Annotated in this window: 37 protein-coding genes (2 of these 37 only partly in view); 5 read left to right on the top strand and 32 right to left on the bottom strand. The window is 43.2% G+C overall.

Annotated elements, in window-relative coordinates; genetic code table 11:
* The 23 genes from ACEN82_RS08685 to ACEN82_RS08575 form a co-directional block, all read right to left on the bottom strand.
* Positions 1 to 538, bottom strand: the 5' portion of a protein-coding gene (locus ACEN82_RS08685; RefSeq protein ID WP_413318971.1) for an alpha/beta hydrolase. Its footprint begins 293 nt before the window's first position; the window shows 538 of its 831 coding nt (coding positions 1-538); its start codon is at positions 536 to 538; its stop codon lies off the left edge, out of view.
* 15 nt (positions 539 to 553) lie between these two features.
* On the bottom strand, positions 554 to 1,939 hold the full coding sequence (locus ACEN82_RS08680) for an SGNH/GDSL hydrolase family protein (protein WP_413318973.1): 1,386 nt from the start codon (positions 1,937 to 1,939) through the stop codon (positions 554 to 556).
* Positions 1,940 to 1,980: 41 nt separating this feature from the next.
* Positions 1,981 to 3,675 (bottom strand): RICIN domain-containing protein, encoded by a 1,695-nt coding sequence (locus ACEN82_RS08675; RefSeq protein ID WP_413318975.1) that lies wholly within the window; start codon positions 3,673 to 3,675, stop codon positions 1,981 to 1,983.
* Positions 3,676 to 3,805: 130 nt separating this feature from the next.
* On the bottom strand, positions 3,806 to 6,145 hold the full coding sequence (locus ACEN82_RS08670) for a GH92 family glycosyl hydrolase (protein WP_413318977.1): 2,340 nt from the start codon (positions 6,143 to 6,145) through the stop codon (positions 3,806 to 3,808).
* Positions 6,146 to 6,547: 402 nt separating this feature from the next.
* Entirely contained in the window at positions 6,548 to 7,606 is a 1,059-nt protein-coding gene (locus tag ACEN82_RS08665) for an acetylxylan esterase (RefSeq protein WP_413318979.1), read from the bottom strand.
* A 248-nt stretch (positions 7,607 to 7,854) separates the two neighbouring features.
* Positions 7,855 to 8,268, bottom strand: coding sequence for an SRPBCC family protein (locus tag ACEN82_RS08660; protein WP_274989030.1), 414 nt, complete (start codon positions 8,266 to 8,268; stop codon positions 7,855 to 7,857).
* A 3-nt stretch (positions 8,269 to 8,271) separates the two neighbouring features.
* Positions 8,272 to 8,775 (bottom strand): SRPBCC family protein, encoded by a 504-nt coding sequence (locus ACEN82_RS08655; RefSeq protein ID WP_413318982.1) that lies wholly within the window; start codon positions 8,773 to 8,775, stop codon positions 8,272 to 8,274.
* A complete protein-coding gene (locus ACEN82_RS08650) occupies positions 8,772 to 9,092 on the bottom strand; it encodes an ArsR/SmtB family transcription factor (protein WP_091162735.1) in 321 nt (106 codons plus the stop codon). The genes ACEN82_RS08655 and ACEN82_RS08650 overlap by 4 nt, the downstream gene beginning before the upstream one ends.
* Before the next feature lie 50 nt (positions 9,093 to 9,142).
* Complete coding sequence (locus tag ACEN82_RS08645) at positions 9,143 to 9,523, bottom strand: MauE/DoxX family redox-associated membrane protein (RefSeq protein ID WP_413318984.1); 381 nt, start codon at positions 9,521 to 9,523, stop codon at positions 9,143 to 9,145.
* Between the two features lie 90 nt (positions 9,524 to 9,613).
* Positions 9,614 to 14,443, bottom strand: a complete 4,830-nt coding sequence (locus tag ACEN82_RS08640; RefSeq protein ID WP_413318986.1) for a RecQ family ATP-dependent DNA helicase — start codon at positions 14,441 to 14,443, stop codon at positions 9,614 to 9,616.
* 216 nt (positions 14,444 to 14,659) lie between these two features.
* Positions 14,660 to 15,859, bottom strand: a complete 1,200-nt coding sequence (locus tag ACEN82_RS08635; RefSeq protein WP_413318988.1) for a Gfo/Idh/MocA family protein — start codon at positions 15,857 to 15,859, stop codon at positions 14,660 to 14,662.
* Positions 15,860 to 15,869: 10 nt separating this feature from the next.
* Positions 15,870 to 16,877 carry an FAD:protein FMN transferase gene (locus ACEN82_RS08630; RefSeq protein WP_413318990.1) on the bottom strand — a complete coding sequence of 336 codons (1,008 nt, stop codon included), beginning with the start codon at positions 16,875 to 16,877 and terminating at the stop codon, positions 15,870 to 15,872.
* 188 nt (positions 16,878 to 17,065) lie between these two features.
* Entirely contained in the window at positions 17,066 to 18,058 is a 993-nt protein-coding gene (locus ACEN82_RS08625; RefSeq protein ID WP_413318992.1) for a quinone oxidoreductase family protein, read from the bottom strand.
* 64 nt (positions 18,059 to 18,122) lie between these two features.
* Positions 18,123 to 18,710, bottom strand: coding sequence for a TetR/AcrR family transcriptional regulator (locus ACEN82_RS08620; RefSeq protein WP_413318994.1), 588 nt, complete (start codon positions 18,708 to 18,710; stop codon positions 18,123 to 18,125).
* Positions 18,711 to 19,078: 368 nt separating this feature from the next.
* Positions 19,079 to 21,208, bottom strand: a complete 2,130-nt coding sequence (locus ACEN82_RS08615) for a family 20 glycosylhydrolase (protein ID WP_413318996.1) — start codon at positions 21,206 to 21,208, stop codon at positions 19,079 to 19,081.
* Positions 21,209 to 21,303: 95 nt separating this feature from the next.
* Entirely contained in the window at positions 21,304 to 23,505 is a 2,202-nt protein-coding gene (locus ACEN82_RS08610) for an alpha-galactosidase (RefSeq protein WP_413318998.1), read from the bottom strand.
* A 91-nt stretch (positions 23,506 to 23,596) separates the two neighbouring features.
* Positions 23,597 to 25,789, bottom strand: coding sequence for a hypothetical protein (locus ACEN82_RS08605; protein WP_413319000.1), 2,193 nt, complete (start codon positions 25,787 to 25,789; stop codon positions 23,597 to 23,599).
* A 96-nt stretch (positions 25,790 to 25,885) separates the two neighbouring features.
* On the bottom strand, positions 25,886 to 26,812 hold the full coding sequence (locus tag ACEN82_RS08600) for a metallophosphoesterase family protein (protein ID WP_413319002.1): 927 nt from the start codon (positions 26,810 to 26,812) through the stop codon (positions 25,886 to 25,888).
* Between the two features lie 4 nt (positions 26,813 to 26,816).
* Positions 26,817 to 29,156, bottom strand: coding sequence for a hypothetical protein (locus tag ACEN82_RS08595; protein WP_413319004.1), 2,340 nt, complete (start codon positions 29,154 to 29,156; stop codon positions 26,817 to 26,819).
* 9 nt (positions 29,157 to 29,165) lie between these two features.
* Entirely contained in the window at positions 29,166 to 31,724 is a 2,559-nt protein-coding gene (locus ACEN82_RS08590) for a hypothetical protein (RefSeq protein WP_413319006.1), read from the bottom strand.
* A 174-nt stretch (positions 31,725 to 31,898) separates the two neighbouring features.
* A complete protein-coding gene (locus ACEN82_RS08585; RefSeq protein WP_413319008.1) occupies positions 31,899 to 33,743 on the bottom strand; it encodes a RagB/SusD family nutrient uptake outer membrane protein in 1,845 nt (614 codons plus the stop codon).
* A gap of 18 nt (positions 33,744 to 33,761) precedes the next feature.
* Positions 33,762 to 37,166 carry a SusC/RagA family TonB-linked outer membrane protein gene (locus ACEN82_RS08580; protein WP_495644096.1) on the bottom strand — a complete coding sequence of 1,135 codons (3,405 nt, stop codon included), beginning with the start codon at positions 37,164 to 37,166 and terminating at the stop codon, positions 33,762 to 33,764.
* Between the two features lie 307 nt (positions 37,167 to 37,473).
* The gene (locus tag ACEN82_RS08575; protein ID WP_373613446.1) at positions 37,474 to 38,601 is read right to left on the bottom strand and encodes a FecR family protein; all 1,128 of its coding nucleotides are present in this window, start codon (positions 38,599 to 38,601) and stop codon (positions 37,474 to 37,476) included.
* A 627-nt stretch (positions 38,602 to 39,228) separates the two neighbouring features.
* Between ACEN82_RS08575 and ACEN82_RS08570 the strand changes: the two genes are divergently transcribed.
* Positions 39,229 to 39,798 carry an RNA polymerase sigma-70 factor gene (locus ACEN82_RS08570; protein ID WP_413319013.1) on the top strand — a complete coding sequence of 190 codons (570 nt, stop codon included), beginning with the start codon at positions 39,229 to 39,231 and terminating at the stop codon, positions 39,796 to 39,798.
* A 257-nt stretch (positions 39,799 to 40,055) separates the two neighbouring features.
* Positions 40,056 to 40,745: a ribose 5-phosphate isomerase A gene (rpiA, locus tag ACEN82_RS08565; RefSeq protein WP_413319015.1), complete on the top strand. Its 690-nt coding sequence runs from the start codon at positions 40,056 to 40,058 to the stop codon at positions 40,743 to 40,745.
* A 3-nt stretch (positions 40,746 to 40,748) separates the two neighbouring features.
* Here rpiA and ACEN82_RS08560 read toward each other — a convergent pair whose 3' ends face one another.
* The 9 genes from ACEN82_RS08560 to ACEN82_RS08520 form a co-directional block, all read right to left on the bottom strand.
* Positions 40,749 to 41,345, bottom strand: coding sequence for a TetR/AcrR family transcriptional regulator (locus tag ACEN82_RS08560; protein WP_413319017.1), 597 nt, complete (start codon positions 41,343 to 41,345; stop codon positions 40,749 to 40,751).
* Between the two features lie 3 nt (positions 41,346 to 41,348).
* Positions 41,349 to 41,948: a TetR/AcrR family transcriptional regulator gene (locus ACEN82_RS08555; protein WP_413319019.1), complete on the bottom strand. Its 600-nt coding sequence runs from the start codon at positions 41,946 to 41,948 to the stop codon at positions 41,349 to 41,351.
* A gap of 247 nt (positions 41,949 to 42,195) precedes the next feature.
* The gene (locus ACEN82_RS08550; RefSeq protein ID WP_354483693.1) at positions 42,196 to 43,605 is read right to left on the bottom strand and encodes an efflux transporter outer membrane subunit; all 1,410 of its coding nucleotides are present in this window, start codon (positions 43,603 to 43,605) and stop codon (positions 42,196 to 42,198) included.
* 36 nt (positions 43,606 to 43,641) lie between these two features.
* Positions 43,642 to 46,797 carry an efflux RND transporter permease subunit gene (locus ACEN82_RS08545; RefSeq protein WP_413319021.1) on the bottom strand — a complete coding sequence of 1,052 codons (3,156 nt, stop codon included), beginning with the start codon at positions 46,795 to 46,797 and terminating at the stop codon, positions 43,642 to 43,644.
* Between the two features lie 51 nt (positions 46,798 to 46,848).
* Positions 46,849 to 48,021, bottom strand: a complete 1,173-nt coding sequence (locus ACEN82_RS08540; protein ID WP_413319023.1) for an efflux RND transporter periplasmic adaptor subunit — start codon at positions 48,019 to 48,021, stop codon at positions 46,849 to 46,851.
* Positions 48,022 to 48,123: 102 nt separating this feature from the next.
* Entirely contained in the window at positions 48,124 to 48,711 is a 588-nt protein-coding gene (locus ACEN82_RS08535; RefSeq protein ID WP_112654249.1) for a TetR/AcrR family transcriptional regulator, read from the bottom strand.
* Positions 48,712 to 48,992: 281 nt separating this feature from the next.
* The gene (locus ACEN82_RS08530) at positions 48,993 to 49,895 is read right to left on the bottom strand and encodes a helix-turn-helix domain-containing protein (protein ID WP_413319026.1); all 903 of its coding nucleotides are present in this window, start codon (positions 49,893 to 49,895) and stop codon (positions 48,993 to 48,995) included.
* Positions 49,896 to 50,096: 201 nt separating this feature from the next.
* Entirely contained in the window at positions 50,097 to 51,440 is a 1,344-nt protein-coding gene (locus tag ACEN82_RS08525) for a deoxyguanosinetriphosphate triphosphohydrolase (RefSeq protein ID WP_413319028.1), read from the bottom strand.
* Positions 51,441 to 51,499: 59 nt separating this feature from the next.
* Positions 51,500 to 53,113 (bottom strand): Na+/H+ antiporter, encoded by a 1,614-nt coding sequence (locus ACEN82_RS08520; protein WP_413319030.1) that lies wholly within the window; start codon positions 53,111 to 53,113, stop codon positions 51,500 to 51,502.
* A 250-nt stretch (positions 53,114 to 53,363) separates the two neighbouring features.
* On the opposite strand from ACEN82_RS08520, the gene ACEN82_RS08515 reads away from it, so the two are divergent.
* From ACEN82_RS08515 to ACEN82_RS08505, 3 genes are all read left to right on the top strand, one after another.
* Entirely contained in the window at positions 53,364 to 53,765 is a 402-nt protein-coding gene (locus ACEN82_RS08515) for a hypothetical protein (protein ID WP_413319032.1), read from the top strand.
* Positions 53,766 to 53,882: 117 nt separating this feature from the next.
* Positions 53,883 to 55,025, top strand: coding sequence for an efflux RND transporter periplasmic adaptor subunit (locus tag ACEN82_RS08510; RefSeq protein ID WP_413319034.1), 1,143 nt, complete (start codon positions 53,883 to 53,885; stop codon positions 55,023 to 55,025).
* 76 nt (positions 55,026 to 55,101) lie between these two features.
* Positions 55,102 to 57,671: the 5' portion of an efflux RND transporter permease subunit gene (locus ACEN82_RS08505; protein ID WP_413319036.1), read on the top strand. Its footprint extends 595 nt past the window's final position; 2,570 of the gene's 3,165 nt are visible here — the first part of the coding sequence; its start codon is at positions 55,102 to 55,104; its stop codon lies off the right edge, out of view.

The raw sequence follows: 57,671 nt of genomic DNA, 5'->3' as shown, positions 1-57,671 counted from the left end.
AACTATCCGGAAAAGGTCTGATATCAACCGCGCCACTCATGCTCCCGGCAGCACCAAATTTATCTAAATGCTTAAAAGCTATATACAACGCGCCATGCCCGCCCATACTCAAACCGGTTATGGCCCTCCCCTTTCGGTTGGTTATGGTTGAATAATGCTTATCAACCCAGTTCACCAGTTCGGTACCTACATAGGTTTCGTATTGCGAATCCTTAATGGTTGGGCTATCAAAATACCAGCCCGCGAAATCGCCGTCGGCACAAACTATAATAAAATGATAAGTATCGGCCAAACCGGCAACAGCAGGGACTTTTTTAATCCAATCGCTGTAATTGCCGCTAAAGCCATGCAGCAGGTATAATACCGGGTATTTTTTGGTGCTTGAATAATCGGCCGGCTTGATCACCACAGCTTTAATGTCTTTGTTCATTATGGTACTGTGGGTCAGCACCGTATCAACCGTTGCGGCGGCAGCTTTCAAACTGCAGACTGCAAAGCCAATAAACAATGGAATAAATAGTAACTTTTTATTATTCATCAGTATATAGTGATTTTATTTTGAGGCGATGATGGTGATGCGATGGTTTTGCGGTTTATTGATAGCATAGATCTGGTCGGTAAGTACATCCATTTCTTTTTGCCAGGCATCGCGCAGGCTTTTGTAGCGGGCACGGGTATAGTTATCTTTATTTCCGTTAACAAAAATGTCTTTTTTGGCATACTTGCTTATGGTATCCATAGCGGCGTTGGTATCATGGAACAACAAGCCTTTGCCTTTTAAAAAGTCAAACTGCATCCAGGTATACATGCGGATACGCCTTTCAATGTCCCAGCGCTCCTCGTTAAGTTCCCTGATCTGGATGGCCTGCTGATATTGCGGTGTTATAGTGATCTCGGCCAGGTTGATACCTGAGCCCAATTGCTCAGCCGACCAACTCCCCATTTTTTCTCCATCGATAAGGACATCATAATTAGCTGTTTTTAACCCTTTAACGGTAAGCAACTCCTGGTTCATTTCTTTGGTAAAAGGCACAACCTTAAGCGCATCGGCTTGTTTTTTTCGGTTTCCCCAACCACGCGGAATAGTATCAATAGGATAAGGCAATGAATTTGCGAGGTAATTGAACGATACGGAATCTGCCGAAGAAACCACGTTAGTTACTTTACAATTCACCGCCTTAATGGTCTTTTTACTTTTAGCGTCAACAGCCACATCAGCCACTACTTTATTGCTGAAGCCCTGCGCCTTTAGAAAAAGATAAGCCATCACGAGGTGCCCGTCGTTGTCAGGATGCACCCTGTCATTAGGCGTTAAGCTGAAGGTGGAATCTTTGGCTTGCTCACGCAGATTGATCTCTGTCATGGGGTGGTAGAAATCAACATAACCCCAGTTATTTCTTTTCGCTGCTGCTTGCTGAAAATCGATCACCTTTGAAAAAGCCGCACTTTTTTTAGGATAGATGTTTTTGACAGTAAACTTGCTGGTTTCGTCATAAGGCGAACCGAGAATAAAAATTTTACGGACCTCGGGGTGTTGCTTTAGTTTGTTTTCCAGCAGTGCATAGTTATCGTATGAGCCCTGGATCCTTTTATCCATAACATCCTGTGCATCGGGACGGTACCATTCAAAATAACCGGTGTCGTTCATGCCCCAGGTAAGGGTTAACACATTTGGCTTTTTGCTGAACACATCATCTTCAAAACGGTCGTTGATCTGCCCTACAACATCGCCGCCAATGCCGGCGTTATAGCAGGTTATCCGCATGTTAGGGAAACGGGTCATATAATACAACCATATGTACGAGTGGTAATGGCCCCCATCTGTAATGCTGTTGCCAACAAAAGCCACCCGGTCACCCGCGCGAAATGGCGCTATGTTTTGGGCAGTTACTGCTCCCCGCGCTGCTATCAGTACTAATAATAAAATCAACTTTTTCATTAACTGTTAATTATAATGTGTCAGCAAAAAATAAATTCAAACTATAAACCCACCAGGCTGTACGGAACCCTTACTGCTTTTACCTGGTAAAAGTTAGGATCCTGGTTATTATTTACGCAGGTGGTTGTGCTGCAGCTGCCGCCATCACCGTTATAATTAAGGCAATAGGTAACAAGCAATTCATTGTGTCCGTTTATAAACTCAGCGTGGATGGCCGGGGTATAGTACTTAGCCAAATGGCCCTGGTAAACATCATTGATGGTGAAAACCATTTTAGGCGCAGCGAAAGGCCCCTTAGGGCTGTCGGCTGTTGATATGTAGATATTGTGGCTCGCCGGATCACAAAAATAGCCCAGGTCCATTTGCATCATTACATATTTATTGTTCACTTTTGATATGGTTACATTTTGCTGGGTGGTATTGCCCGCACCTACGTTTATGGCTGCTGCCGAAGCGGTTGTACGGGTTGACGACCATGAAGAGCCTGTCCAGAACGACCAGTTAGATGGATTACTTACCGGGAAGCGGGCCAGGAATACATTGGACGTATTGAAGAAAACGCTTTTGCTTCCGTAAACATATACCGAGTCGTTAGTAGCGTTTTTAACCATCCCGTTTGAAAACCCGGTTTCTGTTTGGCCCGACATGCCCGCAGGTGTTAACCGTGCGGCTGTACCCCAGTTAAGTCCGGATGTATTTTGAGTTAAGTCATAAAGCACCTGGTTTTCGGGCGTAGCTCCGTTGGCCGATTCAAATGTGTAAAGATAAACGTGGCTACCGGCCTCAATTCCTGCACCGGGCCAGCGATAGGTTGAGTTATGATCGCCCGGGCTTTCAATGATCTCCATGCTGTTTACCGGCGAATTATTGGTAGTGATATTTGGCGTAAGTGATTGATCCCAGCTGTGACTGGCCGGCTGCAGCAGGGCCGAATTGTGATACTTAAAAAACTGGCAATACAACTGTCCGTTACTTTGAAGCTGTGACGATTCATAAGCATCCTCAGTTATCCAAAGCACTTTTCCGTTGTTGGCGCCATAGGTAAGCGGGATACTTTTTCCCTCATCAAAAGCCACGGTGCCATTGGTACGGTGAAAAAAGTTCACGACATCATCGTCGCGGTAAGCCTCGGCTGTAAGCCCGTTAAGCAGCCAGGTTTGCGCCGTATTGCCGGCAACAAATACTTCCTGGGTAATAGGCGTACCATTAGCGGCAGATGATCCATGATTGGTGACCGCAAGGCCATTACCCACATTAATAATTTTATAAACACCGGTACTTACTGCCTGAATATACCATTGCTGGGCATTGTTGGTGTTGGCTTTATCCTGCCATAGGCCTGTACCGGGATTCGTGGTGGCCAAAGGTACTTCCAGATATTTACCGCTGGCTACGTTCATGATCTTAAATTTGGTGGTGCTGGTTATAGCACCGCTGCCCTGTTGTACAATTATCCATTTTTGGTTGGGAGCCGTAGCTGTACCGCTGCCCGAGTATTGGTTTTGTTGCGCACCGGTGCCATCGTTAAGCATACCGCTGCTATTAATTTCAATAGCTTTACCGCTTAAAACGTTGGTGATAAAAAAGGTTCCGTATGAGCTTACCGGCGATCCGCTGGTTAGTTGTACGGAATCTGTGCGTACAAAAGGTTTGGGGTATTTAACGGCAGCTTGTTTACTGCATGATGCCAGCAAAGCCATAGCCGTCATGGTACAGGTGAACAGGTTTGTTTTCATAATTTGGTTTGGTTTATAATTTGGTTTGATGTTTGGTTAGTGCTGTAAAATCGTTTAATTTATAAAATCGATTTAGCAATTTTATATAGAAAATCCCCTTTCATCTTTCCTTCACGCATATCCTAAATTATCAGATCCCCCAGTTTTTATTGGGTATTGCACCCATACTTAACTCAAGCGTGCCGCCTGCAACAATATCCTTATAATCGATATAGCATTTATTATAAGTTTTGCCGTTAAGCTTTGCCTCCTGTATATAAATGTTTTTTGCCGAATTATTTTTGGCGATGATGGTAAAGGTTTTACCCTTTGCGTATTTAGGATCAAGCTTTAACGATACTTTATTGAATACCGGACTGGTGATCTCCTGCCTGGTATCGCCGGGACAAACGGGATGCAAGCCACTCGCTGCCAATACATACCAGGCCGACATCTGCCCCACATCTTCGTTGCCTACCAAACCCTCGACGGAGTTTTTATAAGCCCGGCGGCAGATCTCACGGGTCCATTTCTGGGTAAGCCATGGAGCGCCCAACCTGTTATATAAAAATGGAACATGGTGTACAGGCTCATTGGAGTGATTGTAGTAATCGTTCCACATCATGTTATCGGGCGTTTTTTCAAAAAGATTGTTCAGATCGGCTATCACTTTTTCCCTGCCGCCCATCAGCTTTGCCATACCATCAACATCCTGCGGTACAAACCATCCCTGCTGATAAGGGTTGCTCTCTACACAGCCATACCACTGTTTAACACGTCCCTCTACAGGCCACGGAAGCCAGTTGCCGGTACTATCCTTAGGTCGGAACCAACCTTTATCCGCGTCAAAGATGTTTTTAAATGCCTCTCCCCTTTCGCCGTATTTTTTTACGTCTTGTGTTTTGTTAAGCGCTTTTGCAAGCTGTGTAACGCACCAATCATTATAGGCGTATTCAAGCGTATAGCTTATGCTGCCACCACCCGGAGTAAAACCCTTATCGCCATTGCCAAATTTTTCAACAGTGCTCACCGCTAATTTATAGGCATCTGGTATATTATAATTACGAATGCCTTTAGCATAAGCATCGGCCATTACAGCTACAGCCGGGTTGCCAAGCATACATCCGCTGTAAGCATTTAATAACTCCCAGCGTTCCAGGTAATCTTTCTTCTTTTCGTTGGCAAGCGTAACCAGCGAATTAACCAGGTCATTAACCAGCGAAGGGTTAATAATGGTTTGTAAAGGCATCTGGCTCCTGAAAACGTCCCACCCGCTAAATATGGTACGTTTTTTAAATGTTGTAGTATGATGCACCTTACCATCACCACCCATATATTGCCCGGTAACATCGCTTACAATGCGGGGATCAATCATGGTGTGATACAGCGCCGTGTAAAACACCGTTTTTTGCTCAGTATTGCCCCCCTGGATACTTACTTTTGATAAGGCATTATTCCAGAGGTTAACGGTATGCTGATGAACAGCGTCGAAATTCCAGTCCTTTATTTCGGCTTGTAAATTGGCCTTAGCTCCTGCTATGCTTACGAATGAGATACCCGATTTAAGCAACACCTGTTCACCGGCTTTGGTAGCAAATTCGCTATAAAAACCAAGATGTTTTCCCTGCTTTTCCCTCAAACCTTTAAGGATCTCAGCATCAGCTACGCGTTCCTGGTATTTATCGTCGGTAACATCGTCCAGCTTACGGCCCCAGTCGCTTGGAATATCGGCACTCCAGATACCATAGTTTTTAAGCGGCTTGCTGAATTGTGCATAAAAATACACTGTATAATCTGCATGTCCGTCACCATTGCCCCAGCCGCCACCGTCTGGGGTGCATTTCATAAAGCCCTCAATAGTGTGGTCATCAACTACTTTTACATATTGCATTGTTGACGTTCCCCCTACCCTCCGGGCCAGATCAATCTGGATACGCGATTGTTTATTTTGTGAAAAGGTAAAGCGCAACATGCCGCTATGAGGGGCGGCAGTGGCTTCGGCCCTGATATGATTATCAGTTAGCAGAACACTGTAATATCCGGCCGATGCTTTTTCAGTGCTTTTATCGTAAGCAGAACGATATCCAACCCCTTTAGTGCCTGGTTTACCGGCACTGGTTTTAATTGGCCCCGCTGTAGGCATTACCAAAAAATTCCCCAGATCGCCATACCAGCCAATGCCACTCATTTGAGTAAAGGCAAAGCCTTCAATACTTTTATGTTCATAGCTATAGCCCGAGCCATTGTCGCCTCCGGTTATGGTGTTTGGGCTTAACTGTACAAGCCCGTAAGGTGAGGCAGCGCCCGGAAACGTTTTACCTAAGCCATGGTAAACCCCTGCTCCATCGGCGCTGGTGCTGGCTCCTATAAAAGGATTAACATAGGAAGCCGCATTTTGCGCTTTAAGCACTGTTGCCGGAATAAACAACATACCCGCGGCAAATACGGTTATTAAACATTTTTTTAAGGCTGGCAGTGTAGTTATGTTCATAATAGTAGTACCGGATAGAACGCTTCGTTTACCGTAAGTTTTTTTTGACAGATAAACCTTCAGAACTAAAATTGACCGGTATTTATTAATTGGTTATTGCACGACCAAATTATATAATAAAATCGATTTAGCAAATTTTTGTTAATTTTATTTTTAAGGCTTAGCTGTGTTTAAATTAGCGACTCATTAATTATTCAATAAAATTCATTGCCGTTGACTTTAGTCAACGGAATAATGCCGGAAATTTAAGGGGCTTTAGCCAAAATACCATCTGAATTTGGCTAAAGCCCTCTCCTCATTGGTTATTTTACCGTTGGCTGAAGCCAACGGCAATGAATAAATCACTCTTTAAACAGCTTCTTAGAAATACTTAATGGCTTCCCTTAATATTACAATGCTGTATTACAACCATTTGCTAAACCAATCCAACGTCATTTTAAAATGTTCCGGCGTAGATGTATGGAATAGCTTTGGCGTTACATCGCGCATAATCTTATCGGTTGCCCCTTTCGATCTATATGCTTGTATGGCCGAAGCGTAAGCTATGTTTGCTCCGGGAAGCGGGCAATTGGGATCATTTTCTGTGCCTACAATCAACATGGCACGGGGCGCTATCAATCGCAGCATCGACGGACAGTCGAACTCGTCGGTGATACCGGGTAATAGTTTATCCCATACAGCCTGTACATTATGCATGTTTAATACCGAATCGCCAAGGTCTTTAGCTGCCTGCAAATGCGTTCCCCGGATAGTACCTGCACGCCCCTGCCATTTATCATTATCCAACGACCATTTGAAACTCTGCACTGCAATATCCAGTACAATTACTTTTATCCGCTTATCTATTGATGCCGCAAGCCATGTTTCCATCCCTCCCATGGATATGCCGCCCATACCAATGCGGTTGGCATCTACATCAGGCCTGCTTGCCAGGTAATCGGTTACCCGCCAAAGATCGAAAGCGGTATCAAACAAAAATGGATGCGTTTGATGGGCTTTGTCCTTATTTTCCCAGGCAGCGGTAGCAGCTGCTACGTATTCCTTTGAGCCATGAGCGCCTCCGGCAATGCGTTCACCATGAAAGCGGGCATCAATGGCTACTCCCATGATCCCTCTTTTAACCAATTGGTACAACATCTTTTTGTTGTCTTCCTTTTTACCACCTGTACCATGTAAAAAAATTACAGCGGGATGTGGCTTGGTCCCGGTAACCGGCTTATAAATAAGAACAGGTACCCGCTCATTCTTTTCGCTATAAATAAAACCGTGTTCTATAATAACTGAATCTGTATGAATGATAGTAAAAGATAGATTTAACGGAACACGAGGCCTTTCTAACAATTTTTTAAAATCAGCGGCAACCTTATCAACAGGAGGATAATTTATTTGCTGCGCAAATGGAAGCAAAGAGCATAACGATAATGTAATGCAGGCACAAAGCACTTTGATCTTAAACAACATAACATGATTAATTTACCTGTACAATGTATAAAATATGAGGCTTGATAAATGTAACAATACTAACATGCAATGTGAGAATATTGAAGTGTACAGGCCGGTACAGGAAGCGGGGACTTGGTAAAAAGAATAATAGTTTTGTTGAGTACATTTTCCTACTCCTAAACTAAGGGCAGAGTAAAAAGTACAAAAGCTGAATGTCTCCATCCAGCTTCTGTAAAAATACCATTAACGGTAACTTTCTGAGCACGTTAATTTTCTTCGGCGTATTTCTTAAAGTTGTTAAGTATCGCCTGCCAGCCGTTTTTTTGCATTTCAAGAGGATTTTGATCTTCAGGATCGAAAGCTACCTCAACTTCAGTTTGATTGTCATTGGCTTTGAAGGCAACCGAGGCCTGCCTGCCGTTTGGCATGGTATAGGTAAACTTTTCGCCATCAACAATTTCGTCATAAGTAGCTTCAAAGTCAAAACCGAAGCTCCCATCTTTGGCTTCCATTCTTGCCGAGTATTTTCCGCCTACCCGCATATCATTTGATGCAGAAGGACATTGCCACGAAGGATCGGCAAAGTTCCATTTGGTAATGTGTTCGGGATTGGTGTAATAATCCCAAACTTTTTTAGCATCTGCATTTACCGTAGCGGTAACAGTGATCTTATTGCTCATTTCTTACTTTTTTAAGGTTAATAATAATTGGTCAAGTTTTTCGAGGGTTGCCATCATTCCTTGTTCCATGCCCATCTGGATAACCGTTTCCAAATCTGAAAGCGATTTATAAGTTACAATGGTTTCTACCAAAGCGTTTTCTCCTTTATCGGTGAAATTTACAAGCCACTCCGCGCGGGGAAGATCTTTATTTATTTCACCTTCTGCATTACAAAAAGCATCCAATGATGTATAGTAATCAATGGGTTTGATTTTCAGATAGTCTGCCCAGCCCCAATATTCTGTACCGTTGGGCTCTACCATGGCATAATGCCAGTGGCCACCTTCGCTAAAGTCCATGGATTTGGTTTTGGTGGTTAAGGGCGCGGGTGCAAACCATTGATCGAGCAATTCGCTTTTAGTATAACAGTCCCAAACCAATGGTCTGTCGGCTAAAAACTCACGTCTGATGGTCAGCGTATTTTTTACTTTGTCGGCAATAAAATCAAAGTGCAAGTTATTTTTCATTTTTGTTGTTTTTTTAAGGTAGCTAAAAGGTTATCGAGTTGCAGGAAGCGGGTCTCCCATATTTTTCGGAATTGCTCCAGCCATTTGTCTATTTCTTTCATTTTGTCAATCTCCAATAGATAATAAATCTCCCGGCCCCGATGCTCCGGTTTCACCAGTTCACATTCGGTTAAAACCCGCAAATGCTTTGAAATTGCCTGTCGGGTAGTATCAAAATGTTCGGCAATGGCATTGGGTGTCATTGCCTGCAATGCTATTAAAGCGATAATAGCTCTGCGGGTAGGGTCGGCAACAGCCTGAAAAATGTCTCTTCTCATTGAAGTACTATTTACGAACCGGTTAATAAGACCGCCGGTTCATTTAAAACTTATTTCCTGATCATAGGCAGGTATTTTTCCCAATTGTCAATAATTACCCAAAGAACAATTGCGATCAATACTAATACGATAGGTAAACCTGATGGGGCCATACTAATATTAGCCAATAAAATACCGGTTAAAAGAGGTACAAGTACTAATGCGCCGAGCGCCCTGGTTCTTGGAATAATCAATAATAAACCGCCAAGGATTTCCATGGCACCCACCAGCGGCATTAGCCAGGCTATTTGCATAAAGGCATGCCCCGCTTTCACCATTTTTTCGGGCATTTCTTTAGGCATGGGCATGTAATGAAAAAATTTGTCAAGACCGGCGTTGATAAACATTAGCCCGGTTAACAGGCATAAAACAAATAGGATTTTACTTTTCATGGTTTGGTTTATTTTAAATAAGAAACTGATTGGTTGCAAATATATGTGCAACTAATTGGTTTCGCAAATTTATTTTGATTTTTTTAGGAGCTAAGATTCAGAGAGGTTAAGGAGATGGGAATAGTCTATCTTTTCAAACCAAAGCTTAGGTAAAACAATTTTACTCTCCTTTGCTGAATCTTTCTTTTGCCAATACAGGATAAAGTTTACTTTGATGGACTTTACTTGGTAGCCCTTTGCAGTAATATCATTTATTCGCCGTAAAAAGGACGTGGAGAATTTTAATATTGGTTGCCCGTTTACATTTAAACATTCGTCACCTGATATAATTAAATCGTCCCCGGCCGTCAATAAAGAAACCTGATGCTGTGTTCTTAAAAAATAATCGAGCCAGACATCTTCATGGATCAGATTTATCGCCAAATGAGCTGGCGGTTCATTTTTTTCATGGCGTTCAATGTATTCCAGGTTGCTGACTTTTATATCATCGAAAAGATTCGCATTGATATGGATTGTCAAATTTTGTTTGGCCCTGGTAATTGCGACATATAATTGACGTTTAATTTCGTCTGTTGGTGGTGCAAGATTTTCCAGCATCAAAAAAACGTTATCAAATTCTTTCCCCTTAGCCTTGTGTATAGTGGAGACAAAAATTGTTTCACCGCCGCGCTGATAGAAGTCTTCCAATTTCGATTCCCGAATAAAAACATCAAGGTCCGACCTGTATTTCTTTTTGGTATTAGTAGCCTCAAAATCTTTGATCAGGTTTTGGCAAATCAACCAATTATCGCTATTCTTAAATGTGGATGCAGCTGTACGCAGTGCATTTTCCCAAACATCATCGCTTATCACATGAACCTGATCTTCAGTATTCAACAAACTAAGGAAAAACCTTATTTCTGCCAGGTTATATAAATTAAACGTATCGTTGGTTTGTACTAATTTAGCTTGTATTCCGTTTTGCTGTAGTAATCCGGCTATCTGTAATGCCTCTTCGTTAGTTTTAACAAGCACACAGGTTGTACCGATAAGTGGTGTACTTGCTACATTTTTTGCAAGTGGTACTATCAAATTGCCATGCTGATAACGGAACATCTTTATTTTTCCATCACCAGCTTGTTTTGCCATAATCGGCGTATTTTTTAATCTATCAGTTATGTTATTTAAAAACTGGTTTGCAAATTCAACAAGGTTACTTTTACTCCGATAGTTTTCAACGAGCTCATATTTATCGGCTCCATATACTTCAATTAGTTGATGAAGATATTTTGAATTTGAACCGCGAAACTGGTAGATATTTTGGTCATCATCTCCAACCGCAATTACCCTCATTTCTTCGTTCTCTTTGATTAGTGTCCGAATCAGTTCAAACTCTTCATCATTGATATCCTGCGCTTCATCAACTACCAGAACGGTTTTTGTAATGCGATTGGTTTCAACTTCTTTATTTCTTATCTTTTCGATAGTTTGTTTTAAAATGGTATCAGATTTTTCAAGGTTTCCCATCCTACCCAGTAAATCAAAACAATAAGAATGAAAGGTTTTTATTTCTATATAATTTGCAGCATTACCAATTAAATTCAACAATCTTTTTTTAAACTCAGTTGTAGCCGCCCTTGAGAAAGTAAGCATCAACAATTGCTCATGTTTTACGTCCTCCATTAACAATAATGATGCAAGTTTATGCACAAGCACTTTCGTTTTCCCGCTGCCCGGACCAGCAGCTACAACAATGTATTTGGAGACATCATCTTTTATAATTTTGAGTTGTGTTGGGGAAAGCTCTCCAAACAATTCCCTGAACTTTGCCGGTGTAAGGGTTAAATTGATTTCTTTTTGACGACTACCTTTAAAATATTTATTAAGAAATGATGTATAATTAAGCTGGAAATAATCTTCGGTGAATTGCAGCGCCTCCCGATAGTTTTCTATCATTTTTTTAGCATACTCACCGACAATATGAATCTGCTGAATTTTATTTTCATAGAACTGACCCATCTTTTGATAATCCTCGGCCTTGTAGCGCTTTTTGTTATCCGGTTCAAGTCTTTCTATCGTAAGCCTGTTATAAACCACCAAAAAGCCACCTTCAATTTTAATAGCTTCAATTCGCGAAAGGTAGAACAAAGCATCTTCTATATCATCGGCATCAATATTCATTTTAAAAAGATCGGTACTCTGTTCGTAAGTCACTTTTAATTCATGTACAGAAAATTCGACCAATACATCATCATCCTTATTATCTGTATTTACAGCATTGGCTTTTTGATATAAAAATTCAGTTATAAACCGTGCCAGTTGATATCGTTTGTCAATTTTATCCTTTAGTGTTTGCTGTGGATGTAAACTGTAAGCCTTAAAATGATTTTTTGAAGATGATAGACTTTTCCGCCTGATCCAATTTTTTATCGCCCAGAAATTGATGATGGTTTTTATTTTATGAGGCGTTACATCATTGCATCCCTCGTTTTCAAGATGCTCGTTCAGCTCCTTAAGTTGAAATGTATATGGTTGTTCATTTATAAAGGATAGCAGACACTTTTCTATCTTACCAAATGATTCGGCGATATTGATTGAACGGTTTTTATTTTCCCCTCGTTTAATAAACGCTGTCAAATCTTTAGCATCGGCCAAAATGTTTTCCTCGCGCAGCAGATTTATAATGCCGATCACTTCTTCTTTCACTATCCCTAAATGGTCACTGATATAATCAATCCGGGATTCGGCAATCTCATCGTTCAACTGCTTTCTGTTTTTACTGGAGAAAAGCTTTTTTATAATTCTTGTTGCTTTTTCTTTTTGCTTTTCGGTAAACCGTTCAGAAACAGCTATTTTATCTATAGCTTCTTGTGCATTTTTGGAAAGAATACTATTGGCGAAAACCCTTGGAGAGTTTTGTCCGCGTTTCAAATAACCGGCGTCTTCAAGTGCTGCAATTGCAGTGGTTACCCTGGTTTCAATTTCGGCAACGCTATCATCCCAGCCAGCTTTACGAGCAATTTCTAAAGCAGAATTAGACACAGTGGAACGAAACCGGGTTATGTCTTTTATCGCCTTCCATATCTGCTGAATTTCTTTGATAGATAACTTAGTTTGATTAAGCAGGATAAAGTGCTTGCTTAGATCTTCCTCATTGAACAGGACATAACAATCAGCAGATATATTCTCATCACGCCCGGCCCGGCCTGCTTCCTGTACATAATTTTCGAGCGAATCGGAAATATCATAGTGAATCACTACGCCAATATCTTTTTTGTCAACGCCCATGCCAAAAGCTGAGGTAGCTACCATAATCTTGACCTCACCCGATAAAAAGGCATTTTGATTTGCTGTTTTCTCGTTAGCATCCATTTTGCCATGATAAGCTCTTGCATCCATGCCGTCAGCAATTAAACGTTTGGCAAGCGTAACAGCCCTTAAGGTTCTGGAAACATATATTATAGCAGGACAATTTTTCCCTGCAATCAAATCTCTTACGGTTAAATATTTTTCCTCATCGCTTTGCTTTGGCAACACTTTGTAATTGAGATTAGTGCGGGATGCAGTTGTTGTAAATAGTTGAAGTTGCAAACCCAGTTTTTCACTGAAATAATTACAGATATCCTCAATTACTTTTGGCTTCGCAGTTGCTGTAAAGCAGGAGACGGGCAAGGGTTCGGGAAGATTTTTCTTTTCCCGGATAGTGCGGATAAAATCACCTATGTACAGATAATCAACTCTGAAATCCTGCCCCCACGATGAGAAACAGTGTGCCTCGTCAATTACAAACCGTGCAATCTTTCTTCTTAAAAGCAAACGCTCAATGGTTTTTGAACGCAGGGATTCTGGTGCAATGTAAAGAATACAAGCCGATCCATCTTCAATGCGTTCAAAAGACTTTGCCCTTTCAATGGGATCGAGTAGGCCGTTTATTGTAACAGCGTCCATTAACCCGGCTTTTTCAAGGTTATCCACTTGATCTTTCATTAAAGATTGTAGCGGCGATATTACAATTGTTAAACCTTTAGTACTTTCACCGCACACTAACGCAGGCACCTGGAATGTGATGGATTTGCCCCCGCCAGTGGGGAATACGGCCAAAAATGATTTGTTGTTAATTGCCGCCTCAACAGCCTTTAACTGCAATGGTTCACCTCCATACTGCCTGAAAGTGCTAAAACCGAAAAACTTTTTTAGCGCGAGATGAGCATTTAACGCCTGATTGCAATAACTACAGCCGCTAAGGCAGGGCATATTTCTCAATAAAAACATCATGCGCTCCACATCAGGGTAATTTTTTAATACCCATGGCGGTGTTATTGAAGTTCGGCTGCCTGCTTTAATCAGAGACAAGCAATAGGCAAGTTCTACGGGGTAGTCAGATACTAATTGTTCAAGATTAGCCTGAACACAAATTTCATCTTTAAACTTCTGACGAATAAGGAACGAAGCGTCCTGATTAGCCGTTGAGTAATCAAGAAATCTAAAAAAAGCTTGAAAATGCCTATTACTTTTAAGCAACAAGAAGTAAATGTCACTAAGTGTTTTGTCTGTTTGTTTGAATGTGGCTACTTCATCAAAAAATAAATCCCGAGCTTTAATAGCGTCATTAAGTGGGTTGTTTAGTTCATCATATTGTAGTTTATCATCTTTAACAAGTGCATGATAAGGCTTTGATGGAAACAAAAGAGGCGATAAATATAGTGTATCGATGATATCATCAATCGCCACTCCGACGAGATTAAGCAGAGACCCGATATATTTTACATCGTGATTTAATATATTATGACCACACACAAAAGGGACGCCTCTTATAAATTCAGAAAAAGCTGTCGCCGAGGTTTGGTGAAAGATATTATTATCATCCTTAATACAGCCAAAATCAAGGACTTTTCCAGTCTTCGGATCAACCTCAGTATCTATAAAGACGATAGCGCTCAAAACCTATTAACTTAGCTTAAGTGTATTATTTGCAATCTTAGTTTATCTGGTGCAATGCAAATTACTATTATAGTAAATATATTGAATGCTTAATAATAAGTTTATTTTAAAAACATAAATAACTGACAGAATAAAAACCTTATTTTGAACTTATGGCCAGCGTTACCCGGCATTTAAAACACAAAGCCCCGATATTTGCGATATCGGGGCTTCTAATTATCCAATCTTATAACTGTTATCCCAGTTGCAGATCTTTTTGCTGTACAGTGCCTGGTTGCCCAGGTGCACACTGATGGCGGTGCGGGCTCCCGTGAATACATTACTGTCCGGTAGCTCATTATGCAGTATTTTCTGATAAAAATCGTTGAATGCATACCAGGTACCGTCTTTCGTGGCCTCGGGCAGAATGGGTGTGCCTCCTTCTTTATTCCATACAATGCGTGTTGCACCGGTTACGCCGTCTACTGTCCCTTTTTCTTTCAATAGTTTTTTCTCAGGGTAAAACATGCCCTGGTCGGTTAGCAGGGATACAGTACCCAGGGTACCTTTAATCTTGAAAAGATATCCGTCATGCGCATTGCCGCACATCGCGCCGAAATTACCGATCAGGCCCAGGTCCGGGTAACGTAACATCAGTTGTACGTTATCATAGGTCTCCCGCCCATCTTTAAACACATCTATCCCGCCGGTGGCAAAAAATTCCTGCGGATGGGTATCAAAAACCCAGTTAATAAAATCAATCTGGTGCGAAAGCAGTTCGGCCGCCAGTCCGCCCGAATATTCTTTGTACATGCGCCAGTTGATGGCCCGTTCCAGTGAAGGATCAGGCACCGGGCGGCGCCAGTTGCCATTGCGGTCCCAGCGGCAATCCACTTGCGTTACTTTACCCAGGTAGCCTTTATTGATCATCTCTTTAACCCGGTAATATAAAGGCGAATAGCGGTACTGGTGACCAACCTGCAGCACCTGGTTGTTGCGCCCATGCATCAGGCTCACAAGTTCAAGCGCCTGATCAATGGTATAGGTCATCGTTTTTTCCAGGTATAAATGCTTGCCCGAGCGGATAACATCAGCAGCCACAGCGTAGTGCAGGTACAGCGGAACAGCAACGATGATCGCCTCCACCTGCTTATCATCAATTAATTTACGGTAATCCGTATACATTTTCACTGAACCAGGCTTAACCAGTTTTTGTGCTGCTGTCAGCCTGAAATCGAGCACATCGCACAAGGCAGTAATGCGGAACTGATCGGGCATTCCGTTAAGGATATTCATAATCCCGGTACCACGGTCGCCACAGCCTACCACTGCAATTTTAACGGGATCGGCCCCGGGCTGTATTGCGCTCAGGTTTTGGTTTAGCAATAGTCCGCCTGTTAGCAGGCCTGTATTTTTCAAAAAAGTTCTTCTCTCCATTTATCCAATTTTATTGTTGATATCCTTTAAAGTAAGCAGTAACCGTATCTGCTATACGGCCATCCGGCTTCCGGTATACAATATAAGCACCCAGACCCTTCCGGTTTTTCAGAAAGTTCAATGTGCGTTTTAATCCCATTGTCATAAACCCGTTATCATAACCATCCGCTGTTATTGCATCTTTCGCATAAACGGTAACACTGATCATTTCGTTTTGTATTGGGTAACCTGTTAACGGATCCATCAGGTGCGAAACCTGTTTGCCGCCTGCTTCATGATGTTTGCGGTAATTGCCGGATGTAGTAATGGCGCCATCCCCCGGCTCAATCACTTTCCGCATCGGGGCCGGGTTCAGGTCATCGCCACTGATGCCTTCAATGCCCACCTTAAACGGTTCGTTGCCGGGTTTATGGCCTTTAATACGTAATTCACCACCCAATTCGATGAGATAGTTATGAATGGAATGCTGTTCCAATAAAGACGCCAGCAGATCGACAGAATAGCCCTGCGCGATGCCGTTGAGATCCAGTTGTACGTCCGGCTGGGTTTTGTGTAAAAAAGTACCTTTCAAACTGATTTTATCCGCTCCTACATGATGAAGGAGGTTCTGCACTTCTTTCCGGTCGGGGTCATGTGCCGGTTTAATTACACCAAATCCCCAGGCATCAACCAAAGGTTTCACTGTGGGGTCAACCAGCCCCCCGGTTGCGTGGCTGATCTGCAGCGCACGGGTGATCAGCACACGAAAAATTTCATCTATACGGATACCTTTTGCAGAACGGTTGAACTGACAGATAAGCGAATTAGGCTGATATAGGGACACCGACTGATCAAAATGCTTTAACAGGCTATCCGTTTGCGCTGTATTCACCAGGCTGTCGGGCGCATAATACACGATACTATATGTGGTGCCTTGTGCATACCCCTTCAGCTCGAAGCGGCGGAGCGGCTCCTGCTGTACGAAAGCACAGCATATCAAAATAAAGACGCAAGGATACGTCAGCAAGGTCGTTTTCATAGTCAGATAGCCAAATGTAAGCATTCAGCCGCTTTTTCATCTCATTGCGTGAAATAAGCTTGATGATCATCTGCGGGCTACCGGAAGATCAATTCCCCGTGCTAAAATTCGTAACCAAAACGATAGATGAACTCCTAAAGGCCGGTAGTTAAAGCGGCTTTAAGTGTTTTAATATGCAATGAGCTGATTTAAAATTTGATTAACACCTTTCCAAAAGGCTTTTCCTCTATTAAATAACGCTGGGCTTCCGGTGCATCGGCGGCATCAAACACTTTTGCTACCGTTGGTTTTACAGAGCCGTTAGCAAGTAATGGTAATAGCTGGTTCCATACATATTGCTGTTGCTCGGCTGTAAACCAGCCTGAAAGACTTTGCCCCCGCATTTGAAGGCCCTTCCACACAAAATCAGTAATGTTTGCTGTAAACTGTGCCCCTGCAGAATACCCAATGTTTACGATGATGCCATTTCTGGCCAGGGCCTTAATAGCGTTGCCGGTTAAATTACCACCAACACTATCAATAACGATGTCAACCCCTTTTCCACCGGTAATACGCATAACGCCTTCGTTAATACTTTCATTTTCCAAATTAATTACATTTTCAAAACCTGCTAATTCCGCAGCTTTTGCTTTTGAGGCCGATCCTGCTGTTGTTATTACCAATGATGCACCATGTGCCTTAGCCAGCTGCACGCCCGCGTTGCCAACTGCGCCACCCACTGCCAGAGAAAGCACAGTTTTGCTCGGCGCAAAATCCGCTTTATTTAAACAGGCCTGAGCAGAAAAAAAACCTACAAAAACTGAAGCAGCCTCCTGGTCTGATAGGTTTGCCGGTGTTTTAATTAATTCTTCAGGATATAAAGCGAGATGACTTTGCCATGCTCCGTCAGATGCGATGCCTCTTATGCCACCCGCCGGTGTAAAGGCCGATATAATAACTCGTGTTCCATCAGGGAACTGATTGTTACCTTTTACAACAATCCCTGCGGCCTCGTTGCCTAAAATCATAGGCAGCCTTTGAGCTTGTGGGATAAGCCCGGCCCTGATTGTATTATCTACCGGGTTAATTGCTGCAAAATTAACTTTTACTAATAATTGTCCCTGCAGTAAATCGGGTGCGGGGAGTTCTATAAGCTTTAAATTTTCATAAGCCCCGTGTTGCGTAAATTGAATTGCTTTCATTGTACTCAGTTTTAAAATTAATATCCAAAAAGAGACCAAAGGGTCTCAATAATATCAAAAAAATTTATTCCAAAAAGCTCAGGACTTCGCTCCTGAGCATGTCAGTAACCATTTTCATTTGGCCTTTATTAGAAAACACCCGGCTGGTAAGTATCGTGCCTTCCAATAAATTAAACATATATATACCAAATTCATGTGGGTCAATATGCTTTTTAAATTCACCTGTTTGTATACCCTCTGAAATTATTCGGGCAAATCTATCCTGTATTGATTTGATGCCAAGTGCAACGCGATCCCTGATAACGTGATCGGTATCGTCAGTTTCCACGCCAAAATTTAATAATGGGCATCCTCCGTTTTTTGCAAGCGATAAACGGTCATGATAAAGATCAAGCACTGCAAATAATTTATTCTTTGCACTGGTTTGGCTTTTAATCTTGTCATCGATCGCATTAATCAGTCTTTTCGAAAGGAAATTAAAAGCTTCCATCACAATTGCCTCTTTATTTTCAAATTGCCGGTATATGCCTCCTTTCGCCAGTTTTGTAGCTTCCATAATATCGCTGACAGATGTGCCGGCAATACCTTTTTTGTTAAATATCATTGCGGCTTCCTCAATTATACGTTGCCGGGTGCTTTCTCCTTTTTTCATGACAACACAATATAGAGACCTTTCGGTCTCAAATAAAATTTATTAATAAAAAATTTCGCTTATGTTATTTCAATGACTTTTGCATGCTGCTAATTGGCGAACTCTTTTTTTGCAAGCTGTTTTTAAAATTTCTAAGCCGTTTTCAATTAAACCATCATCGGTGCAACAAAAGGGTTAATAGTTGTTTTAATCTTCGCACTGTTTGAATAACTTGCGTATAAGGAAAGCCAATTTAGCATCAGAGGCTCATTTTTTGTACACCCAGGCCAATAGTAAGCCGTATTTCGTTCTACTTTATCATCAAATTAAAACGGCCGGTTATGTACAATCAATACCAGCTATTTGGAATCGTAACCTATTTTCTTTAATTAATCGATTAATAGCTTAGCATTTAAATACAATGTCATTATTTCATCTCTGTTCAATATTCGGCCGAATACTTTTATATTAGTTAAAAACGCTGAAGCTGAAAGATGGCCGCAGCTGCTGCCTATTGTTTTTAGCGGACAAACGAATTGCTTTTCGACTGACTCTGTCTCTTTGCCATCGATATACAAAGTACAGTTGTTATGCCCGCCGGTCAAGGTTATCTGCGTCCATTTATTTACAGGGACAATGCTATTAAATACCTGCCGGTAAAAATCTTCACCCTCACCTGCGTACTCTTTATAGCCAACAGTCCGGGCGATACCTAAACCGGTCTTGCCCGATTTTTTATCTTTAAGGTTCAGGAAAATTGTTCCGTAGGGCGATTCGAACAGTACCGTCGTTGTATCGCGGGTATCTGTTTTTTTAACCCGGAAGCTCAGTGTCCAGGGTTGTTCTAACTCGTCGGCTGGTAAGTTTAGCCGAACAAAATCATGCCCATCAAGCGCCAATACAGATTTTGACTCATAACCGGTTAACGGTTTTATTAGGTGTTTATTTACAGCGTCGGGTAAAGTATTTTCTATGAAATCGACGTCAATGATTGGATCACTGTTTTTGTAAGCATCCAGTAGCCTTGTATCATTTACTTGTGGTACGTTTTTCAGGCCATCAACTCTCTTTGTAAATTCATCAAAAGTGGGTGACATTTTATTGCCCCATAGTTTTTCGGCCATTACGGGTAAAGCCACCGCAACCTCGTCTGCCGTTTCATGATAGGTAAAACCCATTGGCCCAAGATCATTCCATACATGCAGCTTCGCCCCTAACAAATCAGGTTCGCACGGGTTTAGCTGCTGGTTTGGCCCGAAATCATTCGGTGCCCATTTTTCGTACAAAAACTTATTATCTACGCCATAGTAATTTGTACCCGGAACAATATACAGCCATCCGTCAGTTGATTGTACCACCTGGTGTCCTGCTTTAATCTCTTCTTTGGCGTTATTGCCCAACCACATATCAATCATTATATTGCTATCAATAGGGGTAAATCCCGGCATTTCGTTGTATCCGGACCATATCATTACTTTTTTCCCTTTAGCACCTATGTATCTGTTGAAATGATTGATATAGTTACAAAAGCCTGCTGCAAAAGTCTTACGGTCTTCTGTCGTAGTAGCCTTTTTAAATCTGTATTCGTCAGTTCCGATATGGAAATAGGGCGATGGAAATAACGGCACAAATTCATCGAAGATCTTTTCCATCATGGCGGTGGTTTTGGGATTTAATACATCCAGTTGCCCGTCCTGCAACTTTTCATTTTTTAGCTCGGGGGCAATATCCAAAATACTCATGGCATGGGCGGGCGCATCAATTTCAGGGATAATATTTATGCCACGATCTGCGGCGTATTGTATCAATTCCCTGATTTCCTGCTGTGTGTAAAATCCACCTGTTGATGTCAGCTGAGGATATGTTTTACTTTCGACCCTGAAAGCTGCATAATGCTGGCCGTGAAAAGCCTGATCGTTTAAATGTAATTGTAATTGATTCATTTTATACCAGCTCATGCGGCATATGTAATCTTTCAGCTGCGATACCGGGAAAAATTTCCGCCCAACATCCAGCATAAATCCCCTAAAAGGATAGGCAGGGATATCTGAAATAGTATAACAAGGAATACTTTGCTTATCGGTGCTCTGTTCAATTAACTGCAACAAAGTCCGGGTAGCGTAAAAAACACCTGCCTCATCCATTGCCTTTATAATAACCTTATCCGGTTTGATTTCCAGGTGATAAGATTCCCTTTGGACTTGAGTTAAGTGACGCTGGGGTTTGATTTTTATGACAATATAATTCTTCCCTCCTTTTGCCTGCAACCCGGATTGCCGCTCGCTGCCCCGCAACGCAGCCAGGTCTTCAAGGAAGATCGCAACGGTTTTTTGTGTTGAAACAGATGGCTTAAATTTAAATTCAGTAGCAGCACTGATAATAAAACTGCCGCTACCTGCCTGCCACTGATGAACCGCCGGTATAATATTCGGCGCAATATTATTCACCTGGGCGTACAGGCCCGATTGTATTAAAACAAAGAACGTGATGTACGTGATTAATTTTTTTGTTGAGATCATTCAAATAAATTTCGATGAGGTTATAAATAACAATTGAGAAAACTGGAGAGGTAATTTGTCGCTTCTCCGGTGGTTTTAACCATATCCGTAGCCATTTATTCAATAGTAAACCATGTATAACTCTCGGGCGCTATGTTGAAGGTTAGCGTGATCTCATATTTCCTGTCAACAGGATACTTTTTAGCTATCCCTCCCTTTTCCCTGAGCTGGGCCGAACTTGTTAAACCTGTGTAGTACAGGGGTACCTTAATGGTTCTTGTAATCGCAACTTTAAGCGGGTTGTAAAGCATGATCATTCCTTTTGTACCCAGTTTCGGATTCACGTGCAGCAAACCATCCCAGTCCCTGCCATCGGCCCGGCGAAGATGGATAATATCGGAGTTAAGGATGCTGCGATATTTTTTATACCAGTCAATGACATTAACCACCATCTTCCGGGTAGCTTCGGTATCATACAATCTTGGTCCGCGGTAACAGGCCTGGACTCCCGCCCCGTAATATTGCACCATCAATTGTTCATAATCTTTCAAATGATCCGAAAGCGGTTCCAGCACGGCCTCGGGGCCACCGCCCTGATACCGGGTAAGTGGTACAAATCCCCAGCCCATGGCAGGGGTCTTTTCCCAGGTACCATCAAAAATATTCTGACGGTTCAGGATCATTTGCTGATCACGCGGCAAAGAAAAATTAACTTCCCGATAGCCTAAGGCAATTTTATTGGTGCCATCCAAAAAATACCAGTCGGGAGCGTTCACATAAACACCATGCTCGTTACACCAATGATATAAACCTTTTTGCAGTTCCATTTGCTGCCATTGGCTATCATCCAGGTTTTTATGGCCGGGATGTGTAGTTGATGCGCAAACGTCGCCGGGATAAGGGCCGTCATTTTCAAAAATATCGAACCCGGTTTTACTAATAAAATATTTTAACTTATCCAGATAAGCCAGGCCCCATTTGCTGCCCAAACAAGGGGCATTTCCAAAGAAAGCAGCGGCATCCGGCTTTTTTGTTACCGGATCGATCACATCATCTTCATCGCTGATCCGCCTCGAACTAAATAAAGAATAGCCCCCTATCAGGATGTGTTTACTATGCGCATAATTTGACAGTGTTTTCCAGCGTTGTATGTTGACAGCCGAGCTGTCTTCCATATTGCAATGGCTTCCAAAGCTGAGGATCAGGGCTTCATACCCTGTCGCCACACATTGGTCTATAGCCTTTTTTACGTCTTCATCATTACGGCTTACGAGGTGCATAAAGATGGGGTTTTCTGTTGTCCATGGAGCTATAGTGCTGTACATTTTCCTGATAGCCAATCCCCGCCTTTCGCGGTCATAGCTATCCATCAGTAACTCATAAGTACGAACCGAGTTAAAAACCTGCCCCTTTCCCAACGCTATACCAGTAGCCTTTTCCGGGTATACTTCTAATAAACACGGGGTTTGATAATTATAATTTACCTGTGATGTATAATTACTATCGGCTTTCCAATGCGTAGTTTGGTCGCTGATGTCATATCGCATAGAGTTATTGAAGGCATAATTAGTCTCCAGATAAAGGCCGTGCTGTTTTTCCATCTGAGCCGGCGAACCAACTACGGCACTTTCCTCCTCTACCGTTGCAAGCACCTCATTGATTACTCTATTTAACATTATAGCTTTATTTCCTTTATTCTCAACCGAAAGCCATTTTACAATAAGAGGAATGTTATTATACAGTTCATAATGTACAGTAACAAGCAGATCTTTTAAACCGTCAACATTTGATTTATAGGCAAATGACAGCATTTTACCCGAGCCGGGAACAGTATTCAGTGCCCATCCCCGCGGTTTCCAGCGGATGTAGGGAGGAATATCCGTTACCGAAAAGGATTGAAACTGAAAATCATTTTCATTGCCCTTGAATCCGCTAACCCATTCGGGCAGCAGATAGGCATTCTCCTTTTGCCCGTAAAGGCCTCCGATATTATATTCCCTGCCATCAACGGTTAACTTTGCTTCGGGCTTTACAGCCCTCAGCAATTGCTGACCGTTGCTCATATTGCTGTAATCAATGCAGGCCACATTTTGTTGAATCCGGAAGGTTCTTTTTACCAAACCATTGCTCAAAATAATGTTTTTACCATCAGTATAAACATCGGCTTTTTGCCGAACCGGGTTTACCAGCCAATCCTGAGAAATTACCTGCCTGTCATTTTCTTTCCAGACAGGTAATTTATTAATCGCTTCTTGTGCACTGGCGATATTGATGATGCCCCAAAAAGCAATCGTCGAAAAAAACAGCTTTCTTTTCATTTATTTCTTTTCAACTTGGTTAATCTTTTCATTTCTACCCAATCTATTGGTTTTTCAGGCCTTTCTGCATTCAAACAGGAAATGGCTTTTGTTATTCTTTATCTTTTTTAAGAGTGATTGCTTCGCCGGCCTTATTCCCCCGTGCGTCTGTCTCTTGCAACGACCATGTATTTTTCTTCACCTCTGTTAAATGCCAGCGTTTATCGGGATTTCGCAATTCTTTCTTCATGGCAGATGAAAAAACACCGGCATTTCTTGCATGTTCCCAGGCGCTGAAAGTTGCGAAGAAAGCAGATTTGTCTTTGCATTTTTCAACATTACTCTCATTTAAACCCAGCATAAACATTGCATCCCAACCGATAGCACGCGACTGGAGATTATCAGCCTGCAAATACGTCCAGCTTGAAGAAAAATTTTGGATACCAAAAGTGCAGGGTAAATAATTGCTCTGGCTTCCGTTTCGAATATCTTTCCCTTCAATGCCCCAGGCATCGGTAACGGGGTTATACATATTGCTATCGCCGCCCACATTATTGGTACTCATAAACAGCCAGCCGCCTTCTGAAATGCCCGAACCCATTACTCTTAAATACTTTCCGCCCAAACGATGATACGCATCGAACAGTTTTCTGTAAAAACGTTTTTCAGAATAAGTTCCCTGCGCCTGGTATGCGCAGCTTTCCAATCCGTCAAAATCAATGTAGTTCATACCGCCGTCGACCAGGAATTTGGCATAATATTCTGCATACTTATCCTGCAAAGCGATATTGGGTGCAAAGCCATGATAGCAATTGGGCTGCAGCTTATCTATCCGCTCACCGGCAGAATGGGCAGCTGTGTGTGTATTATAAAATCCGCGTTTTACATGCAACAAGGTATAAGGCTGCGTGGTGGTCACGCCATTATATTCAATCAGTTCCTTGCCCAATTTCAAAACATTGGTATGATTGCCTTCCCAGCCACCGTATTCATTTAAAAAGGTTGTATCTGTTACCCTGATAATTGTATCAGCAGCAGAAATACCTTTTGCAAGCCAGGTTGAATATAATGTCTCTAAACTATCACTCGGAACGGGTGAAACATCACTGCAATTGGGCTGCAAAAATTCGCACAGCGTATGCAGACCATAAGCAATATTGTGTGCGTTGGTTTGTTTTGTAAAATCAGCGACGGAGATTTTTTGATGATTGACCATAATTCTCTTCGAGCCCCAGCGGTCGGCAGGGTTAGGGTAATATTCTCCAAAACCCTCATCCTGTACACTATATACGCCAAGTTGCCTTGCATAGCTCACCAGGCTATCCTGCCGGCCATTCCATGCCAAATCAGCTTTGAATGATTTTGGGTCGCGAATCCATTTATTATCCAAAGTAGTTATGTAAGGCAGTTTTTCACTCTTCGTAATTTTTTTCAGCATTGCAATTACGGCAGTATCTGGGCAGGCGTACATTGCGACGGACGAACCGATAAAATCAACGGGAATAGCATCTACCCATTGATGGCGCGGCAGATTCATGCGTTCATATCCTGGCAGAAGGGTAATAAAATCCAAATGCCTCATTCTTCTGTCTCTTGATTGCAAAGCCACATATGAACCATAATCGGGCGCAAGCTGTGCAGCTATCCCGCTATTGGTTTTATAATAGTCTTCCGCCTGCGAAGACATAGCTATATCGTTGATACCATCGCCACCAAAACGGAAGCGCTGCCCTTCGTGTAAGCCCGCAGGCAATGGATTTGCAACCGGATCGTTAGTGTGAATGTAATAATACCCCTGCGATAAATCGCCCTCGCAGGGCAAGCCGCCGGTAGTATTATCCTTCAACGAAAAAATGCCAAAAGCAAAATTGCCATCGTGCACCACACCAAGCATATCGCCAATATATTTTGAGATAGTTGTTTTATATGGCCCCCAAACGATATTTGTAATATTACTGCGTTTAGTTAATGAAAGCAGAGTGAATCGCAGATAGTCCTTTTTATCGGTTACTTCAACGCTCGCTGTAGAACCGTTGGAAAATACAAGCTTTATCCTCCTGTTTTGTTGATTATAAGAAAATGATACAGGCTCGTATGTTTTTTCCTTCCCGGCATACAATGACATGAATGGCGACGTATATCTTTTGGGCGAATATTCCTTTTGGCTTTGAATTGCTAAAACATTTGTAACAAAACCGCTTTTATTGATGTTTATCTTTAGCCACTTTGTTTGAAATGTGGTTTGAGCGAATAAAAAGTTCGCCATCAAGACACAAATAACCAGCAATATATTTTTCTTTAACATAATTTAGTCTGTTTGATTATTGAAATTGTTTTTTGAAATTGCGTGAGTCCGACTTCCTGTCAACACTACCTGCGCTGGCTATACCCGCCAATTATATCAGAACGAATGCGGATAATAGCGATTGCTTATACTTCCGTCCTCAAATAAATCCAATATGGCATAGCCGGGAGGTGTTTCGCGGTAATAACATTTAGCCGCCGAATCTCTATCGCCGTCTTCCCACCAAAATCCACTTAAGGCGCCGTTACAATAGTAGCGAACACCATCATAACCAGCCTCATCAAGTAAATGGATATGGCCGCTTATACAAGTGATTGTTTTGTCCCGGTGTTTATTAAATAAATTAGTGATATATCTCGCATCTGTATGGTTGCCTCCTTCCATTATGGTGCTTACGCCCAAAATCGGGTAATGGCTCATACACAAAACAGGCGTGCCGCGCCGCAGTGACGCCAGGTCGTTCTCCAGCCATTTTCGCTGTTCAGCATCTAATGAACCTGCATTATCATTATTGCTGTCGAGAATGATAAAATGCCACCCATGCTTTTCAAAACTGTAAAAGCGGCCCGGCATTTCAAGTTGAGCTATTACATGCGGTTTGCCATACATGCTGTCGGATTTGTCAGGGCAAGCCCACCACATATCATGATTGCCCAAACAACTGTATACTTCATATCCCTTAAATCTTTCACGAGCGTTTTTCCATATCGCCCACTGTTCGTTGACCCGTTCACGGGTAATGTTATTGTAGTCGGCAGCGAATATGGAATCACCTCCGTTTAGAAAAAAATCGACCTTATGTTTCTTTATTTCTTCAATGCAGCGCCCGAAACGTTCCGGGGCATTGTATTCGGGGCGAATATGTACATCTGTAATATGCGCTACCCGTAATACCCGTTTCTTTTCATGCGGCGCGGCCAAAACATTCGGTTCGCGTTTTACCCCCAATGGCAATGATATGGCGAGCAGCCCTATCCCCTTTACCAGGTCCCGCCTTTTTTTTGAGTCGACAGTGTTTGTCATATTTTTAGTTGAGTGTTTTAACGGCCAAAATTTTGTTGCCGGCTGTGATTTGCAGCTGTACTTTTTGCCCTGCTTTTACCATCACTTTAGGCCAATGTAAAAACGCTGTATATGGAAGCGGCCTCTGCGCCTGCGCACTGCTTTCTGCAAAAATGGCTACGTTGGCATCATAACCGGTGTTGTTGCTCACCAGCAGTGTGGTCGATTTCTTATCCTTCTTCAAAACAGCGGCAGCCACATGATCAAAAACCAGGAGCTTCCCCTTATCTGTCTGAAGATAAATTCCAGGCAGTTCAATGGCCATTAACATGCCGTTCGTTTCCGTCCACGAATTCCGTGTATTTATGAAATTGCCAACACTGCCCCGGCCTTCGGCGTCACTGGGCTGAATCCGTTCCATGCTCGATCCGATAAGGTTGTTGGTAGTATAATGACCTGGCATGTTTACTGCTTCGGCGTGCGCATGTTGAATATCCTTTATTAAATCTGCATATAATTTGTTACCCGTTGCACGGTATAATTTAAACAGGTAATCGCCAGAGGCTTCACAAATACCCGGAGCCGAATGTTTATTTTGAATGCTGGCCCAAACTGCCCCGGCCATATGGCAGTTCAACTTCGCGATCTGGCTGCCGGATGGAAAAACAGGATCATAGGACAATACCCAGGTTGAACAAAGCGCGGCTTCTACCTCAGCTTTTTGCAACCAGCTTTTATCGCCGGTAACGTTATATAAGGCCATCAATGATTCTAAAAAACCAAATGCCGATTCTGAATTAGCATCCATGCTAATATCCCCGCAATCGCCGCCGGTGAGGCCCTGGTTTACCACATCCCGTTGGTAATAATAATTCGCTGCTTCCCTGGCTACTCCAAGCCACTCCGGGTGGTTAAAATAATTTGAAGCAATGGCCAATCCGCCGGGCGCTATCGCTCCCGCCGTGGAGTTAAATACGGCTATCTCGCCAGTTTCGGGTACGATGTACTGCCCAAACTCGCCGTATCTTTTCCAGGTGTTAGTAAAAGCTTCGGCCAGTTTTTTCGCGGCCGACTCCCATTCCGGCTTAATTATATTTCCAAAACCCTGCGCTTTCAACAGCAACAGATGTTTCATCAGCCACAATAAAGCGTCACTGTTTTTGCGTACCATAGCCTGGCCTTCCGGAAAATCAGGGTGCATTTTTTCAAAAAGGAGGCGGCCATTTGCTTCGATTCCGCCATAAAAAAAGCCGCTTTTCCCCTGAAGTTTATTCACAACAAAGTCGATCTCCCCCGCCACCCGCTCACGTTCTTTTGCATTATTAAGCGCCAGCATAGGATAGGTATTCATCATACCGCTCACCCAACCCAACTGAAAATCGTCATTATTTTCGGGCTTGTAATAACTACCGGCAGGAACATGTATAAAATTACCGCTGCATATTGCCGAACCTACTGCAAGTAACTTACTCATAGGTAATATATTGCGGGGACTATTTGGCCCGGTTATATCCTTACGTACCTGCATAAACTTCGTAAGCAAATCAGGAATGCTGCCGGCATCAAATACATATAACCTCATCGCAATGGTTACATGGTCGCCGGGTTTCCAGTCGCGTGCTTTATCACCACTTTCATGAAAATCCCCAAACCCGGGCGCCAGTCTGCGCACCGCCGGTGCCGAAATGCTAAAGCTGCAACTATCTTGTTTTGTATTTTCTGCAATGGTAAGGCCACTATTGCCCAACTGGGTCTGCTGGGTGGACAACAGGATAAAACCTTTCTTTAATAATGGTGAAAAAAAGCACATTGCAGGCGTTGCTGCATTGCCGGTTTGTAACTGCACCAGCGATGCTTTATCGGGTTCTGCGGATAACCTGGGGTTGTTTGAAATTGTTAGCAGTACTTGGGGGTTATAGTACATATCCCTGGTGTAGGGGGGATTGTACCCGTTGCCAATAGCAGGATACCTGTTCCCGTTATACATACTTGCAGGCATCATAACGTAATTCTTCCTGCTCCAGCGGCTGAAGTCAAAAGATACCTCCAGGGCCGTGGCAGCTGCATGGCCTTCTTTTAACTTAATATCGGCGGTGATATCCAGTATCCCGGCGCTTGCACCCTGTTTTGCGGTTAAGTTAAGCGACCACTGGGCACTGTCAGTTGTGAGGCTGTTGTTCCCGAACACAAATTTATTTAATGCTTTGGTACCCTCATATTGGATAGCGCTTACACGCATATTTCCATGCACAGCTTTTAAAAAATCTGGGGTTATAAGCTTTTTTGCTCCCTGGGCATGGGCAATGCCTAATAAACATGTACAAATTATGAATGCGGAAAGGCAGTTTTTTTTGTTAAAATTCATATTAAATTATCAAAGTGCTATACCCGGTCCTACAGATGAAACCAGCAGTTCCATATTTACTTTTTGATTGCTGTTATGCAGGGCGCTAACCTGGATTGACGATGCCCCATGCGGAAGTGTCAAATTGCCCTGAGCTGGAATTTCAGCGATCTTCTTTCTGTTCTTATCCGCTACATAGCACGCATTATCCTTCAGGATGATAAATTCACCATTGGTAATTTTTTTGTCGATTGAAAGTTCTGTACCGTCCTGAAAAGTGATCCTGATGCCATCAGCATACCCATCTTTTTCGGCAGATGATATCCGTATCGCACAATCCAGCGGCTGCGCATCAAATTCATTATTTAACCGGCAGGTATTTTTTTCGATAGTGTATTGCTGGTCAGGAAAGCGGGTTTCACGTACAGGATATAAAACGAAAGACTTTTCGCCGTTTTGCACCAGGTGAAATTTATAGTTTAAATCTTTTAAACGCTCTTTTACTGTTTTGGTGAAAATATTCAATGCCCTGGCATTTTCCCAGGCGCGGTATGCCTTGAAAATGTTATTCTTTTCCGGGCAATTTTCAACGGCATGCTGGCTCAAACCAAGCATGTAGGTTGCGTTCCATCCTATTGATTTGGCTTCCAGGTTTTCAGCATCGTATAAACTCCAATCACTGTGCAAATCAACTATTCCGAATGTTGCAGGTAAATAACTGCTTTCAAAAACATATCGCATATCTTTCCCCTCTATTCCCCATTGGTTCAATACCGGATTAAACATATTATTACCGCCGCCAACATTGCAAACGCTCATATAATGCCAGTTGCCTTCATAAACCGCGCTCCCCATTACGCGGAGATAATCACCTCCATTTTTTGCGTAGCTATCAAATAATTTCCTGAAAAACTGTTTAAAGGAGTACTGTCCCTGCCCCTGGTATATACAGCTCTCTAAACCATCAAAATCAATATAATCCATCCCTCCTTCTGTGAGCCACTTGCCATAATAATCTGCATATACTTTTTGCAAATTCATATCCGGAACAAAACCACGATAGCAGTTAGGCTGCAGCTTTACTATTGTAGTACCCTTTCTATAGGAACCTCTTTTGGTTCCATAAAGCCCCCTTTTGATATGTAAAAAGGTGTAAGGCTTGCTCTCGCTAATGCCATTGTATTCTATAAGTTCCTTACTTATTTTCAGTACATTGGTATGGTTACCTTCCCATCCGCCGAACTCGTTGAAATAGGCCCTGTCGGCCACCGTTATAACAGTGTCCTGATCAGTAAGATTTTTGGTTATGGAAGTGCGTTGCATAATGGCCAGGCTATCGCTCGGTACCGGGGCCACATCGCTGTTATTCTCAGGCTGCAGAAACTCACACAGAGTATGCAGTCCATACCTGATCCCATTTTTCTTCATCAATGCGCCATAGTCTGGAATGTTCATGGGATCTGCGTTATTGAAATTTATTTTTCTATTGGTCCACCGATTTTGTGGGTTGGGATAATATTCGCCCCATCCTTCATCCTGTACGCCTTTGATGGCTAATTGATGCGCATAGGTGACCAGGCTGTCATGAGCGCCATGCCAGGCGATATCAGGGCGGTATGCTTTAGGGTCTTTGATCCATTGACCATCAATTTCGGGATGCGGCAGCCCTTCCTTTAAAACTATTTGTTCGATAGTGCGGAGCCCGACAGAATCGGGGCAGGCAAGCAAAGCAACCGACGATCCGATGTAATCGGCATTAACCGGCGGCACCAACTGGTACCTGGCCGAATTTACCTTCCCATCCAAATTATCGGGCAACACCGGGAAGCGTATCATCTGTTCTTTTCTCCGGTCTCTTGAATGCATGCAAACTGTAGAACCAAAAGCGGGCTCAAGTCTTGCCCCGTTTCCGTAGTTCATCCGGTAATACTCTTCCGGATGTGAATAAAACGCCACGTCATTTATGCCATCTCCGCCTATTGTGAAAGTTTGACCTTCTTTAAGATTTGGCGGCAAGGGGTATTTCAGTGGATCAGGCGAATGAATAAAATAGTACATGAAAGACATGTCGCCTCCTGTTGGGGGGCCGCTGGTGGTATTATCATTTAAACCAAGTATCCCAAATGCGAAATCATCATCTCTTACTACGCCCAGGATATCTCCTATTGTTTTAGAGATAGTTAATTTATAAGGGCCCCAAACGATATTGTCAACCCCGTTGCGTGGCTTAAGCGATACCAGTTTCAGCCGTACATACTCCCCTTTTTCATCAGTTTGCACCGTTGCCACCGAGCCATTAGGATAGCGTAGCGTTATGCGCTTATTGAGCGTATTAAATGCAGCAGCTACCGGCAGTATATAGTTTTCGCCTTTGTACAGACTAAGCAATGCAGAAACTTTACCGGCAGGGCAATATTCTTTATGGGATGATTTATCCTTAATGCTGGTGATAAACCCACGTTTGTTTATACTAAGCGTAACAAATTTTGTGTTTAAAGTTATGGTTTGCGCATTTGCCTGCGGGTGAATTACCAGCATCATACTGAACGCCAGGAGAACTAAAAAACCTGTGTTCAATTTATTTATCATGTTATAAAAACTCATATATAATCAACTAAAAAGCATTTCCAATTTCTAAGCACCGCTTTCTGATCAATGACAAAAGAGGGCGCCCTGTACCACCATACAGGGACGCCTCTTCAACTAAACCTCAGGTAGTCTCATTACCGGAAGTACACTTAAAAAATAAAACACATTCAGCACCTATTGTATCACCGGATTAAATGTTCCGCCATCCCATCCTATATTTTGCTGCAGATTTTTGTTTTGTAAAATATACTGCGGATCAATAGGGCCGAAATAATAGGCATCGGGTATATTGATTTGACTGGTGGCACCAGGATCTATCGGCTCATACTTGTAATTGGTAATAGCCTTAAGAAAAGCGTTACGATCAAACGATGCCGGTGAATTTACTATCAGGTTAGAAAGCTGTGCGGCAATCCCGCTATTACTTTGCGTAATATTAATACCATACTGAGTGGATGCAGCCGCACTGTTAAAGTACGGCCCGTAAGCGTGCAGCGTACCCATGCTATTTAATACATTAAACATCCGCCTGCGCCTTAAATCCCAAAATCGTTTTCCTTCAAAAGCAAACTCTATAGCGCGTTCGGTCATAACAGCGTTCAATGTGACCTGATAATCAGAGCCAACCGATGCAGCCAATCCATAATTTCCTGCTCCTGCTGATATATGGGCCCTTTGGCGGATTTGAATAATATAGGCCCTCGCTTCAGCCGGGTGCTGAACTTCATTAGCAGCCTCGGCAAGGTTAAGTAAAACCTCAGCATACCTGATGATAGGCCAATCAAAAGCCTGGCGGTTCCAAACACTTGAACCCAATGTGGTATCAATCCCCTTACGGCAATAAAAACCAGTGATATTATAATTGGGTGTGGCTTTGTAGGCATCATCCCCGGCTATCGTGTTAAAAATCCACTGCACACGTGGTGTAATATCCGCAAAGTCGTACCTGGCGCCATTATATACAATTGTTTGATAGAAGCGCGGATCCCTGTCCTTCCAAAACTCTGTAGGGTCATATCCCGAAGCCGGGTCGGAAATTGGGAGACCATTTTTCATGGGATAAGCCTGCACCATTTCCCAGGTAGGATCGCAGGAGCCTGCAGCGCCAGAGGTTTCAGTTAAAGGCCTTTGCCCTTGTTGAAAGCCATTTGTTTTTTCGGGATAATGGTAACGTAAGCTCAAAACCATTTCCTTAGCAGCCCCTGCCTTATCATACCACATGTTTTCATTTGGTTTTGCAGTATTATCGGTATATAAGCCATAACCATCAGCATCTAACTCAGTTTTAGCGGCCAGCAAGGCACTATAAGCATCATTCCAATAAGTGGCATTAGGTGTTTTGCAAAACAGAGGACTTGCTTTTAATAACAGGGCTTCGCCTTTTACCGCCATAGCAGCGCCTTTGGTAACCCGGCCAATATCATTTGAACCCCAGGTAGCCGGCAATAAATTAATTGCGCTATCCAACTGTTTGCCAATAAAATCAAAACACTCAAGTGATGAATTTCTTTTTACCAGTAAAGTATTTATATCGGCTGTTGGGTCCTGAACCGCGGTAATGATCGGCACCCCTCCTAATACCTTTACCATCCTGTAGTATAAATATGCGCGGAAGAAGTATGCCTGACCTTTCAGGCTTTTATAATCGGCATCAGATAAAACAGATTTACTTTTATCAATATTTGCAAAAAAGTTATTGATAGACCTTACCCTTCCCCAGTCCCAAACCCTGTCGGGGTAACCGCTTTGGCTTGTATAAGTGCCTTTAAGAAAAGAGTTAAGGCCATTGCCGCCGCTGCCGCCAGAATAAGCTTCGCCGGCCAGTTCTTCGTTCCTGTTCCAGGAAGGTAAAATATTATAGAAATTGGTTACATATCCTTTTACAAAATCGGGACTGCCCCATTCCTGCTCCGGCGTGATAGGGCCTCCCGGATGATCAACGTCAAATACTTTTTTACAGGATATTGTTAAAGCAATTATCCCCAATAAAACGAATAGTATATTGAATTTAAGTTTCATGATCTAATAATTTAATGTTTAAAGTGTTACATTAAGCCCGCAGGTAAACCCTCTTAATACCGGGTACATTCTGAAATCGCCGCCCAGTTCAGGGTCCCAATCGGTTACATGGTTCCATTGATACAGGTTTTCGCCGCTGAAATAAACCTTCACAGCTTTAACTTTTATTTTCGCCAACAAGCTTGCCGGCAAACTGTAATCAACTATTAAAGACTTTAACCGCAGGAAAGCGCCATTTTTTAACCAGAATGTAGATGACACCTCGCTATTGCTTGTGCCTTGCCAGTCGGTCATAATAGGGCTTGGCATGGTAGCAGTAGAGGCTGTTTGCGGTGTCCATGCATTTTTCCAGATGGTTAAATTATCATTGCCAGGCAAAGGCCTTCTGTAATAAACATCGGTAGGCATAATATCGTAGCGACCCAAACCGGCAAATACAGCGGTGAGGTTAAGCCCTTTCCAGCCAAATGTGAAGTTGAAGCCATAATTAACACGCGGTATGCCGTTTTTTGAAATGATTTGCTGGTCGTTCCCGTCAATTTTCCCATCAGGAGAATCGGTACCCAGCGGCCCCCTGATGTCCTTGTACATCAACATTCCGGGTTGTGGCTTGCTGCCAAATATGGTAAAATTGGGGCCGTTAGCTTTTAAAATATTATCCACGTCCTGCTGCGTTCTGATAATCCCATCGGATACATAGCCCCATATAACCCCGTTGATGGGTTGCCCGATCAGGTTCTGGTAACCACGTACTGATGCAGCCTGGTCAACCTTCAGATATTTGTTGGCAGAATATGACCAGTTGCCAGAAACGCGATAGAAAAAGTCATTGATGTGCCGTTCGTGGCTAAGAGATAACTCAATACCCCGTGCCGATGCTATCCCATAATTAACTGCAGGCAAGCTTGCTCCAACCGTGCTTGGGACCGATGCTACACGTGCACCAAGGATATCGGTGGTTTTTTTGTACCATAAATCAACAGTTCCGGTAAGGATTCTTTTTGGCATGCCAAAATCTAAACCCAGGTTGTAGTTATGATTTTTTTCCCATGTGATATTGGGGTTGATAGTTGAACCCAACGTTGTTGAAGGCGGAAGCCCGGATCCTATATAAATACCTGAGTTTGCGTTAAAGTTGTAGGTTTGTTGCCACTGCCATGGAGCTGTATTATCTGTACCGGTTATACCGTAAGAAAAACGCAGCTTCAAAACATCAAGGACTTTAGTATAATTTGCAAAGAAGTTTTCATTGGCGATATTCCAGCCTGCTGAAACGGCCGGGAAATATCCCCAACGCTTATTTGCCGGAAAGATATAAGAACCATCGGCCCTCATGGTAAAGCCAAGCAAATATTTTGAGGCGTAATTGTAATCGACCCTGCCAAAATAAGAAGCGAAGCCTGTAGGCTGGTTCTGATCGCCCCTGATATACCAGTCGGTGCTATTGGTTGATCCGCCGTTAATTTGCTGATAATTAGGGTTGCTGTAATTGTCATCCCAAATGGTTGAATAATGGCCCCGGTATGCCGATTGTTCATAGCCGGCAAACGCGCTGATATTATGAAGGCCAAAAGATCGGTCATAATTCAACATCAAATCCAGTTGGTAATTAGATGACTGCGAATACGACTCCTGCAATTCGGTAGGCGCACCTATTCCCGAAATCTGGGCCTGGTCTAATATCTGATAGCCTCCAGATCGTGTTAAATCTAATTTATCGGTAACGATGTGGTTATGGTCGCCACCGGTTTGGAAATAATAAATGTAAGGTGCGTTACGCCATGCTTTGGTGTAATTATTAGTGGTATTGTACGCGAAAGTACCCTTTGCCGATAGTCCGGTTATGCCGGGGATCTCATACTTTAGTTGAAAAACCGGGGTAATATTGTTACCCGACGGCTTGGTGTAACCTCCGTTCCCCTTTGCCAGGTTGGCGGTATTGGTATTATCAAAGTTGCCAACAGGAAGACCATTAATAAAAGACGGCCGGCCGGGATTTACCATTAACAACCTGTTGTACATGTTCGACAGATTGAAATCCCCATAATCATAGGCCCAGAACGGACGGCTGCCGTTATTCCATTCGCTTTGGATATTTAAATTATAGCTCCATCGCTCGGAGATTTGTCCATCTATTTTTGCTGTTAAATTATATTTACGGAAGGAATTTGAGGTTGCCCCTTCCTGCTGGAAATAACCTGCCGAAATATAGTACCTCGCTGCTTGCGAACCACCGCTTACGGCTAAGTTATGTGAAGTGTTCCATGGATTACGCCAGGTATCTTTTAACCAATCGTACGAATGTGTTTTGAAATAATCTAATTCATCAGGCGTATAATAGCTTGGATCGTTTGCCGGCAAACCTTTTTGGGCAAATGCCTCATTGGCAAAAGTATAAGCATCAAAAGCGTTCATTCTCCGTGGTGTAATTTCACGGTTATTCATGGTATATGATGCATTGTAGGATATAAAGGTCTTATTAGCTACGCCATGTTTTGTTGTAATCAAAACAACACCGTTACCGCCCCTGATACCATAAATCGCGGTTGACGCGGCATCTTTCAGGATACTGATATTATCGATATCGGCCGGGTTAATGGTGGCAAATGTGGTTGCATCCCTTACAAAACCGTCTATCACGTATAGCGGGTCTGTTCCGCCCTGCCAGGTGGAGGATTCCCTGATTTTAATATTAGCACTTGCACCGGGATAGCTACCCTGCGTAGTAACGGTAACGCCCGGTGACAGGCCTTGCAACAAATTGGCGGGGGAAGATGTAGGGCGGTTTTCAAGTGCAGATGATTTAATTACACCTATTGCACCTGTCAGGTTTTCTTTTTTCTGCGTACCATAGGCAACCACAACTATTTCGCTGAGCCCGCTTACATCGGCTTCCATCTTTACCAGCATGGGTGTACCGGGAGTAACCTGCAATTCTTTTTTCACATAGCCAACAAATGAAAAAACAAGTGTTGCGTTCCCATCCGGAACCTCTATGTTGAATTTACCACTGGCGTCGGATATTGTGATGGCTTGACTTCCTTTTACTGAAATAGTCACGCCGGCCAGCGGTATATTTTTGTTATCAAATACCTGCCCGCTTATCTTAACCGGGCTTACATTTAAGCTGGTAACCACATTATCAGCAGCCTTTTCAATTTGCTGAAGAACAATGTTGTTATTAACCTTTTTATAAGTTAAGGACTGATTTTTAAGGCATTCCTTTAAAGCCTCATCTATTGAGGCATCTTTCAGATGAATGGTTACACTTTTATTCTGTACATCTTTTGAATCATAAAAAAACACATATCCTGTTTGTTTATTTATCCGGTTAAGTACTTTTTTCAGTGAGGAATTTGTTTCATCCAGGTTAATTTTTTGACTATACACTTTTGCGCTACATTCAAGAAGGGCAACTAACATGATCAAGGTAGTCAATTTCATAACTAATAACATTTTGCGCGGCCACGGACAACGCATGGCCATTAAAAAAGCATTTAATTTCATACTTTTGCTGAGTTGGGTTAACAGATAGTTAGAGACACTAAACATATTCCCGTTTTGCGGGGAGGGTTAACTCAATATTTAACCGCATTCCGATTGCCCTCGGGATGCGTTTTTTTTTGAGTTAACCTTGTGGGGATGGGCCTAAATTTTAAAGGCCGGATGTGTATTTATTTTTTCATATGGTTCTCGTCTTTTTAGGTGAATAATTGGTTAATTACAGGTGTTAATTCATTACAATAATTGTTTTCCCATCTATTTTGTAATGTATTTGCTTAAAACTCAGAATATCCAGTATCTGTGACAAATTGACGTTCCTGGAAATTTCGCCCGAGAATCTTCGTGAGGGTAATTGCCCTTCATATTTGATCTCCACACCATACCAGCGCGAAAGCTGCCGCATTACTTCCTGAATATTATTGTCTTCAAAAAAGAAAAATCCGTTTTTCCAGGCCACCACTTCATCCGCATCTACATTCATAACATCGATCAGGCCGTGATCAAACCTTGCCTGCTGCCCAGGTTTAATGATATTACTCACTTTCCCGGCCGATACTTTTACACTGCCTTCGAGCAGGGTAGTTTTAACAGCTTGCTCATCATTGTAAGCATTGATATTGAAGTGGGTGCCTAATACCTCCACTGTTTGCCCGTTTGAAATAACTTTGAACGGCTTTTTGGCATTGTGTGCAACTTCAAAATAGGCCTCGCCGGTAAGTTCTACCCTACGTTCGTTACCATTAAAAACTACCGGGTATTTTATTGATGACGATGCGTTTAACCATACTTTAGTACCATCGGCCAAAATAAATTGATACTGCCCGCCTTGTGGCGTAGCGGCGGTGTTATATATAATGTTCTTTGACGGATGGAAGTCCACAACAACATCCCTATAACTAATTTGGCCGTCGGCGGCTTTTTTTATAATGATGTTACCCTGCCGTGCGAGTTTTCCAATCTTTGCACCATTTAATACGATAGTGCTTCCATCGCCTAATGTTAATATGGCTTTGTTTCCGCCGGGGGCTACATCCTGTTTCTGAGGCTTAACTGCAGCTATTTGCCGGCGGGAATTATTATTAATGGTAAAAAAGTATCCCCCCACAGCCATAAAAAAAAGTATTGAAGCAGCTATTGCCCAACGCGATAATTGTATCCTTTTTGTCCTTCCCTGTATTTCATTCAGCAGATTATCAAGGCTCTCTTTCTGATCTTCTTCCAATTGCTCCTGCGACAAATAAGGATCGCCGTGCTTGTATTTTAAATACCAGCTTTCAACCAAAGCATTCTCTGCCGGAGTAGTCATGCCGCTGTTATACCGTTCTATTAAATCTTCGATGTCTTGTGGTTGCATAATCGTTAAAGGATATATCATCCTTATTACCCATATACAACTACAACCGGGGGGAGGGAGTAGATGAAAATAAAAAAAAGTAAAAATAATTTACCGGATCATAAAACGAGGAAGGTATCACCTGTTGTGATTGTAAGAAAGCTTATTGAACACTTACTTATATTCAGCTATTTCAAGTCGCCGGATCAACATTGTCTATGCTTTCAGATATAAGAATTTGTCACAAATAAATTCAACGCAAACGTTTGTTTATCGCAACAAGGCTCATAAATATGTTTTTTGAGTTTTATAACAGCGAAGTGTTGTTATTGAAAGCCTGTATTAATTACCCCGACGGTAAAATCTTTACCAATCAGTTAAAAATAGCGCTCTTAATCAGCGGATTAAAGCGACATAGCGCTTGCATTGAGGGCAAGAACCTTTTTGTTAAAGCTGATTCGCCCAAATTAACGCAAACGGTTGCGTAGAACTTTAGCGCTTAAAATCACTCCAGTCCTCTTAATTTGTAACAACAATTATACGATTAGATAAACAGGGACCCGGTTTCAGGCGATTCGTTTATCCCGGGCCTCAATGGTCAGCAATCAATAACTATCGCTTGCAAATTTATAATCAATGTAAACCTTAATGGCTTTGTACGGTAAATATAGTGACGACGATTTGATAACGCTGTTAAGGCAAGATGACATATCTGCTTTTACGGCGATTCATTCGCGCTATTACGGAGCGTTATATCAGCATGCGTATAAAAGATTGCCGGACAGGGATACTGTTAAAGATCTTTTACAGGAGCTTTTTATCCATTTATGGGACCAAAGAATATCAATTGATATTAAAGGCAGTTTACAAGCTTATTTATGTACCGCTATCCGGAACAAGGTTTTAAATGTTTTTAAGCACGAGAAAGTAAAAGCCAATTACATTACCTCATTAATTAATTTTGAGGAAACCTGCGAATCTGCAACGGATGAAAATTTAAGAAATAAAGAACTTATTGCCCTGATTAAGGCCGAAGTAAGCTCTTTACCTCCAAAAATGAAACTGATATTTGAGTTAAGCAGGGATTCAAATCTGTCGCACAACGAAATTGCCGAAATATTGGAGATAAGCCCCTTAACTGTTAGAAAGCAGGTAAACAATTCTTTAAAAATACTGAGGGCAAAATTAGCGTCACATCTGCTAACGCTGTTTTTATAACCAGGTTTTAACACTTACGTGGTGTATTTTGATATGCGATAATACCATCCTAACAGATTACAAAAAATTTATGCTGTTTTAAAATGTTCCCGGTTTTGATTCGTCTTCATTATTAAAGACGGTTAAAATCATCAAATAAACAATAACATGAAAAAGCATATCATATCAACAGCACATAGTCAGTTGTGGGAGGGCATAGACGACTAAAAGAGTAAATTAACAAAGGTTATTAGCGGCAGGTGCTGTATCTTAGCGCCATGACGGATTATAAACTGGAAGCAGCTAAAGCCGCTTTAACCTTGATTACCCCCAATCAAATTATTGGTTTGGGAGCCGGGAGCACCATAGCTCATTTGGTTAATATGTTAGCCCAGGATCGTAAGCTTGCGGCTTCCTTAATATTTACCTCATCATCATTCAAAACAACTCAACTGCTAAGCACATACGGTTTGCGCATTCAGTCGCCTGCCTTGCTTAATAAACTCGATATCTATTTTGATGGCTGCGACCAGTTTGACAGCGAACTAAACGCCCTGAAAAGCGGCGGCGGCATCCATACTACCGAAAAGGTCCTTGCCTCAATGGCGCATGAATTTATTTTGCTGGGCGATGAGGGAAAATTCTCTGCCCAACTTAACGCTACATATCCGCTGGTTATAGAGATATTACCCCAGGCCTTACAAATTGTACTGGCAAAACTGGCAACCCTGTTTCCTCAGGCTACGCTTACCCAGCGTATGAGCACGCAAAAAGATGGGGCGTTGATATCAGATAATGGCAATATGCTGATCGATGCACAATTTACTGAACTGCCCGAACCGGTTAAATTAAATACCCTGGTTAAAATGATACCGGGTGTTGTTGAACACTCTTTATTTTACCAAATGGCCGGCAGGGCAATTATTGCAGGCGAAAATGGTATCCGGACCATAATACATCAACGGTAACTGTCAGTCGGCATTATTTAAAACGGCGATACCCTTTAACGTACACACACCATAGTTAAAATGGTTTAAAAGCTGCAGCTGAACATCCCATAAATTAAATTCGGCATGCGGGTATACGGAGGCGTTAAAACCAAGTTCAATCTGGTTAACCCGCATAATGGCAATTATTCTGGTATCAATTTCGGGACGGACATACCCTTGATCGATGCCCTTTTTTAAAAGCTTCCCGATAATATTTACCATGAAGCCTGTTTTAAATTTCAGGTATAACATCCAGCCCTCATGATGGTACTTTTGCAGATCGAACAAAACAGCAGGGTTAACCCTCGAAAAGATCTCGCCTGTACATTTGGTGAGTTCAACCATCTCATCCATCATATTACCGGTGTCACTAATAATTGAGCAAAGCATTGCCTCATCATCGGTCAGCCGCTTTTTTACAAGAGCGGTAACAAGCTCGTTTTTGTCCCTGAAATGCTGGTAAATTGTTTTTTTGGAGATCGCCAAATGCCGGGCAATATCATCCATGGTAACGCTTTTTATTCCCGCTTCAAGAAAAAGCGCTTCGCTCCCGTTTAAAACCCGCTCCTTATCAATCATAGCTTAGGTAGTTATCAACGCGGTGATCCCCCTGATAGCACCAATCAGGATCTCCTGGTTCATTTTTTCATCCCGCGTGAGCTGGATCATGTTAATGGCTATCAACCCATGAATTACTGCCCAGTAGGTGTAGTATTTTTTTTGAACCTCTTCATCACTTACTTCGCGGGGCGCGTATAGCGTACGGATCACTTCAGAAACCATCTCCGGAAAAACCAACGCTTCCGTTATCCGGTTTTCTACCGGGCTGCAACCTGTACCAACGGCAAACATCAACTGGTAAAGCTCCTTATAGGCAATCGCAAAGTTCCAGTAAGCCAACCACATAGCCTCCATCTGTTCAATGGCGTCTGTATGTGCCTCTTTTGCCAGCTTCACCATAGCTGCCAGTTTAAGGTGCCCCTTGCGGGCAAGCTCGGTATACAAAGCTTCCTTGCTTTCAAAATATTCGTAAATAGCGGGAGCCGTATACTCGATATGCTCAGCAAGTTTCCGCATACTTAACGCATCACATCCCTCACACTTAATCATATCCAACGCAGCGTCCAGTATCTTTCGGCGGGTATCATCCTTTTGCCGCAATATCCGTTCTTTACTTCCCATGTTTTAACCTCTCAATCACAAGCAAAATTTACTTTAATTTATTCATTAATAAATAATTAACCGTAATTAAATTATCAATTTGGTTTAGATGATTGTATGATAACAGGTTTTACAAAAATCAATTAGTTGGCATAGATAATAAATGTTTAAACAACTTCAAAATATGTCAAAATCACCACCGGCTATAAAAAAGCCCGGCAGCTCAATTGCAAACCGGGCTTCTTGATTGCCATGGTGCTAATGTCATCTATTTCCAGCCGCCGCCCAAAGCGCGATAAAGGTTAACTATAGCTTGCAATTCCTGCAAATGATCGTTAACGCCGCTTAACTGGGCAGCAAGCAAGTTTTGTTCTGAAGTTAAAACATCGGTATAATTTGTAGCCGAACTGTAACGCAGCAACTCCTTGGTATAATCAACCGATTTTTCGAGCGCCTGCAACTGTTTAACCCTTGAACCTTGTTTTTCAATGGCGTTTTGATAGGAGAACAACGCGTTGGTTACCTCCTGCCCCGCCGTGAGTAATGATTTTTGATAAGCATAATAAGCTTCCTGTTGCTGGGCTTGCGCCGTTCTTAAACGCGCCCGGTTTTGGCCTTTGTTAAAAATGGGCTGGGTAATGCCGCCAACAAAGTTGTAAAATATGGAATGATCAAAAAAGTTCTTCAACTGCAGGGTTGATAAACCGGCCTGCCCGGTAATGGTAAGCTGCGGATAAAAATAAGTACGTGCCAGGTTGGTATTCTCAAACGCACTCCTAAATGCAAACTCAGCTTCCTGCACATCCGGGCGGTTTTTTAAGAGCTGGGATGGGATGCCCGTTTTCAGGTCGGCTACAGGTTTCTGTTCGCTTAGCGTTGTACGTTTGATAGTACCGGGTGCCCTTGCCAGTAAAATACTTAATGCATTCTCGGCTTCGCGGATGCTTTGTTTGAGATCGGGTATGGTAACCTCGGCGGCATAACGGTTAGCTTCGCTCTGTACCACAGCCGCACCGTTTACAACAGCACCTTCCTTCAGGGCTTTTACGGTCTCTACATCTTTTACCCGTATGGTAAGTGTTTGCTGAGTGATAGCCAATTGCTCATCAAGCGCCAGCAGGTTATAATAAGCGTTTGCTATATCGGCTATCAGCTGCGTTTGAACCGCTCTTTTTGCCGCGTCACTTTGCAGCAGTGATGCCAGCGCCGCTCTTTTCGAACTGCTTAATTTACCCCAGATATCGGCCTCCCAACTGGTACTCAAGGCTGCCTGGTAAGTAGTGGTTTTCAGGTTGAAGGAGTTGGCAAACTCAGGCGGAAAATTTAAGCTTGCTGCTGATGTCTTTGCTCTTGTAACAGTTCCGCTCCCTTCCAGGCTTGGCAGATATGCCGCCTTGCTTTGGTTAAATGTTGCCTGCGCCTCGTTAATGCGCTGTACGGCAGTTTTTAAATCGAGGTTTTCACGTAGCCCTTCCTGGATCAGGTTTACCAGTACGGTATCAGAAAATAGCTGGCTTACCGGCATGCTGGCCATTGATGTGGTATCGCTGATAGTGGTATCGCGATACAGCTTATCTGTATTTACTACCGGCTGCTGGTATTTTTTTGTAACACATGAGGCAAATACCGCCGTTGCTGCCAGCGTGGCCAATATTTGCCGTTTATATGAATGGATCATTTTTTTGCTTATTTATTGTTCTTAAAAATTTTGCGGTCAGGCTACCGTTTCGGCCTCAATCTCTATTTCTTTTCCAACAGGTTTACCGCTTACGCGTTCCTGGAGCGACTGGAAGATGATGAACAGTACCGGGATCACAAACACACCGAATATGGTACCGATCAGCATCCCGCCTACAGCGCCTGTACCTATTGAGCGGTTACCTTCGGCACCTGCTCCTGATGCAATCATTAGCGGGACCAAACCCAGTATAAACGCGAAGGATGTCATCAAAATAGGCCTTAAACGGGCAACCGAGCCATCAATAGCGGCCTGCACAATGCCTTCGCCGTTACGCCTGCGGGCTACCGCAAACTCAACTATCAGGATGGCATTTTTGGCTAACAGACCGATGAGCATGATGAGGGTGATCTGCAAATAAATATTATTTTGAATGCCGAAGATCTTAGCGAAAATGAACGCGCCGGCCAAACCTATAGGCAGTGACAGTAATACAGCAAATGGCAGGATATAGCTCTCGTATTGCGCGCTTAATAAGAAGTACACAAACACCAAACACAGCAGGAAAATAAAAATAGTTTGGCTGCCGCTGGCAATCTCCTCGCGGGTAAGGCCCGAAAACTCGAATCCATAACCGGCAGGCAATGTCTTTGCACCCACTTCCTGTATGGCTTTAATGGCATCGCCCGTGCTGAAGCCCGGTTTCGGAGCGCCGTTTACCGAAATAGAAGTAAACAGGTTAAAACGGTTAACTGATTCAGGGCCGTAAACCTTTTTCAGCGTAACAAACTCAGATATGGGTGCCATGGTATTATTGGCATTGCGCACATACATGTTGTTCAGGCTGCCGGTGGTACCCCTGTAAGCGGCATCTGCCTGGATCATTACACGGTATTGCTTGCCAAACTCATTAAAGTTGGAGGCATAAACACCGCCAAAATACCCCTGTAAAGCGCTTAATACCGAGTTTACAGTAATACCGGCATCTTTACATTTAGCCACGTTAACATCAACCAAAAACTGCGGGAAGTTGGTATTAAAAAACGTAGACGCATATTGAATTTCCGGACGCTGGTTTAATGCGCCCAGGAACTTGCCGTTTATTTCGGCAAATTTCACAATATCGCCGCCGGTTTTGTCCTGCACCTGGAACTCGAAACCGCTGCTGTTACCAAAGCCCTGCAAAGTTGGCGGGGCAAAGAACAGGACGGTAGCACCTTTAATACCGGCTGTCATGCCAAATAGTTTGCCGATAACGGTGTTCACGTCAGATCCTTTGGCCGTGCGTTTGTCCCAGGGTTTCAGCTTAACCATGATTAAGCCGTATGAGCCGCCCGCACCGCTCAGTATGCCCTGGCCGGCAACCCTGATAGTCGATTCCACTTCGGGCAGGGACCTTACCATACCTGATACCTTGTCGATAACCTCGGTAGTACGCTCCAGTGATGCGGCAGGCGGCAATGAGATATCGCCAATAATAAAACCCTGATCTTCATTAGGCACAAAGCCCGATGGTGTTGTTTTTAACAGGAACCAGAATATCAACCCAAAAACTGCAATACCGGCAATGGAGAGCCATTTTTTTGCCGCAAGAAAGCTTACAGATTTTTTGTATTTGCGGGTAATTGTATCAAAACTGGTATTAAAAGCTGTATAAAATCTTTGTAACAGGCCTGTTTTATGATGCTCGCCTTCGGGATGCGGCTTCAATAACAGCGCGCATAATGCCGGGCTTAATGTTAAAGCGTTTACTGCAGATATAAAAATCGCGACAGCAAGCGTTAAACCAAACTGTTTATAAAACACCCCGGTTGAACCGGTAATGAACGTTACCGGGATAAACACGGCAGCCATTACCAAAGTGATAGATACTATAGCGCCGCTGATATCATTCATAGCGCTGATTGTAGCCGCTTTTGCCGACTTAGCCCCATGATCAAGCTTGGCGTGTACGGCCTCAACCACCACTATGGCATCATCCACCACAATACCAATGGCCAGCACCATGGCAAACAGGGTGAGCAGGTTAATGGTAAAACCAAACAGTTGCAGAAAGAAAAAAGTACCCACAATAGCCACAGGCACCGCGATAGCCGGGATCAGTGTGGAACGGAAATCCTGAAGGAATACGAACACTACGATAAACACCAATACAAATGCTTCAATCAGGGTGTGCACAACTTTTTCTATCGAGGCATCCAAAAAGTCATTAACACTAAAAAGGGAAGTATAACTAATGCCCGCAGGGAATGTTTTCGACGCGGCCTCAATGGTCTGCTCGCAGTTTTTAATTAACTCATGCGCGTTTGAACCAGCAGTTTGATAAATGGCTATAGCTACTGCAGGTTTGCCATTCATGGTAGTAGCATTGGCGTAACTTTGCGCGCCAAGCTCAACCCTCGCTATATCTTTCAGGCGCAACAGCTGCCCCTTGGTTGATGAGCGGATCACGATGTTTTCAAACTCAGGCACACTGGTAAGCCTGCCTTTATATTTCAATACATACTGGAACGACTGATTATCGTTCTCTCCTACTTTACCCGGCGCTGCTTCAATGTTCTGCTCGGCCAGGGCGGCGTTCACATCATCCGGTACAAGGCCGTAGGTGGCCATTACATCGGGCTTTAACCAAATACGCATGGAATAATCCTGTATGCCAAATGATGACGCGTCACCTACACCGCTGATACGCTTGATCTGCGGCAGCACGTTAATGTTGGCATAGTTCTGCAAAAATTTCTCGTCGTAGCTTTTATTATCGCTCGACAGGGAAAATACCATCACCATACTGCTTTGCCGTTTACTGGTGGTAACACCCGCCTTTGTAACTTCGGCCGGTAATAAACTGGTGGCTTTTGACACCCTGTTCTGCACGTTTACCGCCGCCAGGTCGGGATCGGTGCCTTGTTTAAAATAAACAGTGATAACAGCGCTGCCGTCATTACTTGCAGTAGAGGTCATGTAGGTCATGTTTTCCACGCCGTTAATTTGCTCTTCGAGCGGTACGATAACACTTTTCATTACCACTTCGGCATTAGCGCCCTGGTATGATGCGGATACCTGCACGGTAGGCGGTGCTATATCGGGGTATTCTGATATGGGCAAGGTTGTAAGGCCCAGGATACCCAGTATGACTATAATTACCGATATTACGGTAGATAGTACTGGTCGTTCAATGAATGTACGTAACATATTGTTTATGTTGATGCCGGGTAAAAAGGAATCCGGCCGGTGTTGTGAAAATTATTTTAGATCTTTATATACCACGGCGTTTTCCTGTACTTCCGGTTTGATAACCATACCGTCTTTTAAACTGCCTGCACCATCGGTAACAATGGTATCACCTGCTTTAAGGCCTTCGGTAACTACATAATATTGGCCTGTGGTGAGGTCCATAACGCTCACTTCGGTATTTTTAACCGCTCCTTTGCCGTCAACCACATACACAAAATGCTTTCCCTGCAGCTCATAAGCGGCCTTTTGAGGGATCAGCACGGCATCTTTTACAGTCTGGGGGATCTGTATAGTAGCACTTCCGCCGCTGCGGATCAGGCCAACAGGGTTTGGAAATGCCGCCCGGTAACTTGCCGATCCGGTTTCGGTATTAATTAAACCGCTGATGGTTTCCACTTTACCTTTTTCGGCATAGGTGCTGCCATCTGGCAATACCAGTGAAACAGGCGGCGTGTTGGCCAGCTTTTCATTCATGGTTTTTCCCTTTACCGTTCTCGAAAAATCAAGCAACTGCTTTTCATTCAGCGCGAAGTAGGCATACACCTTACCGATATTAGATACTGTTGTTAATGGCTGCGCGGTTGAACCGGTGATGAGGCTACCTAATTTATAAGGGATGGCCCCTACCACGCCATCAACCGGGCTGGTTATTACCGTATAACCTAAATTGGTTTTGGCGTTTGCTAAACTGGCTTTTGCCTGGGCAAGGGTGGCCTTGCGGGCTTTTAATGTATACTCCGCCGATTCAAGCTCATAATGGCTGATGATATCTTTTTCAACCAATGGCCTGGTTTTATTAACCTGCAGTTGGGCAGCGCTTACATCAGCTTCGGCACTGGCGATGGCCGCGGTCGCGGTGTTTACGTCCTGGGCATATTGCGGCGCGCTGAGCTTAAAAAGCAACTGGCCCTTTTTTACAACGCTGCCCTCGTCAATGTAGATCTTATCTACATAACCATCAACTTTAGGACGGATCTCTATATTTTGCTGCCCCTGGAGCGTGGCAGGGTATTCGCTGTTCAGCGTAGCGTCATGTAAACTGATTTTAAAAACCGGGTAGCTTTGCGGCGGCTGGGAAGCTCCCGCAGCCATGGCACCGCCCTGGTTTTGGCTGCCGCCGCATGACGACAATAGAATTAAGGCGGCCCCAAAGCCGGTTAACAGTTGAACTGTATTTTTCATAAATATTAACTTGTAGTTATTGGAGTGAATTGATATTGAAGACATTGTGATATATGTTAAATTATTTTGTTTGACGATTGCGTTAATCACCGGATAAATTTTTTACTGGAAAATCATTTTACAGATCATCTTCTTTCGCTCATTAATGAGGCAGGTATAACTTTCATTGCTCAGGTTGAAGGCCTTCTTATATATAGGCCCCATGATAAGCGGGTATGACATCAGCGAAAACAGGTTCAGCACAAAATGCATGGGGTTCATCCGTTCAATATTACCCGCCTCCATCTCGGCGCTGATCTGCTCCATGAACTTATTGATATGGTGCGGCCTGGCCTCGTTTGTGTACTTACAGATGTTTGAATTGATCTCGGTGATCAGGAAAGTTTCCTGGTAGGGATAATCGTTGGCCTCAGTTAAAAACAGTTCTATAAAGCTTTCAACCTTGCTTTTAAACGGCATGTCGGACGCCATAACAGCGTCGAGACGGGTTGTTAAAGCAAGCATAGCTTCCTTAAACACCTGTTCAATTAAAACATCCTTAGTGCGGAAATAGTAATTTAACAAGGTGCGGCTTACACCGGCCGCGTCGGCAATATCCTGGGTATTGGCGTGGAGCCGGCCCTCGGCAAAAAAAATGTGTTTAGCGGTGTCCTTAATTAATTGTTCGGCACCTGTGTCCCTTATCGGCATAAACAAACCTGGCGTTTAACCGGGCACACTATTACGCCCGGCTGCATCAACAACTGATGACAGGGCAAAAGTGGCTCAATTATCGTTTTTGCAGAATGTTTAAAGGATGGCGCAATATGTCAAAAAGTCGTTTTCACTAAAAACATTGTAATGGAATGGTAATAATAGTTACAGCGTTGCAACGATACTTTCCATTTAAAATTAAAATTACAACGAATAGCGTAGTAACTATGTACCAATGAGATCGGACTGAGAAGAATTTCTCCAGGGGGGCTATAGGATTATAAAGGCGTTTGACGGTATTTACTGGGACTGGTACCGCATTGTTTTTTGAAAAACTTGCTAAAAAAGAACTGATCGGCAAAGTTGAGATAGGCAGCAATCTGGGCTATGGTTAACGAGGGGTCGTTAAGGGCGACTTTAGCTTCCAGGATCACAATCTCGTCAATAAACTCGCCGGCGGTTTTGCCGGTTATTTCCTTTACCGTTTGCGAAAGGTATTTAGGGGTAATATTCAGCATGGCAGCATAAGCCTGTACGCTTCTTTCTTCCTTAAAATGCTGCGGAAGGATTTTTAAAAACCTAAAAGTCAGTTCTTCCTTACGCGTGCCTTTTACTTCCGCTATTTTTTGTTGCTTTTGATATAGCGCGCCTATCTCATAAACAAAACCGGTAAAAATGCTTAGCACAACTTCATCCTGGAATGCCAGATCATTACGATTATCCATTTTACTTTCAAGGATTTTCATAATTGATATAAGATTATCGGCCGAATCCTGATCAATAACCAGTAACGGATTTACCTGCGATGATAAAAAATCAAACGCTTCTACATTTTTTGTGTGGATACTGGTAGCAGATAGATAAGCCGAGGTAAATATGATCGAGGTAAGCCTGCAATCTGGGGAAACATTCAGAAACTGGCGAACGGTGTTGGGCGCTACCATCAGGATATTGTTCCTTTTTAAGTTATACTCCAAAAGGTTGGCATTAATTGATAACTCACCTTCATGAACAAGCGTTAAAAAAAAATGATCTGACCGGAAGGGATACAAAATAGGCACCTCAATATCCCCCGGGTTAAACGACATAATATGCAGGCCTTTATACTGATTGGTAATACCAAGGGGGGCAAGTAATTGCTCCATGGTATGCATCTGTACGGGCAGGATCTCTTTCGGCATAGTAAGCAATAATAACTATTATTTGCACGAATTATTACGAATTGAACGAATTACGTTCATTTTCGGCAGATGAACTGAAATAAAAAAGCGTCATTGCGAGGTACGAAGCAATCCCCTATAAGCAGGGCCGATCTGTATAGTTTGGGATTGCTTCGTACCTCGCAATGACGCTTGTACTTTGTATCCGATTATTACCGCCTATCAGCTCATCGACGGGAACGAAATCCCCTTAATCTTCCTAAACAATTCTACCGCGTACAGATCGGTCATGCCCGAAACAAAGTCAAGAACGGTCTGGATCTTTGAATAATCGTCATTGGCTTTGGTTAAAAACTGTTTAGGGATCAGTTCGATCAGTTTCTCGTGGTATTTTGAATTATTTTTTAAATAAGCAGGGACAAACTCTTCCAATAAACCACCCATTACTTTGTAACCGGCAACTTCCTTTTGCACTACCGAACTATAATTGTAGATCTTTTTTACCGAAACCTTTTCGATCGCTTTCATGGCAGACCGGAGTGGTTCTTCAATCGCATCCATCAGCGCCGAATTAAAATCGCCATTCATGATCTCCTCTTGTTTGTCATAAAACAGATTTGAACATTGATTTACCAGGGTATTGATTGCTATTGCCCTTAGATATCCCACCTTAGCATCAGTATCATCAAACTCCTCCAGGCGCTCTTCCATCCGGGGAATAGTACACAATGGCATTAGCAATGCTTTTACTTCCTCGTAGGAGAGTATTTTAAGGCGATGGGCATCTTCCAGATCAACGACATTGTAGCAAATATCATCAGCCGCCTCAACAAGGTATACTAATGGATGCCTTTTGTAAATAAGTTCATCGTCCTCTACCCTGATCAAACCCAAATCATTGGCTATCTTTTCAAAGTCCTGTTGCTCGGAAGCGAAGAAACCATATTTCTTTCGGTAGATGATACCCTTTTTATGCCCGGCGACAGATGAACACGGGTATTTTGCAATAGAAGCGATGGTTGAATAAGTTAATGCCAAACTCCCCCGGCCTTTACCGGCAAACGGATGCGTTAATAATCTCAAAGCATTGGCATTACCTTCAAAATGCGTCAAATCTTCCCATTGCTGCGCGGTAACAGTGTCTTTGTAATCCTTACCTGCTCCTTCTGCAAAATAATGTGAAATGGCTGATTCGCCCGAATGGCCAAAGGCGGGATTACCCAAATCATGGGCTAAGCAGGCGGCAGCCACCATATTACCGATCTCACTGATCAGCGGATATTTCTTTTCTACATCTGGATCTTCTTTAAGCATCCGGTTAAAATGCATCCGCCCTAACGAGCGGCCCACACTGGCTACCTCCAAACTATGGGTAAGCCGGTTATGTACAAAAATGCTTCCGGGTAAAGGGAATACCTGGGTTTTGTTTTGTAACCTCCTGAAGGGTGATGAAAAAATGATCCGGTCGTAATCCCGCTGAAACTCCGATCGCGCATCGATATGGTTTGCAATATATTTATCCTCGTAACCCCAGCGTTTTGCCGATAACAGTTGATCCCAGTTCATTATAGTTTGATGTATATAGAGCGGCAAAAGTAGCCATTATGCATGAAAGAAATAATAATCTACACCACCTCAAAATGCTGCCTTAATTTCTCTTCTTCCAAATCAAGCAGATCCAATTGCTGCTTTACAATATCATCGCTGATGTTTTCTTTTTTATTCAGTGTGAGTAACAAGGCCCGCTGCTGATCCATTACATCATTTAAAATTAAGCGGTAGTCATGATAAAAATTATCGGCGCGTTGTTCACTGCCATCTTTTTCCCAGTCTTTCAGCAGTTCCATATCGGCACTCAATCTTAACCTAAATGCTTTGATCATATCGTTACCTTCTAACCTGTCGGCATATTTATCTTCAAGTATTTGTAAAGCTAACTTCGATAACTTTTTCCTGACCAACTGTTTTTGCTGCTCCGGCGAAACGGTATAGTCGCGATCTGGCATATTTACAAACTTCACCAATAAGGGCAACGTAAGGCCCTGAACCACCAGGGTAAACATGATCACCACAAATGTGATAAACAAGATGAGGTTGCGTTGAGGAAAGGCGGCGCCCGATGGCAAAAGTTCAGGGATACTCAAGGCGGCGGCAAGTGAAACCACACCCCGCATACCTGCCCAGCCTAACAATAATGGCCCCTTCCAGCCCGGGCTCGGATCGGCTGTAGTGATGTAACGGCTAATGAATACGGTAAATACAGAGGCACCAAAAGTACTGGCTAAACGGGCCAGTATCAGTACACCGGTTATAATGAGACTATAATTTATCGCCGGTTTCAAACCTTCGGGCCCAAGCGCCTTGATAATTACCGGAAACTCCAACCCTATCAGGATAAACACAAACCCGTTTAAAACAAATGCTACCGTTTCCCAAACATTAACTCCCTGCAACCGGCTGCGGTAACTTAATATCACGTGCCGTTGTGACGACAGGAACAAACCGCCGCTTACTACAGCCAGCACTCCCGAAAAGTGAAACTCTTCGGCTGCCATATACATGGCATACGGTGTAATAAACGTAAGGATAATATCAATATTGGCCGTAGTTGGCAACCATCGGTGTATGGTATAAAAAACCAAACCTACTGCCAATCCTATAACGATACCCATTACAATCACCAGTACAAAACTTAGCGTGGCTTGTCCTAATGCAAATTTGCCGGTAACAACCGCGGCAAGCGCAAACCTGAATATCACCAGGCTCGATGCATCGTTCATCAAACTTTCGCCCTCAACAATGGAGATAAAGCGTTTAGGTATTTTGATATTTTTAAGGATATTGCTTGCTGATACCGCGTCGGGTGGTGAAATGATCCCCCCGAGCAAAAAACCCAGGGGCAGGGTAAAACCTGCTATCAGGCTATTTGACACAACCGCGATTAAACATGATGTTAAAATAACGATCAGAAACGCGAAGCTGGAGATCACCCTGCGCCATTTCCAGAAATCCTTCCAGGAAGTGTTCCAGGCCGATTCATATAACAAAGGCGGCAGAAAAATAACAAAGATCAGATCGGGTTGTATTTCGATGCCCTTTAAAAAAGGAACAAAACCAAGTGGCAAACCAACCAAAACAAGTAAAATGGGATAAGCTATTTTTATTTTTTGCCCCAGCATTACCACAAAAAGGATAACTACTAACAGGCAGGCACATTGAATAATAACGTGATGCAGCATGTAGCTAAAATACAATTATTCGTTGAGTAAAGCTTGCAAGCTATATTATTAGGCAGTATTAAGAAAGCATGAACAAATAATCGTTTTTGCTGTTATGAAATCATTAAATAAAACTACCGAAGTAAAAATTGAGTTATAAAAAGATAAAATCCTAAAAAACAGCGACAAAAAATAAAAATAAAGTCATTTTATATCAAAAAAAATACAAACCTATTTCGATAGCTTCAAATATTTTAGTATTTTCGCAATCATGGCGCCGACGATAAAAAAAATATTCTTCGCATTATTTTTTTTCCAGCTTGCAATAGCTGTAGCCCCTGCTAACGCCGAATCAATTTTAACCCACTACAAAAAAACCGGCCCCGCTGCCGATTTAATTTCCCGTACCCATCAAAGGATCATCGGTCAAATTCAGCAGCAGGAGGTTCAGGATGATTCACCCGATTCGGATACTAACGAAGCTCACCATAACCGTACCATCATACGCTTTTTACCCAGCCGGGTAAATTATTCATCAGCACTAATGCCTGGTCAGCAGGCCTCACTTGCAGATGTTATATCATTAGTCGAAAAACGACAAAACCAGAATAAATCCATCAAAGGATTTTTGCCTGCATATTACAACTTCCTTTTCAGGCTCAGCCCGTTCTGATCCTTTTTCCGTTTCAGATGCCCTTTGCGGCAAATCCATGTTTTTATAAATCAAATTTTAACATTGGCTAACAGTACGTGATTAGCACTGCTATGCCTATAATCTATCCGGAAAAAAATGAAAAAGATCATCATTTATATACCCCTGCTGGCCATGACCGCCGGTATATTTGTCACGGGTTGCTCAACCAAAGCCAAAACCAATAACGAAGCTGCCGCTTCCGATACGCTTCAGCTGCCTGTACTTACTTTAAATACGCAGGATACCGTTCTTCAAAAATCATACGTTGCCGATATCCAGGCACAAAAAAATATCGAGATCCGCTCACGCGTTCGTGGCTTCCTCGAAAAAATATATATCGATGAGGGAAAGCAGGTTAAAAAAGGCCAGCTTTTATTTAAACTTAACGACCAGGAATTTAAAGTAAACCTGTCAAAAGCTAAAGCCGCGTTAAGTAATGCCGTGGCCGCTGCCAAAGCAACCGAACTTGAGGTAGCAAGGGTTAAACTACTGGTTGACAAGAAAGTAATATCTAAATCTGAACTGGAAGTTGCCGAATCAAAGATGAGTGCCGATCGGGCAACCATTGAAGAAGCACGCTCCATGGTACAAAGCGCCGAAGACCAACTGGCTTATACTTACATTCATGCGCCGTTTGATGGCATCATCGACAGAATCCCGCTTAAATCGGGCAGTTTGATTGATGAAGGCACGCTGCTTACCAGCCTGTCTGATATCAGCTCCATGTATGCTTACTTCAGTTTCCCTGAAAATGAATACCTGCAGTACATCCGCAAAAAAGAATCGGCACCGGGCCAAACAAGTGATAAAGTTAAACTGGTATTAGCAGATGGACTGGACTTCCCTTACCAGGGCGAAATAGAAACAGTAGAGGCCGAAATTGAACAAAAAACAGGCTCCATCAATTTCAGGGCAAAATTCCCTAATCCGAACAGGTTATTGAGGCATGGTGCTACCGGTAAGCTTTTCATATCTACCAAAGCCAATAACGTAGTCATGGTGCCACAGCAGTCGGTATTTGATATCCAGGATAAAAGTTACGTATACATAGTTGATAAGGATAATAAACTGCATATGCAGGCCTTTTCGCCGCAAACCCGTTTTTCTACCTATTATATTGTGAAAGACGGCTTAAAGGCAGGTGACAGGATCTTGTACCAGGGAGCACAGAACGTACGCGACGGCATGATCATTAAACCAAGGAAAATGGCAAAAGATTCATTGCTGGCAATGAAATAATTATCGCCAAGGTTTCCTTTTTCCGGCCGCGTAAAACGCGCGGCGCGGGTTTATTGTACACTTACCCTAACAAACTATGTTCGAAACTTTTATAAAGCGACCAGTGCTGTCGCTTGTTATCTCATTGATAATTACCATGCTGGGTGTGCTGGCGCTTATCACGCTGCCCGTTACCCAGTTTCCTGATATTGTGCCGCCATCGGTAACTGTAACCGCCAACTATACCGGTGCCAATGCCGAGGTATGTGCCAAAGCCGTAGCAACTCCGTTGGAGCGTGCCATTAACGGTGTGCCGGGGATGACCTACATGTCGACCGTTTGCAGTAACGATGGCTTAACGGTGATCCAGATCTACTTTAACGTTGGGGTTGACCCCGACCAGGCCGCGGTGAACGTTCAAAACCGCGTAGCCACCATTATTGACGAAATGCCGGAAGAAGTGATCAAAGCCGGTGTTACTACAGAAAAAGAAGTAAACAGTATGCTGATGTACCTGAACATCATGAGCCAGGACACCAGCATGGACGAAAAATTTATTTATAACTTCACCGATATCAACGTTTTACAGGAACTTAAACGAATTGATGGTGTAGGCCGTGCCGAGATCATGGGCGCTAAAGAATACTCTATGCGCGTATGGCTTAAACCCGACAGAATGATGGCCTACAAGGTATCAACCGATGAGGTGATAGATGCCATCCGTGCCCAGAACGTAGAGGCCGCGCCGGGCAAAACCGGCCAAAGCTCGGATAAAACCCCGCAAATGCTGCAATATGTATTGCGCTACCCGGGCAAATTTTTTGAGCCTAAACAATATGAAAATATTGTGATCCGCGCCGAGGAAGACGGTTCGGTATTAAGATTGAAAGAAATTGCTGATGTTGAATTCGGTTCCCTAACCTACAGTATGGTTTCCAATACTGACGGCAAGCCTTCGGCATCAATCATGATAAAACAACGCCCCGGTTCTAATGCCCGCGAGGTGATCAATAACATTAAAACCCGCATGGCCGAGCTTAAGGAAAGCTCATTTCCGGCCGGGATGACCTTCAACGTAAACTATGATGTATCGCGCTTTTTGGATGCATCAATACATGAAGTATTACGTACGCTGGTTGAGGCTTTCATCCTGGTTTTCATTGTAGTATTCATTTTCCTGCAGGATTTCCGGTCGACACTGATCCCGGCTTTGGCGGTCCCGGTAGCCCTCATCGGTTCGCTGTTTTTTATGCAGATGCTGGGGTTCTCCATCAACCTGCTCACGCTCTTCGCATTGGTGTTAGCCATCGGTATTGTGGTGGATAACGCAATTGTAGTAGTGGAAGCCGTACACGTAAAAATGACCGAAAACCACATGAACGCCATGGATGCCACCGTAAGCGCCATGCGCGAGATCAGCGGTGCTATTGTGGCTATTACGCTGGTCATGTCGGCGGTGTTTGTGCCGGTTGCCTTTATGTCGGGGCCTGTTGGGGTATTTTACCGGCAGTTTTCGCTTACGCTGGCTATTTCCATTGTGATATCGGGCGTCAATGCTTTGACGCTTACCCCCGCCCTTTGTGCTATCATGCTGAAACATAGCCCTGCTTCAAAAAAGAAAAGTTTGATGCAGCGCTTTTTTGGCGGTTTCAATAAACGGTATGATGGATTACAGAATAGGTATTCAACCTTCATGACCTATCTGTCGCCGCGCAAGGGTATTACTTTGATATTGCTGGCGGGTTTCTTTATCCTCACCTGGGGAACCAGCGCTATTTTGCCAACGGGCTTTATCCCAACTGAAGACCAGGGTATGCTTTACGTGAACGTAACCACCCCGGCAGGTGCTACAGTTGAGCGTACCGAACAGGTGCTGAAAGAGATCGAAGCCAAAACCAAATCGATGAAATCTATAGAATCGGTTTCAACCCTTTCGGGTTACAGTTTGGTGAATGAGATTGCCGGTGCGTCGTACGGCATGGCCATGATCAACCTAAAACCATGGGATGAGCGCAGTGAATCATTGGATGATATTATTGCCGAGCTGACCGCAAAAACCAAGAATATCGGCGATGCTTCTATCCAGTTCTTCCCCCCGCCTACCGTGCCGGGCTTTGGTAACGCCAGCGGTTTCGAGATAAGGGTACTTGATAAAAGCGGCCAGGGCGATTTGCAGAAAGCTGCCGATGTAACCAAAAACTTTGTAAATGCGCTTAACGCTTCGCCGGAGATTGCCGGAGCATTCACCAGCTTTGACCCCAACTTCCCGCAGTATATGATCTCTGTCGATCAGCAAACAGCGGCCCAAAAGGGCATTACGATTGATAAAGCCATGTCGACCCTGCAAACATTGATGGGGAGTTTCTATGCTTCCAATTTCATCCGTTTCGGGCAGATGTATAAAGTGATGGTACAGGCCTCGCCCGAATACAGGTCGCGCCCGGAGGATGTACTTAACCTGCAGGTTAAGAACGATAAAGGCGAGATGGTACCTTTCTCCACCTTCATTAAAATGGAAAAAGTATTTGGCCCCGAACAACTTACCCGCTATAATATGTACACGTCGGCCATGGTTACCGGCGATGCAGACAAAGGCTTCAGCAGCGGCGATGCCATTAAAGCCATTGAACGTATTGCTGCCGAAAAACTGCCGAAAGGCTATGCCTT

This window comes from Mucilaginibacter sp. Mucisp73 (assembly GCF_059491465.1).
The sequence above is the reverse complement of the archived record's forward strand: the minus strand, read 5'-3'. Positions and strand labels throughout refer to the sequence as shown.

Bases quoted from the DNA above. Each gene is read 5' to 3' on its own strand.
- ACEN82_RS08655 (WP_413318982.1), bottom strand. From the start codon at position 8,775: ATGAAAAATAACTTGCACTTTGATTTTATTGCCGACAAAGTAAAAAAT.
- ACEN82_RS08650 (WP_091162735.1), bottom strand. From the start codon at position 9,092: ATGAGAAGAGACATTTTTCAGGCTGTTGCCGACCCTACCCGCAGAGCT.
- ACEN82_RS08645 (WP_413318984.1), bottom strand. From the start codon at position 9,523: ATGAAAAGTAAAATCCTATTTGTTTTATGCCTGTTAACCGGGCTAATG.
- ACEN82_RS08575 (WP_373613446.1), bottom strand. From the start codon at position 38,601: ATGCAACCACAAGACATCGAAGATTTAATAGAACGGTATAACAGCGGC.
- ACEN82_RS08660 (WP_274989030.1), bottom strand. From the start codon at position 8,268: ATGAGCAATAAGATCACTGTTACCGCTACGGTAAATGCAGATGCTAAA.
- ACEN82_RS08615 (WP_413318996.1), bottom strand. From the start codon at position 21,208: ATGATCTCAACAAAAAAATTAATCACGTACATCACGTTCTTTGTTTTA.
- ACEN82_RS08585 (WP_413319008.1), bottom strand. From the start codon at position 33,743: ATGAAACTTAAATTCAATATACTATTCGTTTTATTGGGGATAATTGCT.
- ACEN82_RS08515 (WP_413319032.1), top strand. From the start codon at position 53,364: ATGGCGCCGACGATAAAAAAAATATTCTTCGCATTATTTTTTTTCCAG.
- rpiA (WP_413319015.1), top strand. From the start codon at position 40,056: ATGACGGATTATAAACTGGAAGCAGCTAAAGCCGCTTTAACCTTGATT.
- ACEN82_RS08675 (WP_413318975.1), bottom strand. From the start codon at position 3,675: ATGAAAACAAACCTGTTCACCTGTACCATGACGGCTATGGCTTTGCTG.
- ACEN82_RS08610 (WP_413318998.1), bottom strand. From the start codon at position 23,505: ATGAAAAGAAAGCTGTTTTTTTCGACGATTGCTTTTTGGGGCATCATC.
- ACEN82_RS08510 (WP_413319034.1), top strand. From the start codon at position 53,883: ATGAAAAAGATCATCATTTATATACCCCTGCTGGCCATGACCGCCGGT.
- ACEN82_RS08595 (WP_413319004.1), bottom strand. From the start codon at position 29,156: ATGAATTTTAACAAAAAAAACTGCCTTTCCGCATTCATAATTTGTACA.
- ACEN82_RS08530 (WP_413319026.1), bottom strand. From the start codon at position 49,895: ATGCCGAAAGAGATCCTGCCCGTACAGATGCATACCATGGAGCAATTA.
- ACEN82_RS08535 (WP_112654249.1), bottom strand. From the start codon at position 48,711: ATGCCGATAAGGGACACAGGTGCCGAACAATTAATTAAGGACACCGCT.
- ACEN82_RS08525 (WP_413319028.1), bottom strand. From the start codon at position 51,440: ATGAACTGGGATCAACTGTTATCGGCAAAACGCTGGGGTTACGAGGAT.
- ACEN82_RS08570 (WP_413319013.1), top strand. From the start codon at position 39,229: ATGGCTTTGTACGGTAAATATAGTGACGACGATTTGATAACGCTGTTA.
- ACEN82_RS08555 (WP_413319019.1), bottom strand. From the start codon at position 41,948: ATGGGAAGTAAAGAACGGATATTGCGGCAAAAGGATGATACCCGCCGA.
- ACEN82_RS08520 (WP_413319030.1), bottom strand. From the start codon at position 53,113: ATGCTGCATCACGTTATTATTCAATGTGCCTGCCTGTTAGTAGTTATC.
- ACEN82_RS08600 (WP_413319002.1), bottom strand. From the start codon at position 26,812: ATGACAAACACTGTCGACTCAAAAAAAAGGCGGGACCTGGTAAAGGGG.
- ACEN82_RS08545 (WP_413319021.1), bottom strand. From the start codon at position 46,797: ATGTTACGTACATTCATTGAACGACCAGTACTATCTACCGTAATATCG.
- ACEN82_RS08625 (WP_413318992.1), bottom strand. From the start codon at position 18,058: ATGAAAGCAATTCAATTTACGCAACACGGGGCTTATGAAAATTTAAAG.
- ACEN82_RS08560 (WP_413319017.1), bottom strand. From the start codon at position 41,345: ATGATTGATAAGGAGCGGGTTTTAAACGGGAGCGAAGCGCTTTTTCTT.
- ACEN82_RS08680 (WP_413318973.1), bottom strand. From the start codon at position 1,939: ATGAAAAAGTTGATTTTATTATTAGTACTGATAGCAGCGCGGGGAGCA.
- ACEN82_RS08670 (WP_413318977.1), bottom strand. From the start codon at position 6,145: ATGAACATAACTACACTGCCAGCCTTAAAAAAATGTTTAATAACCGTA.
- ACEN82_RS08550 (WP_354483693.1), bottom strand. From the start codon at position 43,605: ATGATCCATTCATATAAACGGCAAATATTGGCCACGCTGGCAGCAACG.
- ACEN82_RS08665 (WP_413318979.1), bottom strand. From the start codon at position 7,606: ATGTTGTTTAAGATCAAAGTGCTTTGTGCCTGCATTACATTATCGTTA.
- ACEN82_RS08620 (WP_413318994.1), bottom strand. From the start codon at position 18,710: ATGAAAAAAGGAGAAAGCACCCGGCAACGTATAATTGAGGAAGCCGCA.
- ACEN82_RS08590 (WP_413319006.1), bottom strand. From the start codon at position 31,724: ATGATAAATAAATTGAACACAGGTTTTTTAGTTCTCCTGGCGTTCAGT.
- ACEN82_RS08605 (WP_413319000.1), bottom strand. From the start codon at position 25,789: ATGTTAAAGAAAAATATATTGCTGGTTATTTGTGTCTTGATGGCGAAC.
- ACEN82_RS08635 (WP_413318988.1), bottom strand. From the start codon at position 15,859: ATGGAGAGAAGAACTTTTTTGAAAAATACAGGCCTGCTAACAGGCGGA.
- ACEN82_RS08540 (WP_413319023.1), bottom strand. From the start codon at position 48,021: ATGAAAAATACAGTTCAACTGTTAACCGGCTTTGGGGCCGCCTTAATT.
- ACEN82_RS08580 (WP_495644096.1), bottom strand. From the start codon at position 37,166: ATGTTAGTTGCCCTTCTTGAATGTAGCGCAAAAGTGTATAGTCAAAAA.
- ACEN82_RS08630 (WP_413318990.1), bottom strand. From the start codon at position 16,877: ATGAAAACGACCTTGCTGACGTATCCTTGCGTCTTTATTTTGATATGC.